The organism is Paenibacillus sp. Root444D2 (genome assembly GCF_001426375.1).
Taxonomy (GTDB): domain Bacteria; phylum Bacillota; class Bacilli; order Paenibacillales; family NBRC-103111; genus Paenibacillus_E.
Map to the genome: position 1 here is coordinate 19,683 of NZ_LMEO01000008.1, position 57,671 is coordinate 77,353.

The following is a 57,671-nucleotide window of genomic DNA, read 5'->3' on the forward strand; positions in this document are numbered from 1 at the left end:
ATTTTTACAAAATACGCTGGAAATGAAGAAATAGCAGTCTCTAAAGGCTCTTATTCAACTGCATTTCTCCCGAATCCATACTTGGAAAAATCGGACTTTATTATGAAATTGACTCAAAAATACAACAATTCTTGCCAAAAGTAGCTCTTTAGCCTTTAAAACGGACAAATTGTTGTACAACATACAACAATCCTTAGCTTACTAAGCAGAAATCAAAGAAATTGTTGTACGTTGTACAACTTGGCTGCTTAATTCTCTATTTCAACTAAACAAACATTAAACAAATAACCACATAACCTAGATAAACCAGACAAGACCAGAGAAAGACAAGACAAGACAAGACAAATCAAACAAACCACCAGCGCCAAGAACGCATAGACACTTACTGAGTGTTTATGAACGTATCCACAATCTCACTCAATCACAAACAACTACAACGCATATTCACTTACCAAATGATTACGCACGTATCCGCACAATCCCACTCAATTACAAACAACTCCAACCCATAGTCACTAACCAAATGATTAGGCATTCTCCCCACAATCTCACTCAACTCAGCAAATTGCATGACTAAACATGCTAAATAGAGGTAAGCTTCGCCTCCTCTCTGATCCAACTATTTCAAAAATAACCCGTTCGGGGTTGACCACCGCTATGCGACGGTGCTATAACGCGCGCGTTGAGAAGGCATTAACTCGGCATGAATCTATCCTGTTTTTGCGCAACCAAAATTCAATCACAAATAGCTACACCAAAAGCATGATGCTCCCAGAAGACACCCTGAATTTGCTTCGTTTCCTCTTGTTCGCAAGCGACGAGCACAATAACTTCGGTTATTTTGTTCCGGGACGGGAGATTCCCCTTCTTCTTTTTTTTATGAACGATATCAATGATAACCCCAATGATGAACCCCACGGCTGCGCCAATAAGGCCCCAAAGAATGGCCCCACCTTTTAAAATAAAGCCATAGGTAGAGCCAATTACCGTGAACGCCGTTGCCAAGGCTGTCCCCGCATCAAATAAACTAACGCCATCGGAACGATGGATCGTATCGAACATCTTCGGTCTATGGGGTCTCCCCTGCAAAGAAACAGCATAAATGTGCTCCTTTGGAATACCCGCTTCTTCAAGAGCAGTGATCGCCAGCTCCAAGTAGATCGAATGTTCAAATGATGCTATTACATGCATGGTGTAACCCTCATTTTCGAAGCGAAGATTTAGGAAATGGAAATTGGGGAGGCTGATAGTTCTCTTGCAGCATGGAAATCTGCTCGTGATCAAACAGCTTGTTATATTCAACTGTACTTACATAAGCATCGTAGACGGAAAAACCATATAGAGAAGGCAAAAATATAAGCCAATGCATACTTACTACACGGGCGGACTGTGTTAAGTCCCACATGAGTAAATAGTGAATTCCTTCAAGCAAATGGGACAAATAAGAAAGCGAAATCCAGGTCACCAGTATAAAAAAAGCATTGATAATCCGGTGGGCGTAAAGCTGTCCCATTCCCGGCATTAACAGGGACCAAACCATCGATAGCCATGGCGAGCGTTTATCTAAATAGTTAATTTCCATACTGCTCATCTTAAAACAATCCATCGGGGCTTTTTCCCGCTTGGCCAAAATAAATTGATGATTCATATCCACGGTAGTTCGATAGCTATCGTAAATGGCAAATAAATATACAGGCACATAGAGTGACATCCACCGAATATTCAGCACCTCATTGGCTCGTTCGAATTGACAAGTAAAGGTGTATACGATCGCTTCATTCAAATGCATCTGGGAATTAATGAGCATTTCCCATCCAATAAGGATAAAGCCGCGAATATACTTGGATAGCAATAAATGACCAAAGCCCGGAAAGGCTGCGGCCCACCATACAATAATGAAGGGATTGCGCAAATGCAATTGAGTAATGCCTAATACACTGACGAATGCAATCTGACGGCGAGGCTTGGTTCTCATGTGCAGCATCCTTATAAATCAGTTTCCAATAATGCTATTATCTTCTTTCACATGTAAGATATACATTTCGGATTTGACAATTGATTTTTAGTACCGTATAGTACTATTCATGAAAAAACAAAAAAAATTAACCAACCGTGATCTTGTGATTCAAGTGGCAACGGATTTGTTCCTGACCAAAGGCTACTTAGCAACTAGCATGGACGAAATCGTTGCCGTGAGCAAAGTGTCCAAAACAAATATTTATTATTATTTCAAAAGCAAAGAAGACCTGTTGACCGCAATTCTCGAACAACTTATTCACACCTATAACGAGATGATCCAGGAGACCGTGTCACGTTCGGAGTTAAGTGTGCAGGAGCGTTTCACTGCTCTCCTACAAGTGCTGACAGGACTTGAATGGACTTCCTTAGGCGGATGCCCGTTTCTCACGCTCTACACACAGATGCCGCTTGATGCAGATGTACTCCGGGAGAAAGTGAGCGTTTTTTTCCGGGACCAAATACTTACCGTGGAAGCCCTGCTCATCGAGGGTGTTCATAACAAGGAGTTTACATCCACTCTGCCGACAAAAGCCACGGCTCAATTGATCGTTTCGACGATTGAAGGCGGGCTGTTCCTGCAGCATGCAAACCAAGATCCAGCCATGTTGGATCAAACTCTTTCTACTTTAGCCTTGTTGCTAAAGTAATTTTTTTAACCACAACTAGTACTAATTAGTACTAAAATAACAATGAAGGGCAGGCAATTAAGATGACACATATTTTCATCACAGGCGGTACAGGGTTCATAGGAACACAAACATTAGAGCAGCTATCCCGTGAGGATCATACCGTTTCGGTGCTCGTTCGTTCCAAAGCTCGATGGGAGCAGATCCGCAAGCAATTAGGCGGGCTTAGCGGTGATGGTCAGAGGGAAACTAGCGTGGGAAATGAGCGAATTTCCCCGGTTATAGGAGATTTAAGCTTACCCGGCCTTGGATTAAGCGCGCATGACAAGGCGTCAGTGCTAACGGCAGATGTTATCATTCACGCAGGTGGACCGATGGATATTCGGATCGGGGAGGCCGAGGCCCGTGCGGTTTTCCTGCAAGCCGCCGAGGAATTACTAAGTTTGGCATCGCAAATTCATAGGCGCAAGGTTCTGCAGCATTTCATCCATCTAGTCGGCTTCAAAAGTCCCTTTACAGCTGATAATATCCGCAATCCAGCACCTATCATCGCTAGTTTAGAGAAGGAATCTCCTTACGAGCTCATGAAATTTCTAGCTGATTTGCGCATTCGCCAAGGAGCGAAGAAGCTAAACTTTCCTCTATCTGTCGTCCATCCAAGCGTTCTTATTGGCAGCTCAGAGAATGGGGATACCCCGCAAACAGGCGGGCTCGGTATTCTCGTGCAGGCCACCGCGCGTAGGTTGATGAGTATCACACCCGGTGGTAACTCCCATTGGCTGCCTCTCTTTCATGTTGATCACGCTGCTGAGTTCATTAGCGCTCTAGCGAAGGAATCGAATCCCGTTAGTCAAACCTACTACTTACTGGATGAGAAGAAGCAAAGTCCCTCGATGACAGAGCTCGTGTCAGGCATAGCCAAGGAACTTCGTGTCAGTAAACCATGGGGAGCGATCTCACCTAAATGGTTGTCAAAGATTCTGGGGAGTCCTCTTGGACGGAAAATCGGAATTCCTAAGGAATCCCTCGATTTCATCGTGGATGTTAATCAGGTCTATCCCCTAACTGCCGCACAAGACATGCAGAGAAAGTACGGATTGGGGCACGCGATTAACGCCTCGATTATGCCCCATACCATCTCGGATCTCGACTTTCGTCTCGTTCATTCCCACCCTCAGGCAGATGGATATATACGGGGTAAAAGAGGGCCTTTGGCCACACTGGAACGAGTGGGATCAGACAAGGGAAAGCCTCCGATCCTGTTCGTTCATGGCACTTTAAGCGGAGCTGACTGCTTGCTTCCGCTTGCCGAGCAATTCCCTGAGTCTTCCGTCTGCCTGGTCGATCTCCCAGGCTTCGGCCGTTCGCCCTATCACCACGGTGCGGACGTGATAGAAGGGCATATCGAATCGCTTGTCCGGGCGATTCGGTCTTTCGAGACCCCGGTTACGCTCGTGGGGCACTCGCTGGGCGGACTGCTCGCCGCCCACGCCTACGCTCGCGTACCGGAACAGATCCACAGGCTGCATCTGCTGCAGCCTGCACTGCACAGCGCTGCGCGGAGGTACCGCAGCGCTCGATTCAACGAAGCCGCGCTGCGCACGCTGCGCGCGGCGAGCTTGCGGAAGCAGCTGCTGGCGCAGAGCTGCTTCACGGACATAAGTGACATACCGCCTGCGTATGTCACTTATGTCCTGGCCGAGCTGCAGTCGCCGCGTGTGCGGAAGACGACTGCGGAGACCCTCTCTGCGCTGACGCGCGCAGAGAGCTTTGCACAGCTGCAGCCCGGTGCGTGGCTGCTGGGTGAGGCGTCGATCCTGTGGGGAACCCAGGATCGGGCGTACCGCCTGCCGGAGCGCTTTCGCTCCGCGCGCACGGTGGAGATAGCGGCTGCTCACCACTTCCCTATCTCGCATCCGGTGCTAACCGCTCAGCTCCTGAGGCAGCAAGGTCTATAGCTTTTACTGCAAGAGCTCGATTCTTCTGCCGCAGCGAGGCATGATGTCAATCGAGTTCTTCGATTTTTTTCCAGCAGACATTTTCCAATAGACATACACCCAATTCCTTCTCTTCGAATAAGGTAAAGGAAAAAGTAGGCTCGCATGTAACGCCTTTGCTTACGAAGAAAGGGAGGAACCCCTATGCAAATCCACGTTGTCCAGAAGGGACAGACGTTATACCGCATTTCGCAAACGTATGGAGTGTCGATAGATACGATCGCATCAGCCAATGAGATGACCCCCAGCCAATCCCTGGTCATCGGACAGGCATTGGTCATTCCGATTGTTGGCTCGTTCTACTGGGTACAGCCCGGTGAAGGGCTCTATCTGATTGCCCGAAAACTCGGAATCGACCTGCAAACCCTCGCCTCCGTCAATAGACTAACCTTGTATCAATCTTTACCTGTAGGCTTTCGTCTCTATATCCCGCCAACCCCTCGTACGCAAGCAGAAGTGAATGCCTATTTAGAGCCTCGCGGGTCTGACGTATCGCCCGTTCTCATTCAATCCGCCAAGGAAGCCGCTCCTCATCTTACGTACTTAGCTCCATTCAGCTTCCGTATTAAACGGGACGGCACCCTCGAAGCTCCGCAGCTGGATGATCTTCGCGGGATTGCCTCACAGCATGGCGTCACCTTGATGATGGTTGTGACCAATCTCGAACATGATCAATTCAGCGCTGAGCTCGGACATATCATCCTCACCGACGAAACCGTTCAGAATCATCTGCTTCAAACTATTAAAAGTACTGCCAAGCAATATGGATTCCGCGATATCCATTTTGACATTGAGCATCTGTTCCCCGATGATCGTGATGCCTACAATCGCTTTCTACGTAAAGCCGCGACACAACTCCATCAAGAAGGTTATTTAATGTCTACGGCACTCGCGCCGAAAACAAGCGCCGCTCAAGTCGGCGCCTGGTACTCTGCGCATGATTACAGAGCGCATGGCCAGATCGTCGATTTCGTTGTCATCATGACGTACGAGTGGGGCTACAGCGGTGGCCCCCCTATGGCCGTCTCCCCCATCGGACCCGTGCGCAAAGTGCTGGAATATGCCATTAGCGAGATGCCCGCTTCCAAAGTCATGATGGGTCAAAATCTGTACGGGTACGACTGGACGTTGCCCTATGTCAAAGGCGGCGCCTTTGCTAAGGCTGTCTCTCCGCAAGCGGCTATTGATCTCGCCCGCAAGTATAATGCGCAGATCCTATACGATTACACGGCGCAAGCCCCGCATTTCAACTACTGGGACGATGCTGGCAAGGAACACACCGTCTGGTTCGAGGACGCGCGCTCGATTCAAGCGAAATTCCGCTTATTGAAAGAGCTTGGCTTACGCGGGATTAGTTACTGGAAGCTTGGTCTTAAATTTCCGCAAAACTGGCTGCTCCTTGAGGAAAATTTCAAAGTCGTGAAACGATCTTAGTCGGATGGAAATGACGGATCCACAAAGTAGTAAAAAGGTTATCCCACTAAGCCATTTTTGGATGTAATCTCTCATTTACTTCACCAAGTTATGGCAACCAGAGTTCACCCGAGGGAACGTCGATCCGCTATTTGGACGCAAAACACCCGAATTCATGAGGAAGAGGAACGACGATGCGCTATTTATCGTTTTTGTGCCTCCGGATTGTTCATTTTGAGCAAATAGCGTTCTCATGTTCCTCTATTTCGATTTCTATCGCAGGTTTCCCAAAATAACGAATCGACGTTCCCCTAACGAAAGTTCCGGTGAGACTTTCCCTTGAAATCGAGACAAAACAAAAAATGAGAAGGCAAGAATAACCTTGCCACCTCATTTTTTTTGTTTTCTGCACCCTTTTACTTTTGGGACAATTCTTTTTTCTGGCCTAAGCCTGCCTTTGTAAAGAATAATAACTTGCTGCAACCTTTGTTTACAGCCTCCCGTCTAAGCTTAAGTAATTTTTACCAATTACATTGGTCTAACTTATATTCATCTGCAATCCTTATGATCATCAAATGGGAAGGGCGTGGGGCACAAGCTTGCTAGCAAGTATGGAATTTAAAACTATGATTCGATGGATGTATTTGGGTATTTATTATGACAACTATTCATTTTAACCCTCTATATTCCGATAATAGTAGCGTTCCATAATTTTCAATTTATAAATCGTAGAGGAACAACAATGGAGGGAACGAGAGAAATGAAGTCTAGACACAGTAAGTGGTTATCCTTGGTATTTATTTTTATTCTAGCTACTCAATCCTTAGTGACAGGAACCGCTTTTGCAGCTGATGAGATTTCTAAGCTCGTCCTGAATAAAAACGAACTTGCTTTGCAAGTCGGAGATACAGCCAATCTGACGGCAACCGCTATCTTCGTAAGCGGCTCTACCGAGAATGCAACCGTCAAAACCGATTGGAATTCCGGTTCGACCGATATTGCCTCCGTCTATGCGGGTGTGGTAACCGCCAAAAAAGAAGGCAAGGCCGTGATAACTGCCACGTATATGGGTAAGACCGTAATCGTTAACGTCGATGTTAGCAAAAAGGTAAAATCATTAACCAAAGATAAACAGTCCCTGGCTCTCCGCCTTAATGCGACTGATCAAGTTAAGATTACAGCCTTTTACGACGACGGCACGTCCGAAGATGTAACGAGCAAGGCTGATTACACCGTCGATACGAGCTCCATTGCGACCGTAACGAATGGTTTAGTGAAGGGACAAAATCCCGGCAGTGCAACGATTACGATTAAATATATGAATCAATCCCTGACATTGCCAGTCGATGTTGAAATTGTAAGACGTATTGATGCTGTGAAATCCAGTATATCCTTACTGCTTAATGGAACAGAACCAATCGTACTGAACGCTACTTACCCAGATGGTACAAACGCTGATATCTCCGCTAAAGCAGTATGGACCACTGATAAACCGAACGTTGCTGATGTCATTAATGGTTCCGTTAAAGGTTACGGTGTAGGTACAGCTAATTTAACTGCTACATACGGCACTAAATCGACAACGGTTAAAGTTGATGTGGACAGTACGTTGAAACTCACATTAGATCAACCAAATGTCTTAATGAAGAAAAATGCAATTAAAGATCTGAAATTAGAAGCTACCTACATCGACAGCGCTACACCCGTTAACTTTACAGATCGCGCTGAATGGGCTTCAAGTGATGAAGATATCGTCCAAGTTACCAAAGGTAAGCTGACTGCCATATCCATTGGTGAAGCGACGATTTATGCCAAATACGGTGATAAAGTAGTTACAGCTAACGTTGATGTTGAAGTTCCTCGCCGTTTAGTCGTTAGTACCGACCTGCTCTCTATGCAAGTAGGTCAAGTGCTTCCCGCCCTTACTCTGACGGCTACTTATGCCGATGGTACGAGCGACAATACCATCGCAGATAGCGCGACTTGGAGCGTGGATAACGACTCCGTTGCATTTGTAAGTAAGGGTTTAGTTAAAGCTTATAAATCCGGTGAAGCCACGGTAACCGCTAAATACGGCGGCAAGACTACGACAACCAAAGTCGAAGTCGATATCCCTACGACCATCAAAGCAAGTAAAAAAGCTGTTAATTTACAAAAAGGCGGGTCCGACAAAGTCACGTTAACCGCTTATTTCAAAGATAACAGAGAATTGGATGTTACATCCCTGGCAGAATGGACGACCAGCTCCAAAGATATCGCCGAAGTACGGGGCGGTGAAATCACAGGGATTTCAACCGGCACTGCAACGATTACAGGGAAATACGGTACACGCACAACTAGTATTCAAGTATCGGTTGGTGTACTGAAAAGCTTGACGGTCAGTCAAGAAAAGCTAGTTATGAAAAAAGGTGATTCCGTTACTTTAACAGCAGAAGCTATATATACCGATGATACCAAGAATAGCAATGCAGCCGCAGATGTCATCTGGACGAGCAGTAATCCCAAAGCAGCCACTGTTGACGGAGGTAAAGTAAAAGCTGTAGCTTCAGGAGAAACGACTCTGACCGCGCAGCTGGATAGCAAGACAGTTACAATCTCGGTCACAGTCGATATGGCCAGCGATCTATCGGCGAATGTTACCAATTTAGTTTTTGACTTGAATGAAACAAGATCTATCGTATTGACGGCTACAGATGCTAGCGGCGCAGCACGCACTGTAACTAATGAGGCTGAGTGGAAATCAAGCAGCACCACCATCGCGTCAGTAACCAAAGGTGTTGTAACATCGGTTTCCCGAGGTAAAGCAACCATAACCGCAACTTATGGCGGTAAAAGTGTATCCATTCCGGTTGAAATCGGCGTGATTCAGACACTAGTCGCTGATAAATCTTTCATCGTCACCAAAAGCGGCGAGCAAGTACAAGTGAAATTAACCGCTACTTTAGCGGACGGCACTACCAAAGATGTCACGGAAACAGCAGCATGGAAAGTCATGGCCTATAAACTAGGAACTGTTACGAATGGGCTTTTCACTGCTACTGGTTCAGGAAAAACAACGATCACCGGGTCCTTCGGCGGCAAAATGGTCGCTATTCCCGTGGAAATCGATTCACTGAAATATTTGAAAACAGATGTCGTCAAAATCGAGCTGCAAGAAGGCAAAACGGCTCAGATTGAGGCGTTGGCTACCTACACAGACGGGTCCGAAGAAGATGTAACCAAACCTGCACTATGGACATCGTCGAATATCATGATTGCTGATGTGAAAGATGGTATCATTCGAGCAACCGGCAAAGGGTCTGCTAGAATTACGGTCACGTATTCCAACATGAGAACGACCGTACAAGTGACAGTTACGAAGTAATACCAATGAAACCGTTGTTTCCCAAATTGGGGAACAGCGGTTTTTCTCAATTTACAGAAAAAAGCATAAGTTCTTGCTCTTAGGGGAATATATCCATACTTACACTTACAGTACCAATTCAACAAGTCTTGGAGGTATGGATCATGGTTTCCAGATTTATGAAGCTGGGTCTGATTTCTTTTTTGTCAATCTCGGCTCTCCTTGGGGCACATCACTATCGTATGCATTCCCCTAACCAGCAAATGATTTCGCAAGTAGATAGTTGGGAAGCCGCCAAACAAGGCTCACCGACGTTCTTTGACACGAATCCGTTCGGCATGCCTGGCGCGGATGCTAATTTGCGTAAAACGGGCAGCATGAACAGTCATGCGGCTGGATATGGGCTTACACCGCCTACTTCGATGAAGGCTTTAAAGGTCCATACCCAGGCAGCAAACGGAGCGCACGACAAAGCTTCGCCTTGGTGGAATTACCTAGGACTGCTTGGTTTAATCGGACTGCTTGGACTCGGCAAACGTTCCCGGACTTCTTAATGTGACATGTGAAGGTTGGTTAAAGAGAGGCCTTGTTCCCGGTTTAGGGGAAGGCTTTTTTCTGTTTCGCTAAATTGTTTATGGACATTTGTTTATATCATAGACACATGTTTTCAATTGCGTTAAACTAAAGGCAGTTATTCGTTTGAAAGGAGCTTTTCATGGATCGTGAACAGCAAATTTTAGCACTAATACGTCAAAATCCATTCATCTCCCAAATTGAAATAGCCAGTGCCATAGGCATTTCCCGATCTGCTGTTGCCGGCTATATCGCTGCGTTGACCAAGAAAGGTACGATCCGAGGCCGAGCCTATGTCACATCTGATGAGCAAACCGTCATGTGTATCGGCGGCGCGAACCTAGACAGTAAAGCTACCAGCAAGCAGGCCATTCGACTGGCCTCCTCGAATCCGGTAACGGTCACCGAGTCCTGCGGCGGTGTGGCTCGCAATATCGCGGATACACTAGCTGGTTTATCCTGCCGGACTGCCCTCGTAACCGTTGTCGGTGACGATAAGGCTGGTCAGTGGGTGCTTGATGAAACACGAAAGCGCGGTGTCGACGTCAGCCAAACGATTGTCCTACAGGGCGAGAAAACGGGGACTTACACGGCGCTGCTTGATGCCACGGGCGAGATGTTTTTGGCTTTTGCCAACATGGAAATTTACGATAAATGTACACCTCAGCTTTTGATGGACAAATGGTCCCATATTGCGGCTTCCCAGCTGATCATTGCCGATACGAATTTGCCTGCGGATACGCTCCAAGAATTAATTAAGCGCTGTAAAGAAGAAGGCATCACGCTATTCATCGACCCCGTCTCTTCCGAAAAAGCGAAAAAGCTCCCGCAGGAGCTTCATGGTATTACAGCGATCTTCCCTAACCTGGAAGAAGCTCGATTACTTGCTGGTCCCTCGGTAGAAACCGATCAAGATTACGCCAAGCTGGCTAGAGCTATTCAGGCACGGGGTGTGAAACACGTAATCATTACACTTGGCAGCGCGGGTGTCATGTATGCTGGCGAGGAAGGCGAGCGGTTCTTCCCTCCTATTCCTACCCATGTCGTGGAAGTAACCGGCGCAGGCGATGCTCTCGTCGCTGGTATCGCTTATGGTGTGATGCATCAACATACCTTTATGGACGCATGCTCCTATGGGCTCGCTGCCGCACATATTACGCTTCAAACCAATCAATCTGTAGCAAGTGAGCTAACCGAAGAGCGACTTCTACAAACCATACAATCGATAACTAAAGGAGACTGAACCTATTATGAACACATCCTACCTGACATTTACCGACGAAGTGAAAGATGCTCTGGCGAACAATAAGCCAATCGTAGCCTTGGAAACAACGATCATCTCCCACGGGATGCCTTATCCGCAGAACATTGAAATGGCCAAAAAAGTGGAACAAATCATCCGCGATAACGGCGCTGTTCCAGCAACGATTGGCATTATGGATGGCAAAATCAAAATCGGCTTGAACGAGCAGGAGCTTGAGGCTTTCGCGACAACAGCTAATGTAGAAAAAGTTAGCCGTCGTGACTTCCCTTACATCCTATCGTCCGGCAAAATCGGCGCAACGACTGTTGCGGCAACGATGATCGGCGCTGCGCTTGCCGGCATCGAAGTGTTCGCTACCGGCGGTATCGGCGGTGTTCACCGCGAAGGTGAAGTGACAATGGACGTCTCCGCTGACTTGACGGAGTTGGCTCAAACGAACGTCGCTGTCGTCTGCGCAGGCGTGAAGTCGATCCTCGATATTGGCCGCACTCTCGAGTATTTGGAAACCCACGGCGTACCCGTGGTTGGTTTCAAAACGAGCGAGTTCCCATCCTTCTACGCCCGCGAAAGCGGCTACGGCGTTGACTTCCGCCTCGATGAGGCAGCCGAGGTTGCGGCCATGCTCCGCACCAAGTGGGAGCTGGGCCTTGCCGGCGGCGCCATCATTGCCAATCCGGTCCCTGCGGAATCCGCAATGGACCATAACGAGATCGAAGGCGTCATCCAGCAAGCGCTGGCTGAGGCCAAAGATCAAAACGTGACCGGCAAGAAGGTCACGCCTTTCCTGCTAGCGCGCATCAAACAGCTGACCGAAGGCCGCAGCTTGGAGACGAACATCGCGCTCGTTTACCACAACGCGCAAACGGCCGCGCAGGTTGCGGTTGCGCTTAAGAAATAAGTTATGACGCTCTTGTTGTCATAACAGAAAAAGACTATTTTTCACAGTTAAACGTGAAAAATAGTCTTTTCTTATATTTGGGGCTACTCGCTAACCCAAACCGTCTTCTGCTCGAACGGCACCCGCTGCGCCTTAGGAGGAGCCATGTCTGGATAGCCGATGTAGATGAATCCGACCAGCTCCTCTTTTCCCGCTAAACTGAACGCTTCACGCATCTTCGGATGATAGGTAGGTGCACCCGACCGCCATACTGCTCCTAGGCCTAGTGCGTGCGCTGTAAGCAGCATATTCTGAACTGCGGCATGTGCTGCCGCATATTCCTCGATCTCCGGAACTACAGGCTTCACTGAGGGTGTTACGGCCACGGCAATAACGACAGGCGCTCGGAACGCTTTCTTCTCCTGAGCGCTTTTCAGCTTGGATAACTCCTCCTCAGAGAGCATTGGATCCGCTTCAGCAGCGGCAACCTCAGCGTAGCCTCGACCAAGCAATCCTCTGCCTTCTCCAGTCATGACCCAGAACCTCCATGGCTCTGTGTGACAATGGTTAGGCGCCCAAGTCCCCGCTTCAAGGATTTGTTCGATTAGCGGCTTGTCTACAGGATCCTGTTTAACCTTGCCGATACTGCGGCGATGGCGAATCGCTTCTTTTATTTCCATGAACCCCACTCCTCTCCCTTTTGCTTATTCTCTCTCTATTGTTGCACGACCCAAGCTCCCACTGCAAACCTACATCGGAAGCATCGTCCTAGTAGCTATGAGCTTTTCCTTGCAGCTTAATGAATCATGCTTTATGCTTTCACTGCTGTTTGCGGCAGCTCAATATCGTGCAAATTCAGCTTTTTATCTGTCGGAAGGAAGGCTGCCAATAACCCAATTAACGGTAAAAAGGCACAGAGCTTAATAACAAAGGTGATGCTTGTTGCATCAGCCAGCGTTCCCAGCACAGCTGATCCGATCCCGCCTAAACCAAAGGCCAATCCGAAGAACAATCCAGAAACTGTACCCACCTTGCCTGGCAGCAGCTCTTGTGCATAAACGACAATGACGGAAAAGCCGGATAACAAAATAAACCCGATACACGCACAAAGAACACCTGCCCAGAACAAATTGGCATATGGCAGAAGCAGCGAGAACGGCGCAGTGCCTAGAATAGAGAACCAGATCATATTACGTCTCCCAAAACGATCCGCTAAAGGTCCACCCATGAAAGTACCTACAGCTCCGGCAGCAAGCAGGGTGAAAATGAAAAGCTGCGCTCTTTCGACCGAAAGCTGGTCATGTTCGATCAAATAAAAGGCATAGAACCCTGTCATACTGGCCACATAAACAAACTTAGAAAATAGCAGCATGATTAGAATAAATATCGCATACGCAACCATTTTTCGAGGGAGCTTCTTTCGGATACCCCCGGTTTTGTTGGCTGTGGATGGACGGCTTCCCGCCTTTCGATACCATTTGGCCACGAAAAACTGAACAACGATCGCCGCCGCAGCGACAAATGAAAACCAGATGATACCGAATTGACCAAACGGTACAAAAATTAGGGCTGTAAAGACAGGAGCCAAAGCCTGCCCGATGTTACCGCCTGTTTGGAAGATCGACTGCGCCAGTCCTCTGCGAGGCCCAGCAGCCAAATAGGCCACACGCGACGCTTCCGGATGAAGGACAGAAGAGCCCAGACCAACCAGAATGACGGCTAATATAACCTGCACGAACGATGACGCCACAGCCAAGACAATCACTCCCATAAGGGAGAAAAACACACCTGCGGGAAGCAGAAATGGCTTCGGCTTCGCGTCTGTGTACAGACCAATTAAGGGTTGAAACATCGAGGCCGTCACATTCAACGTGAAGGCTATCCACCCGATTTGTGTAAAGCTGAGCTGCAATGAATCATGTAGAATCGGGAAAACCGCAGGGATAACGGATTGAATCGCATCATTCAACAAATGGACCAAGCTTATTGAAAATAAAATAGCATAAACGGTACTATTACGGGCATTGTTTGATACGGACATGTGATCTCAAACCCCTTTCATCATATCATCTGATGTTTAAAATTAGAGGAGAATAAAGCTACTCCTGGTTAACATACTTTTTAAGCTGGCTGACCGTATCATCTAGATTTTGCTTGGTCCAGTATTCGGCAGCCGATACATCCTTGTCTTTAATCGCCTGATACATATTTTCATGCTGGAGATTGTGGGAATCATGTGGACTCTCGACACTCACCAATTTGTATGACGTTTCGAGGAGAACGGTTGAGAAAGTCCGGTACAGGTCGATGGCAACGCTGTTCTTGCTGGCGATAGCTATGGACAGATGGAACTTTACATCAGAGTTCAGATAGGTGCTCGTATCGCCTTTCTCCAGCGCTTCCGACCGTTGATCCAGTGCGCTGCGCATCTGCTCAAGATCATGATCATCGCGGCGCTCCGCGGCTAATCGGGCGATTTCCAGCTCGAGCATCCTTCTTACCTCATAGACCTCCAGAATCTCGGCTCTGCGAAGCCTATGATCAAGCGGTTCCTGCATACCGGTGTTAGCCGTCAAAAAAGTGCCGAAGCCCTGCTTCTTTTCGAGCAGACCCGCATGAACAAGCACTCTGACCGCTTCACGGATCGTCGAACGTCCGACACCGAATTGCTGCATCAGCTCGGGTTCCGTTGGAATCTTGTCGCCCGGCTTCATTTCGCCTTCCGATATTTTCTTTTGCAATTGATTAACAACATCGTCAACCAATTTAGGGCGATTTAGCGGCTGGAATGACATCTTGGAATTCATCAGATCATCTCCTGTTTGTTGAGTATAGCATAGGTGAGCTTGGATTTTCATCCTATTTTTTACAATGGGGCTCCGTACAAAGATCACGGTTGCCTCCTTCCTTATATGAGTGCCTTAAATCGACTGAAAACACGGCTTATGTTGCTCTTGTGCGAGAGTATTGTAAAGGTTGCTGCGTAGAAGGTTGCGCCCAAGGCATATAGTCATTTTGAAGCAAGCTACCCCCATTGCGTATGTGCTTACTCATCCATTCTAATGTTGTATTTTATGCAACATTATGCAAGAAAATCGGCCTTTTCCACGCAACTGTTGCAAAAAATACAACAATTCCAGCCAAAAGTAACTCTATTGCCTCTAAATCGGATAAATTGTTGTACGACATACAACAATCCTTAACTTGCCCAGAAGAAATGAAGCAAATTGTTGTACATTGTACAACTTGTCTTCGAAATAAAAATTCGGAAGCCCCTTTTTCACCTATATGTATGAGACATATGTGTCTTTTTAGCGTGTGAAAACCATCGAAGTTACCTTTAGTGTTTTGGGTGTTCCTTATGCGCATTGCACATCATCCAAGCTTCTTCATTTATCATTCTCATTTTTCATTTTCATCTATCATTCTCAGTCTTCATTTCATTATCATTTTCATCTATCATTCTAATTTTATTTATCATTCTTATTTATCATTCTCATTCTTCAATCTCACTTATCATTCTCATTCTTCAATCGACTTATCATTCTCACTCCAATCAACCAAACCCCCTTAGCACTCCCCTGCTGAGCCAAGAATTTGACAATGACGTACTCCATCATGCAAGGTATAGTTATAGCAACAGAAGATGAACGATAGTTTGCTAGATTCATAATTATATAATTAACCTTAGGAGGTACTATGAAATCCACGAAACTCACGATGATCGCGACGGCCGCAATGGCTTTCTCCTTATTTACTTCAGCTGCACTTTCTCTTCCAGCTTCCGCTGCTGTAGCCAAAACAAGTGCTGATTTCACAGATTTGGCCGGCAGTGATGCCGCGTTTAAAGCTAAGATTGATGCGATGATTGCAGCTGGTATTTTCGAAGGCGTCTCGGACAACACATTTGGCATTACGCAAAATATGACTCGTGCTCAATTTGCCAAAGTAGCCGTATTGATCTACAACATCACTGTTGAGCCAACCGTTAAGGTGTCCAGTTTCTCCGATGTTAATGTCAACGATGCAGCAAATGGCTGGGCTATCCCTTATATTGAAGCCGCCAAAAAAGCAGGCCTCATAGACGGTGTTACCGACACCACTTTCATGCCCGGCGATTCTGTAACGACAGCTCAACTGGATACTGTCCTACTTAAAGGCTTAGGCAAAAAGATTTCCATGACAGGTTCACCTTGGTACACAGACGCTGTGAAACAAGCAACAGAACTTGGTATTCACCCTACTAGCAAATCTGGCGACCAGGCTGCCAACCGCGCTGACCTTGTTCTAAGCTCCTATTCAGCTCAGCAAGCTTTCGGGAATCAAACACTCATTTCGATTACAAAAACGCAAGCCTCTACTTCCGACAATAAGAAGGTTCAAGTTACTTTCAATAAAAAGGTAGATGCTAGCAAAGCAACGCTCACTTTGAAAAATGGTTCAACGGTTGTCTCTACGACAACAGAATGGGCTAGTGATAGCCAATCGGCAACATTAACAGCCAACGTAGCGCTTGCTGCGGGTGATTACACGGTTACGCTTGGCGGACTCGACGCTTCCACTGTCCAAACAACAACTGGCAGCTTTAGCGTTACAGCTCCTAGCACAGGAAACGTTTCGATTAGCGGCACTTACACATTAGCTAGTGTGCTCGATAGCGGTTTAACAGATGCAGCAACAGGATCAAACGGTCTCGTTGACAAAGCAACTGCTGAAGATCCAACAAAAAGTAAATTAGCTAAAGAAATTGAAATTAAAGTAACATCAGCTAGTGGAGATCCTATTGCAATCCCTGGGGTTGTTCAATCCGTTCATTCCTCTGATTCTAGCATTGCTAAAGTTGGCCTTACTGCTGACCATCATGCTTACGTTCTGGGTAACAAGCCGGGAACAGCGGATATCAGTGTCATTGTCCAAATTGGAAATGGCGACGCAAAGCAATTACACGTTACTGTCACGGTTAAAAGCGACGCGATCACTGCCAAGGAAATAAAAGCAGGACAAACTTCCATTGAGAAGACGGTAACAGGCAGCGTTTATAACTTCAATGCTTTTACGGAAATGGATCTTTCCATCACAGATAACTACGGTATTAAGTATACAAGTGCGGACATTAAAGGCTATAATTTCGCACTAGGCACCCTTTTCATCACGAATGATATTAAGGGAACTGCCGGCACACCTGTAGGAACCGTAGAGGTTGACGCGGCTGGAAACGTTAAAGTGACTGACAATGTAACTTCCTTCGAATTAACCGCAGTAACTCCAACTGGTGAAAAAACAACAAGCTACGTGACACTTAAGCACTAATAATATCAAAGAAAAACCGTCAGGGTGCCCCTGACGGTTTTTTTAAATTATGGCTTAAACGCCAGCAAAGCCTCTCTAACCTCGGCCGCCGTGTCCATCTCCAAAATCCTTTCAACTAACGACTCGCAATCGCTGCGGTTCAAATCCGTAATCACTTTCTTCACCTTGGAAAGCGATGAAGCCGCCATACTCCATTCATGCAGACCTAAGCCAAGCAACAGCGGTGCTGCAATCGGGTCACCTGCCATACTACCGCACATTCCACTCCATTTGCCAACAGCATTAGAAGCATCGATGACCGTCTTAATCAGTCGAATGACGGCGGGATGGAAATAATCGTATAAATAAGCTACCTTCTCATTCATACGATCGACAGCAACTGTGTACTGCACAAGATCGTTCGTCCCGATGCTGAAGAAATCTACTTCCTTGGCAAATCTGGAGGCGAGCAATGCTGCTGACGGAATTTCAATCATAATTCCCAATTCTACAGAATCCGCATAAGGGACTCCTTCTTGGCTCAGCTGCTCACGCACCAGCTCATAGATTTCTTTCGCCTGACGCCATTCTTCCATGCCCGAAATCATCGGAAACATGATTTTCACATCACCGTGAACCCCCGCTCGCAAAATCGCACGAAGCTGGGTTATAAGCAATTCCTTACGGTCTAGACAAAGTCGAATGGCTCGGTAGCCAAGAAAGGGATTCATCTCCTTCGGCAAATCCAGATAAGGAAGCTCCTTATCTCCGCCTATATCGAGCGTACGAATAACAACAGGACGTCCCTTCATTGCTTCTGCTACCTGCCGGTAAGCCTTATATTGGGTTTCCTCGTCAGGCATCTGAGATTGTCCCATAAATAAAAACTCTGTACGATACAGTCCTACCGCTTCAGCACCTTGGCTCAGCAGGCTTACCGATTCTTCCACCGTACCGATGTTTGCTGCCAGTTCGACACGGAATCCGTCTTTCGTGACAGCGTCTCGATCAACATAAGCCAGCAGTTCTGCCTTCTCGGCTTCATCCCGCTGCATGAGAGCATGGTAGGATTCTTTGGTTGACGCTGTTGGATTTAAGATACAGTTTCCAGTCGAGCCATCAATGAGAAGCTCATCTCCATGCTGAATCTGATCTATCCCATCCCCCAACCCAAGGATCGCTGCAATCCCTAAAGAATTGGCCAAAATAGCCGTGTGGGAAGTTTTGCCGCCTATACGAGTGACAAACCCGAGCACCAATTTTTTGTCCAACTGAACCGTATCAGAAGGTGTCAAATCATCCGCTACAAGAATGACAGGCTCCCCGATATCGGAAAGCTGTGTTCCTTTGCGTTCACATAGCTGAGCAAACATCCTGTTTCCTACATCCCGGACATCCGCCGCGCGCTCCCGCATATATTCATTCTTCATGCTTTCGAACAGAGCAGCAATCTGCGTAACCACTTGATATATCGCGCTTTCCGCTGTCCACTGCTCGCTTACAATTAATTTCTCCATAGGTGGATAAAAGGTTGGATCTTGCAAAAAGCTGATCTGCCCTTTCAGAATCACAGCCTTTTCTTCCCCAAGTGTACGCTGCGCCTTTTCAATCAGAACTTGCAGTTCAGCCTCGCACGCTGTTTTGGCTTTGCGAAGCCGTTCAACCTCGGTATCGGTATCTTGCGTTTTCTTTTTCTCTACGTCCGTTAGCCGCACTGGAGCGTACACGAATGCTTTACCAGTGCGAATGCCGGCAGATACCCCGAGACCTTGCAATACTCTCTCCGTCATGCTAGCATCTCCTATCCCTCAAGCTGCTATAAGCAGTTCTTATACTTCTCCAAAGCCGCTTTCCACCAATTCAGCCAAAGCATCCAGCGCCGCTTGTTCATCCGGTCCTTCTGTTGTCAGGGTAATGACCGAACCCTTCTCCAACCCAAGCGTCATAAGACCAAGAATACTTTTCCCGTCAATGATCGCGTTATTAGGCTCATTGTAATATTCTAGCTTTACAGTTGATTGAAAAGATGCCGCCTTTTCCGTAAACAGTTGGGCAGGGCGAATATGAAAGCCGGAATCGTTCCGGATCGTAAGTTCTTTTGAAATCATGGTTGTCTTCTCCTCTTAGATGGTTTGTAGAATCGTTATCAATTGCTGCGCATCAGTTACTTTCAATAAGCTTTCACGGAACTCCTCGTTAATCAGCTTACGGGAGAGCGCGATCAAAATTTGCAGATGCTCATTGCCAGCAGCAGCCTCCGGCACAGCAATCATGAAGACGATGCGAACAGGCTGTTCATCTAGAGATTTCCAATCAAGAGGCTGTGTCAACTTGGCAAAAGCAACACCCGGCTTGCTGACTCCGTTCGACTTCCCGTGAGGAATAGCCACCCCAAAACCAATACCAGTTGAGCCCGTTTCTTCCCGCTTCAAAACCGCCTCCAGATATGCTGCTTTATCCGAAATACAGCCAGCGGCTGCAAGTCCGTCGATCATGGATTGCATACATTCTTCTTTGCTTGTTGCTTCCAATGGAATCAAAATGCTTTGTTCATTCAGTAGTTCTTGAATATTCATATTCGTATCCTCCCTAAATGTAAAGGGGGAAGAGATTCCCCCTGCGTGATTAGTTTTAATTGGTGTAAAATTTTAGTCTTTTACAGACTTCTTCAATATATTCAGCATGATGGCTGTAACAACAGTCCCTGCTACGATAGCAAGAGCATACATACCCAGGTGGCTGACGGCATTCGGGATCGGCAGGACGAAAATCCCTCCATGAGGCGCGCGCAAAGTAGCACCGAACAGCATGGATAGAGCGCCTGTTAAAGCGGAGCCGACCATGATCGAAGGGATCACGCGGAACGGATCGCCTGCGGCAAACGGAATGGCACCTTCCGTGATAAATGAAATTCCCAGAACAGAAGCTGCTTTACCGGCATCCCGCTCCTCCTTCGTAAATTTCTTCGGAGCTAATATCGTTGCCAGCCACAAACCAAGCGGAGGTGTCATACCAGCAGCCATTACTGCTGCCATTGGACCATATACACTGCTGGCCAATAACCCTACAGCGAACGTATACGCCGCTTTATTCACAGGGCCGCCCATATCAAATGCCATCATCGCTCCAAGTAGAAGACCGAGCAATACGGCATTCGTGGATCCGAGCGATTTGAGCCATACCGTTAAACCATCCATAATTGCTTTTACAGGTTCTCCAATGACATATATCATTAAAAGTCCAGTAATTCCGGTAGCTAGTAAAGGAATAATTAGAATAGGTTTCAAGCCTTCAAAATTCTTAGGCATCTTGATATAATCTTTCAACAATTTCGCGACATAACCCGCAAGAAATCCGGCGATGATTCCGCCAAGGAAACCTGCTCCCATTTTTGAAGCGAGCATCCCGCCAACAAGACCTGGCGCCAAGCCCGGCTTTTCCGCAATGGAGAAGGCGATGAATCCTGCCAAGATCGGTACCATTAAAGCAAAAGCTGCTCCGCCGCCAATGTCCATTAAAGCTGCGGCAAATGTACCCTGTTCTTTAAAAGCCTCAATTCCAAAAATAAAAGAAAGTGCAATTAGCAATCCGCCAGCGACAACCAAAGGAAGCATGTTTGAAACACCTGTCATCAGATGCTTATAGGCTCCGGTTCGTGAAGCGCTGCGCTGTGATTTCGACTGCTCTACTTGCTTCAGATAATCACCCGCAGAGGCTGCTTCTTTGTTCAACGCTTCATCGAGAAGGCCTACCGGATTTTTGATCGCCTGCGCCACAGGGACTTTAACAACCGGCTTTCCAGCGAAACGGGATTCTAATACATCCGTGTCCGCAGCTACAATAATGGCATGTGCCTCAGCAATCTCCTGCTCAGTAAACTCGTTTTCTACACCGACAGCTCCTCTGGTTTCTACTTTAATCGAAATACCCTTTTCTCTAGCTGCTTTTGCTAAGGATTCAGCAGCCATGTACGTATGGGCAACACCGGTTGGACAAGCAGTAACAGCAAGAATCTTTTTCATAGACGCCCCCGCCTTCAATTCGAATTTGTTGTTTTTGGAATAGACCATATGTTCACACTACCCAGTTTTTCTTCCACTTCAGCAAGCGTACAAACTTGTGTTCCTGGCTTCAAAGCCGTTACGGTTCCTGCAGCTGAGCTCCACCTCGCAGCTTCTTCCAGCGACATGCCATGCAGCATGCAATAAATGAGCGCGGCTACCATGGAGTCCCCAGCCCCCACTGTACTTAGGGGAGTAATTGGAGCAGGTTTGGCGCGAATGGCCTCCGTCTCCGTTACAAGAATCGATCCCTCTCCACCTAAAGAAACAGCCACGTAAGCAATTCCTTTAACGATTAATCTTCTTGCCGCATCGATAATCTCTTCATCTGTCCGGAAGGACTCTCCGAAGAACGACTCCAGCTCATGAATGTTCGGTTTGATCGCGTAGGGAACTGCCTCAATACCATGGACGAAAGACTCACCATCCGCATCCAATACGGTCCGTACACCTGCCTCATTGGCAATTTGGATAAGTGTCTTATAGAAATCACTCGGTATTCCCTTTGGCAAACTGCCCCCCAAGACAACTAACGCAACGTGACTAACATCGTTTCTGAAACGATCAAGAAATTGACTTAATACGTCTTCGTCTACCGTAAAACCTGGCTCATTCAACTCCGTTGTTTCCCGGGTATGTTCCACATACAGCTTCAGGTTCGTTCTCGTTTCACCCTTGGCCTGAACAAACCAATTCGGGATGCCTAGACTCGAAAGTGTATCCGTCAGCACATTCCCCTGGCGCCCTGCACACAGGCCCCAAGCCGTCACATCAACGGAAAAATTCTTCAGTACTTTGGCAACATTGATGCCCTTACCTCCAGCATCCATTCGCCATTCTTTAATCCGGTTCAACCCGCCAAGAACAAAATCTTCTACCGTTACCGTTTTATCTAAGGCCGGATTCAATGTAATCGTTAAGACAGGCAGCTTCATGACTTCCTCCCACCTGTCTGTACGACGGTAACGGTAACCCCAGCCGTATCAAGCTCTTTCAGTGCATTGTCCGATATACCGTCATCCGTCAACAGCTGGTCAATCTCGGATAATGCCGCAACCTTAGCAAAAGATACTCTTCCGTATTTGCTGTGGTCCATGAGTAAAATCACTTGCTTAGTTGAACGGAAGAAAGCCCTTTTGGTAGAGGCCTCTAACATATTCGGTGTTGTCAATCCAATGACAGGGTCTAGACCATTGATAGCCACGAAGGCTTTATCAACATGCACAGTTTCCAGCGCCTTCTCAGCTAACGGACCTACCATCGCCAACGTTTCATGACGCAAGGTGCCGCCCGTGAGAATCAAATCGATTCCTGTATTGGCAGACAATTCTTGAGCTACCGCAACGGAATTGGTTACTACCGTAAGCTTTTTGAATGTTTTCAATTCTTTAGCCAAATAATACGTTGTAGTTCCCGAATCGAGTATGATGGAATCGCCTTCTCGAACCATAGAAGCGGCTTCTTTGGCTATCAGCTCCTTTTGTAAACGATAGCGATCTTCTTTTTCCACAAAAGTAGGCTCTGAATTGTCACTGACAAAAGCTACAGCTCCTCCATGCGTACGGCGAAGCTTGCCTTCTTCCTCAAGGATCTTCAGATCTCTGCGGACCGTTGATTCAGACACCTGAAAATGCTGAGCCAGCTCTTGAACGGACGCACGCTCTTTCACTTGAACATAATCGGCGATCTTCTGCTGACGTTCTTCCTCAAACAGCATCACGACCCCCCCTATTCCATTTCATATATTTGCGCATATACGGTCATGCATTTGATTGTTTACTCTCATTTATGATTATATGTGATCGATATTTATTTGTAAAGCGCTTTCCGGAGGTAATTTCTTTCATATTAGTCATATTTGATTACAACATAATAAGCTGCCGCGAATGAAAAACCCACCCTCAAAAGGGTGGGTTTTTAGAAGCTGCTATGATGAGGTCACTTTCGCTTTTCTCCGAGTTCGGGATGAAAACGTCCAATTCACGAAAAAAATACCGATAAGGATGAGTGATCCCCCTACATACACGAACCATTCTATGACTTCACCAAGCAGCAGCCACCCTGATACAACCCCAAAGAACGGGGCGAGAAATAAGAAAGCGCTCGTTTTACCAGGATCCCCTTGTTTCAATAAGAAGAACCATGAAGCGAATTGCACGATAGAAGCCATGATTGCAAGCCACAATAGAATCAACACGGCGGATACGCCTAGGATTAGCTTCGGAGTTTCTATGATCACACTCATAACAAGGAGAAGGAGACCACCGAACAGCATTTGGTAAGCGGTTAGGACCCACACATCGAAACTGGCTCCCCATTTCTTAACGAGCAGTGTGGAGATAGCCCACGATATCGCAGAGCCCATCCCAAGCAGCGTACCCGTTTGCAACTGCATGTGAACACCCAGCGTGATAAACACACCAGCACAACCGATCATGACACCCATCCATTGGGATATTCGGTATTTTGCGCCTAGAAACAGCGTTCCCAGCACGATGACAAGCAGTGGATTGGTGAAAGTCAGAATCGAAGACTCCCCAGCGGTAATCGTGCGTAAACTTAGAAAAATGCAACCCATGACGCCGGCTGTTTGGAAGAGCCCCACGCTCATGATTCTGCTCCAGTCTCGAAGATCACCTGGACGCGGTCTTTTTCTCACAAACAGAGCCATAATTAGTCCTGCCAGCGTAAAGCGGCAGCCTACCAACAAAAGAGGTGAGAAATAGGCCAAACCCATTTTACCGACAGCGAATGAAGATCCCATCAGTGATGTTGTGACAACAACCATTAATCCAAATAAATAGCGATTCATATTATCCTCCCATAGATTGCATACACGTTCAGGATGATTGTTGTCTTCACACTGAAATTTCGTTTATTATCGAAGTATGACTGTAATACTTATCTTTGTATATATATTATAAACTGAATTGATTTCGTTCTGTATCGAAGTATGATTGTATGAAACGGAGGCTAATATGGATGTGTGCGAATCCAAATATTGTGGAAGTGGCTTCACTGATAGGCGAACCATCACGCATCACGATTTTGCTGAATCTTCTCGGCGGCAAATCGCTGCCCGCCAGCGAACTAGCACGATTCGCGCGCATAACGCCTCAGACAGCAAGCTCCCACCTATCGAAGATGGTGGAAGGCGGACTGCTCGTCCATGAGTCGTATGGACGGCACAAGTACTACCGGCTGGCTAACGCCGAGGTGGCCTATGCCCTGGAGGCGCTGCAAGCGATCGCCTCCCCGAAGCCGATTCGCTCGCTGCGCGAATCAGATCAACTAAGGGCGCTGCGTTATGCGCGCACCTGCTATGATCATATAGCCGGCCAGATTGGCGTAGCCCTGACGGACCGGCTTCTTGAATTAGGCCTGCTGCAGGAGGCAGGCAAGGATTTCATCCTCAGCCCTGCGGGTAAGCAGCGACTGGAACGCTTCGGCGTCGAGGTCGAGGAAGACCGCAAACGCAGGCGCCATTATGCACGGCAATGCCTCGACTGGAGCGAGCGCCGTCATCATATCTCGGGTACGCTTGGCGCTGCTCTCACACGCCGGCTATTCGAACTTCGCTGGATTGAACGGCTGGCCGATAGTCGGGCTGTGCGCATCACTCCTGAAGGTCTGCAAGGGCTTCGCGATGAATTCGGTGTTGATCTGTGACTCCTAACGAATACATAAATTTCAGGAACCACAACAGCCCCCGTTCACATATATTGGTGTAGCGTATATCTGGCAAAAAAATCTAAAGGAGATCATTCATGAATTATCCTCCTTCCTATTACACATACAAATCCCCCTTCTCACCCTATAATCGTTACCCTATTCCTGCTGCTTACTATCCTGCTTACTGGGCTTGGCATCGTGATTTCCCTCCAGTCGATACGAAGGTACTCTCGCATTCGGTTGCAGCCTCTCAGACCCTCCTTCGAGACGCCTCTCTCTTAATTCAAAAGCTGGAAGACCCAGCTATAGCCGGCCAATTGATGAGCAATGCCCAGAATGGCAATCAGAAGGAAGTGGATCGGATTGTTCACACTTTCGGCATTGAGTCCATCATACTGACTAAATTTACACCAAGCGTTGTTCATTTCACTATCGATCCTCGCGTCCCCGAGAAACAGTGCTGTGAAGTGGTATTGTCCCTTAAATGGGGTAAATGACAAAAACAAAGAGCAATCGAAACCAATATGTTCGTTGGCTTGGATTGCTCTTCATAGTTCTTAACGGACGTCCGCTGCGTTCAACAATGGCCATATTTTCCCCAGCCAATAAGCTAGAATGACGAGCACAATCCAATAAAAGATATAATAAACATCTAGCATCGAATAGGAAGATACATAATAATAAGTCCGTTTTTTTTGCGCGGAAAAACGCTTCGCTTCCATGGCCACAGCTGTCCGGTGGGCGCGGCGTATGCTCTGGGCAAGCAGTGGAATGGCATACATTCGCAGTGTCGTATACCATCCGGTGATAGGATTACGCTTCTTCTTGCCCCGCACCTTCAGCGCATAGCGAAGGGTTTGGAATTCTTCGAGCATGAGCGGAAGCATGCGCAGCGCGGCGAGGAAGCTGTAGGCGTATTTCGGCGCTACCTTCCACTGCTGCATCATAGCATAAAATAGTGCAACGGGCCGTGTGGTTAAGCTAAACAGCAGCCCGACCGCAGCAACCTGAAGGCCCCGAAAGCCCAGATGGATCCCGCGATAGAAGCTTTCTTCGGTGATACGGATGAAGCCCAGCTGGTACCAAAGCGTATCTCCGCTGCCGAACATCATCATCCCCGTGGTAGAGGATAGGAAGATTAGCAAGAACGGTGAGGCATACAACAGCAGCCGCTTCATCGGATGGCCTGAGAACAAGAAGAGCGGCATCAGAGCGCCCAAGGTCAAATACATCATCGCATTCAAATTATGCGTGAACACGACAACAATAAACAGAAGGATGGACAGGATCAGCTTCACACCCGGATTCACCCGGTGCAGCCAGGTTTCACGGTACGCGAATGTTAGTTGCATAGCATCGCAGCTCCTTCTGCAGCATGTGCAGCGGAGGCCGGCAGCTTCCCAGCCGGCAACTCCTTCACATGCCCATCTTCAACCTGCCAAACGCGAGTGGCGCAGCGTTGCACAATCTCCAGATCGTGCGTGACCATCACAATCACAGTTCCGCTCGCCCGCAGCTGCTCCAGCTGCTGCAAGATGCGCAGGGTACCACGGGCATCAAGCCCGAAGGTGGGCTCATCCAGCAGCAGAATGCGGGGACCGCGCACCATCGCGGACGCCACGCTTAAGCGCCGCTTCTGGCCCATCGACAGCTGGAACGGATGCCTCTTGCGCAGCGCGAGCAGGTCATATTCCCTAAGCAGCAGCTCTATAGACGCCCACTGCACATCCCGCCCCTGATCCGTCTCCAGCAAGGAGTAGGCCAGTTCTTCCTCCACCGAATTCGTGACGAATTGGAATTCGGGGTTCTGGAATACAAAGCCGACTTGCTCCGCAAGCTGCTCGACTTTGCTACCCTTAACTCCCTCGATCCAGCAGCTGCCGCGGGTTGGGATGAGCCGCATGATCGCTAACAGCAGCGAGCTTTTGCCTGCGCCGTTGGCGCCGACAACGGTAATCCAGTCGCCAGGGTAGACGCTCAAGTTATCCACAGAGGTCTTGATCTGCCCTCCGCGTAACCCTACAAAATCGCGAAAGGTCATGACCGGCGCCGAAGTCTGAATGATGGAGGTTGTTTTTAACTCCATCTCCTTATCGTCCCAAACACCAGGGTACCAGATCCCATAGTCAATCATTTGCTGTTTATAAGCTTCGAACACCTCTTGAGGCGTGCCATCTGCTAGCAGTCCTCCATCTGGTGACATAACGATCAAGCGGTTGATGAATCCTAGGATGCCGCTTATTTTATGCTCCACGATAACCAGTGTCTTCTCAGCACTAATCCTTCGAATCGTTTCCCATACCTGCTCAGTGCCTTCTTCATCTAGAAGCGCCGTAGGCTCGTCTAGGAACAGCACTTCCGGCTCTAGGGCGAGCACACTCGCAATAGCCAGCCGCTGTTTCATCCCTTGCGACAGATTCCCAACCAAAGTATGGGTGTCTTCTAGTTCAAGCCCCACCAACTCCAGATAATACGCGATACGAGCAGGCATCTCCTCACGAGGGACTTGTAAATTTTCCAAGACGAAAGCAATTTCCTCATCCACATACGGCATGCAGAACTGTGTCTCCGGATCTTGAAAGACATAGCCTGAGCGGCTTGGAGTGTGAATGCCATCTGCCTTCAGCGGAATCTCTACAATGTCGGGCACAATACCGCTTAACACTTGAAGCAGGGTTGATTTGCCGCAGCCGCTCGGCCCCAGAAGCAGGACCTTCTCTCCAGGTTCTATCGAAAAGGAAACCCCCTGAAATAACAGGGGGGCGTCTTCTCCGGGATATTTTAACCTTAGATTCGTCACGCTCATTCCTTCGCTCATCACGTTACCCCAATGCGTCGTAATCTTTCTTCGAAACAGGACGAACTAGGCTGAGCACACCAGTACGGGCCAGTGCACCCGCTAAGTAGTATGCGAATACGCCGGCGATCAAAGCGCTGCCCAAGAGACGAAGTCCAATAAACAGACAGTAGTTCCAGAATGTGAGTTGATCAATATAGCCATAGTAATTATCCACAAGCAAGGATAAAGCTGCGGATGCGAAGGACGCTAGGATTGTCACGCCCACATTTGCACGGCGGTAAAGGAAAAGAGCAAAAACGAGTTCAGCACCAAGCCCTTGCAGCAACCCATAGACAAGTGTCGAGACACCCCATGAGCCGCCAAAAAGCGCCTCTATCGTCGCCGCCGCTACCTCAGCCAATAACGCAACGCCGGGTTTGCGAATAACCAGAAATGCGAAGGTCGCAGCCATAAACCACATGCCATAGCTCAACTGCTCTGCGTGAAGACCGAATGGTTTCAAAATATCGTACATTGGCCCCCATACGCGATAAATCACACCAAACACCGCTGCGATCACAATAGTGATCAAGATATCAGTCAATTTCAAACCCTTTGCTGCTGTTTCTTTTTGTGCCATCTGTTTGTTCGACTCCTTTTCATATAGATATGTAAAATGGATAAGCGAACACGAAAAAAAAGCCCACCGGGTAGCGGCAGGCATAAAATTAGTGCGGAAAGGCACTTCATTCTCTACGCTGGCATTACCCAGATCAGATTAACGGTCAGTGGCATAGGGCCACTATCTCAGCCTGACTTCATCAAGCACCCGTGTTGCTATTCATTTGGCTTAACTGTAGCGGATTCCCAACTTTTTGGCAATCCTTTTTTTGGGACATTCGCTCTATTTCTCAATCAAATGCTGCAGATCATGCGTCAATCCGTTCAGCTGGCGAATACTGTCTACGATATCTTCAACACGCCTTTGCTGCACTTCAGCACTAGCAAGCACTTCTTGCACGGAAGCTGCGGATTGCTCAGTAATCGCCGCAACGGACGTCATTTCCTCAGCGACTCTTTGTGACGATGTTAGCAATTGAGCATTCATGCGCTGCAGGTTCTCCGCTTGTTCCATGACTTCAGCCGTATTGCTGTTGATGACTTCGAACAGTTGATCGACGCTCTCCGCTGATTTCTTACCAGACTCTACGGCGGTAATGCCGACGGCAACCTTCTCTACAGCTGTCTCTACTTTATCTTGAATAGAGCCTAGAATTTCCGAGATGTCTGTGGAAGCGACGTGCGCATTCTGCGCCAGCTTACGAATTTCGTTCGCAACAACGGAGAAGCCTTTGCCATGCTCACCTGCGCGGGCAGCCTCGATGGAAGCATTCAACGACAAGAGATTCGTTTGGTTCGCTATGTCGGCAATCGTTGTAACGATATTTCCGATTTTCACATTTTCTTCATTGACCGCATTCATAATTTCTGACGTTTCGGTCACGATAACCGTAATATCATTGATTTTGAGTGACAAATCTTCCATCTGATTCTTGCCTTCATTCGTCATCCGCGCCGTATCTCGGGATCTGCTGCTCATTGTGTTCGATGCGGAAGAGGTCATCTCAACGGTTTCATTTACTTCCTGAATAGCGGTTGTAATATCTGTGATGCTGGTTGCTTGCGACTCAATACCAATCGAGATTTCTTGAAAAGCAGCCACGACTTCTTCGGTAATTCTGCCTGTAACCGACGCATTTTCCTGAAGCGTATTGCTGGATGTTCCAAGGACTTCTGTTGTTGTACGGACGCCTGTCAGAATTTCTTCTGACTTCACACGCGACACCTCAGACTCTTTCACGCTTTTCACTACATTAGCAAGCATTCTAGTTCCAATTTGGCCTTGCCCTACCAAGGTTAAAATGGTCAACAAGTAGAAAGCGTTAATAGTTACTAGGCTGAAATCCCCGGGTAATGTGGAGCAAAAATAGTTCAAATTGATAAGTCCAATCACGGCATTAAGCAAAAGTGGTCGGAAGTTCATATACAAAGAAACGAGGGTCAAACCGAGAAACAAGATTAGAATACTGGACAGGGCAGGGTCATTGGCCATAAAAAAATAAGAAATGATGTTAAAACCTACAGCAATAACGTACATCGTGTAAGGGACCCAGATTTTTTTCCAAGTTAAGATAGTGCATAAGAGAGCAATCGGTGCTCCGTAAATGACCAAAGTCAGCATCATTGCAGGGGATCTGTAGGAAGCAGCGATTCCAAGAGCCAAGCATACCCATAACAATTTGACCATTAATCCATTTCTTCTGTGTAGTTCTAATCGTTGTTCTGACACTGAAACTTCTCTCCTTTTTTTCTACATGAAATGACATTTTATTTACATAATTCAACAAGTGGTTGAATAATCCTCTATTTGGAATGATAAAGAGTAAGATCATTACGCAGAAATTGACTTCTAGCTAATAGTGAAACTACAATATGTAGTGTTGGTAATTAAAAATTTATTCTAAAAGGAGATCATTTATAATGGATCATTCAACCATGCAGCACGGACCTGATTTTATGGCTATTTTGCTTTACATAGGATTGGCTATTTTTGTTTTATCGATTATTGGCTATGTGTTGGCCGCGAAAGCGCACAAACAGAACTCTAGTCGATTGAAAAAGGCGGAGAAACAGGTTTTGAAAAAAAAGCAAAAGACCTGGCTGCTTCTCTCTCACACTCTTGTTATTATCGCGATATGCTGTGTGGGAACCTCGCTTATTCAGCAAAATTCCAGCAAATATAGTGTAGAAAAACTGAATTTTAATGCTCCTATTCAGGTCGTGACAGATAAAGATTATGGACGAGGGCATGCAGAGGGTACACTATCCTATGAAATGAAAATCCCGACCTCCGGTACACACAGTCCGCATGACTTAAAGTTCGGCTTTTATAAGGAAAGACCTTCCTATGAAATGCTTGTTCATAATTTGGAGCATGGCGATATCATTATTCATTACCACCCTGATGCTCCTAAAGAATTACTGGATCGCCTCGATTACTTGACGCATTTCAAGAAAGCCGGCGCCGGTGTATTAGCTGTACCGAATCCAGATGTACCTAGCAATCAGGAGGTCGTTGTAACAGCATGGACCAAAACGATGCAGCTAACAAAGCTTGACGAAGCAAGTGTGGGGACGTTCATCTACCAGAACATTGATAAAGGCCCTGAACAGATCCCTTCCGAAGTACGCCGCGGCGGCGGTACGATGTAGGTTAATACTATTTGCGAATCGTTTCACGATCGGAAACTAAATCCGTCGGCACTAGGCCGGTTAGACGCCTGAATACACGGTAAAAATAAGACGGGTCATTGTATCCGATGAACTCGGAGATCTCGGTCACTGACAGTGCAGAATGTCTAAGCATGTAGATGCCCGTTTTGATCCTTGTGGCATGGACGAACTCACTGATCGTTTGACCTGTCACTTTGCGAAAAAGCGCCGCCGTGTAGTTCGGAGATCGGCATATGCACGCAGCAAGCTCGTCTTTGGTCACGTGCTCGCGGTAATGATTCTGAATGTAGCCTTTCATCTGCTCCACTAGCTGTGTAGTGGCAGTAGTTGTCGTATCTTGATCCCACTCTCTATGGAGATAGACAAACAGCTCTTTGAGCAGCGCTTCACACAGCGTTTGGTAATAGGATTGCTTGTCTTGCCACTGTTGATGGATAAGGCGCAAACGATCGACAATCAACTCATATTTACCCGTTAATCGGCTAGTATAATGCGGCAGCTGAAGAAGTGGGAACAGTTCATCTGCTGCATCAGCGGTGAATTGAACAACGTACTTTTCATGGATCTGGGTCGGTACACTTCTTCCATAAAAGGGGACTTTGCTCGGAATGAGCAGCCATTGCCCTTTCTCAACTACCTGCTTCTTCTCATTGATCCAATACACACATCGGCCATAGGTAACGAGAACGAGCGTCCAAGCAGGGCATCCCTCCAGCTCTTCCTTGTACCAATTGCTGCTCTTGTCATACGTAAAGGTTATCACCTGCATAATGGCACCTTCCTACATACTATAGTACATACATCATACTATAGTTCATAGAACTTCGGCTCATTTAGGCATATAATGAAGCCAAAATTCAATCGTTACTATTGAAAGGAAGTTCTAACACCATGCGTAAAACAAAAATCATTTGTACCATGGGACCTGCTTGTGATTCCGTCCCTACTCTTAAAGAATTAATTCGCGCGGGCATGAGTGTCGCCAGATTAAATATGGCTCATGGCGATTTAGATGAGCATCGGGGACGCATTCAGCGCGTACGCCAAGCAGCTGCGGAGCTTGGTGTCATTATCCCTATTCTGATGGATATTAAAGGTCCGGAAATCCGCATTGGTCAATTGAAGGATGCTTCCTACGATTTGCAAAGCGGCGATCACATTGTGCTTACGACTGAACAAATTATCGGCGATTCAAGCCGTGTTTCCGTGAATTATCCTGGCCTTCCGCAAGATGTTAAGCCGGGGAACCTCATTCTTATCGATGATGGCTCTATCGAGCTACGTGTAGAAATGATTGACGGCACCGAAGTTACTTGCAGCGTCTTGAATCAAAGTGTATTGAAACAGCGTAAAGGCGTTAATTTACCAGGCGTGCGCACCTCCCTGCCTGGTGTAACTGAGCGCGATGTGATGCATATTAAGTTCGGTGTTGAAGAGAATATCTCCATCGTCGCAATGTCTTTCGTACGTAACGGAAACGATGTTAGAGAAGTTCGCGCGATTTTGGAACAGCACGGCGCAGCGTTTACGCCGATTATTTCGAAGATTGAGAACGAAGAAGGCATGACGAATTTCGCTTCGATCCTTGAAGCTTCCGACGGCATCATGGTTGCACGGGGCGATCTCGGCGTCGAGATTCCAACGGAGGAAGTTCCAATTGCGCAGAAAGACATGATTCGCGCTTGTAATTTAGCTGGCAAGCCTGTTATTACGGCAACGCAAATGTTGGATTCCATGCAGCGCAACCCTCGTCCAACACGCGCAGAAGTGAGTGACGTGGCGAATGCGGTGCTCGACGGCAGTGACGTTGTCATGCTTTCCGGCGAAACAGCTGCAGGCAAGTATCCCATCGAGTCCGTGACGATGATGGCGACGATCGCCGAGCGCGTAGAGCAAACCATGGAGCGCAGCTCCTTGATCGACGCGCAGCTTCAGTCGAACAACGAAGTGACTGAGGTGCTATGCCAAGCGGTCGTGTCATCTGCTAACAAGCTGCACGCTGCAGCGATCTTGACGCCAACAGAGAGCGGCTTTACCGCTCGGATGATCGCAAAGTACCGCCCGGAAGCGCCGATTATCGCGGTGACGTCCAATGAATATGCGATCAACTACTTGAGCATGGTGCAAGGCGTTATCCCGATCCTTGGCGAATTCTGCGACTCCACTGACGCAATGATTCGCTCTGCCATCGGGCAAGCTGAGACGCTCGGCTACGTGAAGAAAGGCGACCTCACCGTCGTCTCCGCCGGTATCCCAGTAGGGAAATCAGGCACGACTAACCTGTTGAAGGTTGAGCGGGTTTAGTTTAGATAATCGTCTGCTGTGTCCTTCACCAGACTTATACGAAATGTTCAAAAAAAAGACACCTCTGGTGTCTTTTTTTGTTGGGTGGCATGGGAATCTCCCCTGAATCTCTCCTAAATTCATGCGCCCAAAAGGCTGAAAGCCCTTCTTATACCCACTATTCACCTTTTTGTACTTACTGCACTCGCTTCGTTCTTCGCATGTACTGTTTCTACGATTCTCCCCCTTCACCGTTCGATACTTGCTTCCTTTTGGGGCAGACTAATCAAGCTAAATGATGATGGAATAACGGAGGCCCCATGATTATCCGACTCGGATTTGTGTCTATAGCAATGGCGATTTTTAATAATACCCCTAGCTCCACTTTTACATATAAGCTCTTCTCTGAGCGCCCTCGTGAGGAAGCTATGCTTCGAGCCATCGAGATCGGACGCAAAAATCTCGAGGCGACTCAGCGGATTCTATACTATAATGCCGCTCATGGCATTCGCTTATTTCGTCTATCGTCATCGCTCATTCCACTAGCTACGCACCCAGATGTTCAGATTGATGTGGCCACCGAATATAAAGATGAGCTTCGAAAGCTCGGCGATTTCGCCAACACGCAGGGAATCCGACTAAGTATGCATCCTAACCAATTCACGCTGCTAAATGGTAGCGATTCAGTCGTGGAGGCTGCTGTAAGAGACTTGTCCTATCACGCGGCGATTTTGGATGGGATGGGACTTGATGAGTCAGCCATCATCAATATCCATGTTGGCGGTGTGTATGGAGATAAAGATGCCGCCACGGAGCGGCTATTTACTAAGATCTCTGAAGTGCCCGAGCAGGCCATGCGGCGTCTTACATTTGAGAATGACGATAAAACTTACACATTAGCGGAAACGCTGGCCGTGAGCAAAAGGCTGCGGCGCCCCTGCATGCTGGATTTGCATCATGATTGGTGCAACCCATCCATGTCTTCCCCCATCGAACTACTGCCAGACATCGCTAAGACCTGGGGCGATATTCCGATGAAAATTCACGTCTCCTCGCCAAAGGATGCGAAAGAGTTCCGATCTCATTCTGACTACATTGAGCCCGATCAGCTCATCCCATTTCTGAAAAGCTGCAAGGAGGCAGGCCTCCCCCGCATTGATGTCATGATTGAAGCCAAAATGAAGGATCTAGCCTTGTTCCGGCTGGCGGAGCAGCTTGGAAAAATTCGCGGCGTGAAGCGAGTGGATGGCGGCGTTTTGACGTGGTAGAACAAAAAACCGTTTCTGACCGGATATCAGAAGCGGTTTTTATTCGTTGTTGTATCCTTTTTATCCAACGGAACTGTATGAATCTGGCTCTTCACATGCCTTATCGCATTAATTTCACCGCCGATGATAATGATGAGCGCCGAAATATAGAACCACGTCATGAGCACGATGATCCCCCCGACACTGCCGTAAGTGGCGCTGTAGTTGGTGAAGTTATTGACATAGAAGGAGAAACCGAAGGATGTTAATTGCCACCCAGCTGCCGCGAATATCGCTCCGGGAAGGACACTTTTGCAGGTTAGACAAGTATTGGGGGCTATATAGTAAATGCCGATGAAAACCACAAACACGATGACAAAGTTCACAATCCAGCGCAGGTTGTTCCACAAACCTACATGCTTCGCTGAAATCGAAATGTTGGCAAGTGTCCAATCCCCAATCCAATGGCCAAACACACTGAGCAGCAGCGCTGAAGCGATGACAATGAGCATGCCCAGCGTCAGCATCACGGCTAGCAAGCGAGAGTGAATGAAGCTTTTGCGCTCCGGCAAACCGTACGCTTTATTAACGGCAATGACGATCGCATTCATCGCTGCGCTGGCACTCATCAGGGCCAATATGATCCCGAAGGAAAGTGCGCCTCCTCTTTTCACATCAAGCAGATTGCTAAGCGTTTCCTCAAGCCAACCAGCGACAGCCCCCGGTATATATTCTTTAATAAGCCCCATGACATCATCCGAGGAGAACGGCAAATACCCCAACAAACTCAGAATAAATAGCAGAAAGGGGAACAGGGATAGCAGAAAATAGTAGGCACATTGGGCAGCAAGCCCTGTGGCATCGTGCTTTTCGAACTGATTCCAAAGCAATTTAAAGTAAGATATCCCCATATGTATATAGGTCCTTTCATCGGTCTATAAATGTGATAGAATAGGTAGTCCACTATTGCTATGAAACAGGTGATGATTTTGACTTCTCTTTCTATTTACCCTACACCATTAGGTACGAAACAAACCACGGAGCGACCTATCCCGCATGCGCGTATGGCGCTTTTAACGAATAGTTCCAATTTTGTGTCCGATGCCGATCGTGACGCTTATTTTTTCCGCGATTTGGAAAGCCATCAGATTCTGTTGAATGAAGCGCAGGTTCAGGCTGTGCGCCACTTCAAAGGTCCCTTACTTACCCTGGCGGGAGCCGGTTCCGGCAAGACAACTGTTCTGGTGTGCCGAGTGGCTTATTTATTGCGTGTCCACCGGGTCCATCCGTCGAATTTGTTATTGATTACTTTCTCGAAAAAGGCTGCCGAAGAGATGCGGGAACGCCTCACGTCTATGCCGGGTCTTGATCATAGTATAACCAATACGATGCAGGTGCGGACATTTCATGCTTTTTGCCTAAGATTACTGCGAATGAACGGATTACAACAAGAGATTCTGAGTGATGGCCGCTATCAGCAAATCGTCTTCAAGCGCATCATGCTAAGCATGGGGCTGCAGGATACATACCAACCCGAAGTGCTCATTTCCTTGCTTTCCTCTTATAAAATGCAGTTGATCGAGGTCGAAGACCTTCCTGAAGGAACGGAAGAAGACAAAGAAGTAAAGCGGATTTTCATGCAGTATGAGCAGTGGAAAATGGAACAGCAGAAGATTGATTTTGATGATATTTTAATCAAAGCCTACCACTTATTGCGGCAAAACACCGATGTCCTGCGCTCGCTGCAGCGAAAGTTCACTTATATTAGTGTCGATGAGTTTCAGGATACGAATACCGTGCAATACGAAATCATTCAAATGATTGCAAAGGACCACGAGAATTTGATGGTCGTTGGTGATGATGACCAGACGATTTATTCGTTTAATGGTGCGCGAAATGAATTTATTCTACAGTTTCATGAGCAGTATCCTGCTGCCAAGACGGTCACTCTTGATATTAATTACCGCTCTACTTCAAGCATCGTCGGTTTGGGAAATGCGATCATCAAACATAATATACAGCGGAAGTCGAAGACCCTCCTCGCCACGAAGGAAAGTGATCGGAAGCCGCAATATGTGAAACCTATGAATAGCGATGACGAGGCTGATTGGTTAATTAACGATCTTCGGATTAAAGTAGCCGAGGGCGGCAGTCAGTATGGCGATTTCGCTATTCTGTATCGGACAGCCAGCAACAGTCGGGCGATTATCGAGCAGTTGATTCTTCATAATTTGCCTTTTGTGGATTACGGAAGCAACGACTCCTTCTACGATCAGTGGATGGTGAAACCGATTATCGATCACTTAAGGCTTGCTCATGAGCGGCGTAATTTCGAGGCTATAGAAGGTGTCCTCCCTTCATTATATATAGGACGAGACCAGGGCATGCGGATTATTCAAGATCAGGAAGCGATTCAGGCGAAAAAGTGGCCGCTTATCCACCTGCTCGGTCTGCCTCAGCTGAAAGATTTTCAGAAAGAAAAGCTCAAAAGCCGCATCCGTCTTATTAAGTCGCTTGCTGACATGAAGCCTTTGGATGCCGTTCAGGCGATTCGCAAGGATTTCTACGATACTTTCCTAGAGACGAACAAGCGCAGCAAGCTGACGAGTCATAGGGAAATGCTGAAGGAAACGCTGGACGAGCTGGAATCTTCGGCCAAGCGGTTCGATAGCGTGGAGCAATTTCTTTATTTTATCCATGAGGTCGCGGAAAAACGCACCGAAATGAGTCGGCTCCAAAAAGAACAATTTGCGAATAAAATTTCGCTCATGACAATTCATAAATCGAAGGGACTGGAGTTCCCGATCGTGTACTTGCTCTGTGCGATTGAGGGCAATCTGCCGCATAGCTCGGCACTCGACGCCGGCCATCTGGACGATGTGAAGATGGCTGGGGTTACGGGGCGCGACAAGGGAACCGCCGCGCTGGAGGAAGAACGGCGACTCGCCTACGTCGCCGTCACGCGCGCCAAGGCCGAGCTGCTGATCAGCTCGCCGGCGTTTTATCGCGGGAAGAAGGCGGAGCCTTCCCGTTTCCTGCTGTCCGCGTTCCCTGGCGCGGACCCTGTTGTCAGCCGCGAACCTGCTGCGGCTGCGGGTTCTGCAGCGGCGCGGCGCCCGGCCGCTGCAGGGAAACCCGCCGCCGCGACTGAGCGGGTCGCGGCGTGGATCTGCGAGCAGGCCGGCTGCAAGGCCTGGTCACGCATCTCTTCGCCGCAGGAAGCGAAGCTTGCGGCGAAGGCGTGCCCCTTGTGCAGCGCAGCGATGGTCAAGGGCAGCCGGATGGTTACGCTCACTCGTTAGCCGAGCATAGCCTGCATGCTTCTAAATGCTGGTAGAATACACCCGCATCTGTTGGGGGGGATTACCTAGGCTGCAGATATTAGCAAGGATTCACATTGAAACAAAAAAACGCCTTCGGCCGCCTTGAGTGAGAATGTTCGTAAAATAGATGCAAATCAAGTACTCCCAAAACGAATATTTTGAAACATTCATTAACCATGCAAAGTTGTACTTTGTACAACTTTACGCAAGCTAATCCATGTTTTCCAGGCGAATGTTGCATAAAATACATCAATTTCAGCCAAAAGTAGCTCTATAGCAGGGAAATAGGTTAAATTGTTGCACCAAATACAACAATCCTTAGCCTACCCATAAGAAACCAAGGAAATTGTTGTACGTTGTACAACTTGCCTTCCTATTTTCCCAAATCTCATGGCCCTTAGGTCCATTCAGCTTCAAAGAAAAACCTAGTCACCTACCCAGCCGAAAACATGTATGCATCCACACTCTCACTCGGCTCAGCTAAACATGCTAAATAGGGGGTAAGCTTCACCTTACCCCTTAACTTAATAAGAGCAGCAATCCCTAGTGGGAATGCTGCTCTTTTTTCAGTTACACAAGTTCCTTCATAGCCTCTAAAGCCGCATCATAATTCGGATGCTCCTTCATTTCCGTTAAATACTCCACATAACGAACCGTATTGTTCTCATCCAAGATGAATATCGCACGCTGATCGAGCTGAATCTCTTTAATCAAAACGCCATACGCTTGGCCGAATGCGCGGCTTTTATAATCAGATAAGGTTACAACTTTATCAATGCCTGCAGCCCCGCAGAAACGACTCAGTGCAAAAGGAAGATCCACCGAGATTGTCAAAATGACGACATTATCTCCTAGCTTATCTGCTTCCACATTGAAACGACGCGTCTGTGCATCGCATGTACCTGTGTCCACGGAAGGGACCACCGAAATTAGCTTCACTTTACCTGCATAATCGGATAGGCTTACCTCTGTCATCAAATCCTTATTAACCTTAAAATCTGGCGCTTGATCCCCTACCTTGATCTCCGGTCCTAGCAAAGTAACTGGATTCCCTCCTACCGTTGCTACCCCTGTGCGTTCTTGTACCTGTGTCATATTCGTATTCCTCCTGTGATTTTATATGTTTTCACACATTAGATTCATTGCTTTATGCTTTCTCAATTACCGCTTTCAGCTTCTCTTTGGGTTGTACCCCAACCATCTGATCAACCAATTGACCATCCTTGAATACGAGCAGTGTAGGGATACTCATGACGTTATATTTGGAAGCGGATTCTGGGTTATCATCCACGTTGATTTTTACGATCTTGGCTGCATCGCCGATCTCAGCTGATAGTTCATCTAGGATGGGAGCGATTATTTTACAAGGTCCGCACCAAGGGGCCCAAAAATCTACGAGTACAATACCCGCTTCAATTTCATTGTTAAATGTGGCATCGGAAATTTGTTTAACTGACATGGCTAATTCCTCCTAAAGGTTCTTTTATTTTAAAAAGCATTAAGCATGCTGTTCGGAAAGATATCGTTCACAATCCAGCGCCGCCATACAACCGCTTCCCGCCGAAGTAATTGCTTGGCGATAAATGCGATCCTGCACATCCCCACAAGCGAATACGCCAGGGACAGTCGTTTGTGAGGTTCCGGGAATGACCTGCAAATATCCGAGCTCGTCTGTTGGCAGTTGTCCGCCTAGGAACCCAGTATTCGGTGTATGCCCAATCGCTAGGAAAATACCATCTGCCTCCAGCAGCTCTTCCTCTCCGGTTACATTATTGAGCACCTTAAGTCCCGTTACTCCGAGAGGGCCAGCTACGACTTCAAGCGGTGTCCGATTGAGGCTCCAAGCCACTTTTTGATTGCCGCGGGCGTGATCCTGCATGATTTTCGATGCTTTCAGATCGTCACGACGATGCACAACGCGCACTTCGGAAGCGAATCGAGTCAAGAACTGCGCCTCTTCCATCGCTGTATCCCCGCCGCCAATCACGATAATTTTCTTATTTCTAAAGAAAAATCCATCACAAGTTGCACAGGTGCTAACGCCTTTCCCAATATTGTCGGATTCACCGGCGATGCCTAGTTTCTTGGCCGTTGCTCCTGTGGAAATGATCAGCGAATCCGCCGTCAATTGAGCCCCGTCCTCTAAGAACAAGGTAAATGGACGTTTGGACATATCGACTTCTGTGACCCGGCCTGACTGAATCGTAGCGCCAAAACGCAACGCCTGTTTACGCATATTGTCCATCAACTCTGGTCCCGTGATGCCATCCGGGAATCCTGGGAAATTGTCTACTTCTGTGGTGGTCGTTAATTGGCCTCCAGGCTGTATACCTTCTATGACTAAAGGCGACATGTTCGCCCTTGCAAGGTAAATCGCTGCGGTTAACCCCGCTGGTCCAGTTCCGATAATGATCGCTTTGTGATGCATAGGAACGCCTCCTTTGATGCTGCATGTTAATTGTATGATTTCATTTGTTCGTTAGCAATTTAATTTGAAACAACTTTATGAATGAATCATACCAATTCCATTCAACATTGTCAACAATTAATTTGTGCACAATTTAAATCGTTTAAAATCTTTTTCCGGTCCCTAAAAAAAGAAAAAGCCGCGACTAACGCTGTCGCAGCTTAAAATTTAGGTCGGGTCATAAATGGTAGATTAAGTATTAACCAAACGTTCAGTTAGCGTTCAACTTGTCTTCAGCATTGATAGGCATAATGGGATACAGAACGAATCAAGCAGAACAAGAAGGGAGTAAATAATATGAACACAAAAAAAGCAGATTACAAATGGGTATGGGTGTCTTCCCTATTGATGATAAGCCTGCTAGTCTACGTCACTATATATCCACCTGTTTCAAAAAACGAAAGCGAAAAAACCGTGGCCAAAGTCAATATCTAACCAAAAACGCATAATCCTCTAAAAAAGAACTCCTTAGCCTTGTACTATCTAGGCTAAGGAGTTTTCACTTTGTGCGGCTTATTTAAGGCGTCCGGTTTTGCATCTCATCAAGACTCTTGAACTGGTAGCCCTTACTCTTCGCATCGTCGATGATTTTAGCCAGTGCCTCCGTGTTATCCTTGGACACCGAATGCAGCAAAATGACAGCACCTGGATGCAGCTGCGCCATCACATTTTTGTACGCATATTCCCAGCCCTTCTGACGCTTTGGCTCCCAATCGCGGTAAGCGACGGACCAAAATACGTTCGTATAGCCAAGCCCCTGACTAACGGCTAACGATTGGCTATTAAATATCCCCCGCGGCGCGCGCAGATAGCGCATTTCCTTTTGTCCAGTGAGCGTGCTGACCTCATCTTTCACTTGATTCAGTTCTTTCTGGATGCGTTCTGCAGATATTTGACTCATATTCGGATGGCTCCAAGAATGGTTGCCGATCAAGTGGCCTTCCTGGGCCATCCGCTTCAGCAGTTCAGGCTCTGTCTTGATATAATGCCCCGTCACGAAGAAGATCGCAGGTACCTGTTTCTCTTTCAGCACATCCAAAATCTTACCGGTATAGCCCTGCTCATACCCATTATCGAAGGTTAAGTACAATTCCTTGATAGCTGGATCTCCTGTGAAAATAGCCCCTCGCTGCTTCAAAAGAGCTTTGAAGCCTTCTTCATCAATCGACGGGGGCTGCCCGTTTACGCTTTTCTTAAACCCAAAGTGATAAGTGCCATCGGCAGACGCTATCGTCGCTTGCCCTAGCAGCATGGCGAGAACGATCGTCAGAATTCGCATGTATTTCACGGTTGAAGATTCACTCCTTGCCTTCTGTGGATTGGTTCAGTCAACAAGACTGTTACTAATATGCCACATGTTAGACGGAGATTATGTGTTCTTTTTCAATCTATTACTTTCCCAAAAGCGTCCACAATGTCAGCCCGAAAAGCATGTCCGACTAGCTTCTGAATTTCAGCGTACGCTTCTCTCGGCGACGTGGCTTGTCGGTATGACCGCGGCGTCGTCATGGCGAGGAACACTTCCACTAAGCCGAGCATCTGCGAAAGGAGCGGTATCTGATCGCCCGCGAGACGGTATGGATAGCCAGTGCCATCTACTTTTTCATGATGATAAAGGAACGCTTTCTCGACCTCTTGAAAATCCGGGATACCCTCGCATAATTCTTTCGCCATAAAGCAGTGCTCCTGTACCACTTCGAACTCAAACTCTGTCAATTTCCCTTCTTTTTCAAACATATAATCCGGAAGCTTGACCCTGCTTACAAAATGCAAAAGTGACAATAAATCAATCTCCCAATCCTGCACACGCAAGCTTTCGTATTCTTTCACAAGTGCTTTGAGCAGAACACTCATTTCACCGATTTCTTTACGCGACGTTTGTGTTTTCCGTTCTCCAACTGGGATGAAACATTGCAAGATGTTAATCACTTGCTGTTTTTGCTGCTGGAAAGCGGCTGCCTCCACGCGCAATTTATGTTGATTAAAGGCAGTAATAATAATCCCGCCTAAGATCACGCAGCCTAATGCATATACACCTTTTGTCGTTGCCATAATAATGGGAGAGAACCCATCGTTATTCCCATACGTGGGACCAAAAATTTGAAAGAGTAAGAAATACAGTGAAAAAATGATTGAACCAACTACATACACCCTAAATTCCACCAATAAACTGAGCATAACAGGGAAAAAGATAAGAGCAACCCACATCTGCTGCAAAGCCACAGGGTTGTATAAAGTAATAACAACAATCACTAAGAATAGTAATGATGGGGTTATCAGATTCGTATATGGACTGTTTTTCGACATACTTTTCTGAATCGCATACATCCCCCAGGCAAAAAGGGTAACCGTAAAAGAGGTCATCATATACAACCTAGATTCGGAGTTACCACTAACTAACCAGTATGACAAGCCACTCAGTGCACAGATAGAGGACATACTACCAATGATAGCCATCAATAGTTGATGGACAGGCAGTTGGCCGAATCGTAGTAAATTCATCATAATGAACTCCTTCTTGTATCCGCTTTATCGTTGTTGTTTTCCTTCGGATGGAAAATAGAGGCACCTTTCATGACATTTTCAATGGTGGATAGAATCACTTCAGGACTCGTATCCTTCATCAAATAACCGTCAATCCCCGCGTTAAAGGCCCGATAAATATCCTCACTCTCATCAACAGCCGTTAAAATGATAATTTTCATCTGCGGATACATATGCTTAAGGGTCTTAGCCCCTTCAATAATAGAAGTACCAGGCATCTTCAGATCCGTTAAAAGAAGATCGGGCACTAACGCTAACGATTGAGAAATAGCTTCATTTCCGTTCGCAGCCTCACCCGTAACCTCGTAACCTCTACAACTTTTGAGCAAAATATGAAGACCTTCTCTTACGATACAATGGTCATCGGCAATGACTACTTTATACATAGGCTATACTCCTTTCACGTGGGATATAGGCTGTAACCGTCGTACCCATGACAGCTTCGGATTGAAAAGAAATCGCTCCATTCAAGGCTTTAATCCGATTCTCCATGCCTCTCAGCCCAAATCGCCCCTGCTCGTACACCTCGGATATCTGCATTCCGATCCCATCATCCTTAATGGTAATCGACCATTGTACACTCGTGACTTCAATCCTCACATGGATATGTTTGGCTTTGGCATGTTTAATGACGTTGTTGGCTGCTTCCTCTACCAAGTGATAAATTGCTTCTTCGATATCAAGCTGCTCATGCGCTGCCCAACCAATGTTCTCAAAGATCGGCACCACCTCGGTATGTTCAGTAACACGGTGCAGCAGCTTCTCAATGGCACTATGGAGATTGAATTTTCTCTTCTCATCCTTTAGCTCAATGATGAATTGACGAATGTCACGATGACTTTCTTTCACTTTTTTCTCGATCTCCGTCACATAAGGAAGCGTCTCCTCGCGAACATCCGGGGGAAGCGCATTTTTCAATTGAAACAGCTGAATAGAGATAAAGAAAAGCTCCTGAGCGATACCATCATGAATATTTTGAGCAATAGCATCGCGTTCGAGAGCGACAGCCGTTTCTTGAGCATCTAGCAATTCCTCGTTGACGAATTGGAAAGCTTCCAGCTTCATAAGGATAAATTGCATATAAATTTTGTGTAAAATAGACAATTCGTTCTTGCCTGATTTAACAAGCAGCCAACCATATTTTTGCCCACTACGGTCCAGAAGGACTTGGACGTAATAAGGCACAACTTCACCTGTAGGCGATGGTAATTGGGTGTAGATCTTCTGGCTATTCAGCCTATTCTGTTTCATATAATTCATAAAATACGTATGCTTCCAACTTTGAACTTTTTCGTAACGACCGATACTTTCCACGCAAAGGATAACTTCCCGATCATCTAAAACTCGCTGAAGCAGTTCCTCTACATAGGATATCGTTCCTTGCTTCATCGGCTGTACGGTCATGTGACTAGAAGAATAAATCATGACTAACTTACGGAATTGCTTTCGTACATTTTGCATAACAAAGTGAACTAGACTTACTAGGCAAAAGAATGCGAATACGATAAATCCGTAATCAAAATGAGCCAGCACATATTTATATATGACTACACCTGATGTCATAGCAAACAGAATCGGGATACCGGCCACATAAAACAAGATGATCGGATAGTATTGTCTCCAGCTTACAAATGACTTGACCATCCAGAGACCTGTAAAACTATACATTAAGAACGGACTGGAAAGGCCGCCCGTCAGCCCAAGCAAATAAATCCCAAAGCCTAAATCCGCGATAGCGGCTATGATCGCCACTTTTCTACGCATTTTATTTAGCTGCAATAGGCTGTATATCGTCTGAAAAAGAACTGCAGCCAACAGCAGTCCGGGCGTTACACCGCCATTTTTTGAATAAAGGATGAGCCCGGACAACAGTAATGCCCATCTACAGCCAAAAATTAAATATAAGCCCGTTCTGTTATGTAAGGACATGCCTGAATTCTCCTAAACTTTATGATTTCTTAATGGTCTTTTGTCATACTTTGTTATACAATGAAGCCAATTGACTAACATAGGTAAATAGTAATAGGCATTTGGTACTATTTTAGTATAACATAGCTGAGATCTTTTTGGAGGGAACCCGCTTGGTTAATATGATTATCCTTGATGATCACCCGCTTGTTCGCAAAGGAATTCGCACGGTTGTATCATCCGGCCAATCGATGAATGTTGTTGGGGAAGCTGCGAATGCGAAGGAGGCTCTACGGCTCCTTGAGCAGACAAAGCCTGATCTTGTACTCGTTGATTTAAATTTGGGGAATGAAAATGGACTGGACTTGATTCGAGAGGCTCGACGGTCGGGACATACTTGCAAATATATTATTTTAACCTCATCGGTAACTCGAAGTGAGCTTCAATTAGCACAAGCTTTACAGGTTGAAGGCATCTGTTTGAAAGAAGCATTTCCCGAAGATTTACTATATGCCGTCGAAAGCGTTGCCCGTGGTCGTAAATACTATGATCCTGTCCTCATGGGATCCATGATGGGCGATAAATCTCATAGCGAAGAGCAGGAGCTCTCCGAACTAACCCCCAAAGAGCTAGAAGTTCTTATGTCTCTTGGCAAAGGACTTTCTAATAAGGAAATCGCCAGCTCCCTGTACATTACAGAGTTTACGGTGAAAAAGCATGTGAGTCAGGTGTTAGCCAAACTGGTTTTAGCTGATCGCACACAAGCCGCTTTATATGCCTTATCCAAAGGACTCGTGCAATTCGAAATGCAGCGATAAATACAAGGAAAGATCCGTCGGGATAACCCGTCGGATCTTTTTGCCTTATAGGTCAAGCGGTTCCGCGATCCTGTGCATAGGAAGCAATGAGAAGACCGCATAACCCTTCACATCTTTGATATGAACAGGCCCTAATGAAGGATCCCGACTGTCCTTGCTCTCACCCAAATTCCGATTATCTCCGACAACGAACAAGTGTCCGCTCGGAATCGTCTGCATAGCCATATCTTCCGACTTCCCAGCTGTATATAGCTCAGGCAGCGGTGTTTCGTTCACGAAGATAACACCATCACGAATGAGAACGCGATCCCCTTGAACAGCGATAACTCGTTTGATAATGCTAAAGCCTAGTCGCTCATCCTTAATAACGACGACATCTCCATATTTGGGCGTTGAAAAGAACAACGATATTTTATTCATCAGCAGCACATTGCCGTTCTGTAACGAAGGATTCATGGAATTGCCCGAAACTTTCGTAAGACCAATCATGTTATTAATCAAAATAAAGGCTAGTGTCAGGAGTAGAATGAATCGAATCCAACCCCAAACTTCACTTTTTTTCTTGATTGCAGGCTGTCTAAGCTCCGAGATTTCTTCCTTCATTTCTGCTCTCACCTCAATCTTTTAAGTCTAATTATTCTTGATTGTACGTGGCATGAACCACGGTTGCTGGTTTTGGTTGCTGCCCATAGACATCATCCGTTACTGTTGGTGGCTGCGGTGCAGGCACTGGCACTGGTGGCTGATTAGGCCCTGCTGGTGCAGGCAGCGGTGCCGGTGCCCCTGGTGGCAGAACTAAGACAACTGGCGGGCTTGGTGTGAACACGAGTGCAGGCGGAACATAGCTGTTCGCTAAAGTATCCATCGCCCCCTGCGCACTATCCACAATCGCTTGGAGCTTATTCAAGATTTGCTGACGATCTTGTGCTGTCTTGATATCCGTTCTGGCGAGCAAGGATTGCGCATACTGTCCAAGAGCCTGAAGACGAATTCGCTTCTGCTCCTCCGTGAATGATTCCAAACTTCTGGAAGATGCTTCGAGTCGAAGCTGCAATTCTTTCTTCAACAGTTCCTTCTGCGTTTCGGTCTCTGACTTCATCGATTGATCCAAGCCTTGGATAACTTGCTCTGTTTTCTTATTGAACCAAGCTGCCATGGAGCCCGCAATATCAATATCCGCATAGGAAATTCCGACCGACGCCGTAAGTACAACAGTTAAAGAAACAATTCCAGCTGCGACAATCCGTTTGGATTTCAGGTTGCGTTGCTTTTCATTTCTGGTGACCATATGAATTCCTCCTTCTCCTCTTAGTGAATATAAAAGTAAGCTTGAGGCCCCGTCACCGGGGCCTGTTCGCCTATGTTATTATTTCAATCCGTTGATTACGATACTTTCCAACGCTGCTAAACCAGTAGTTTCAAGGGAAGCACCTTTATCCGTAATTGCTTTTTTGTTTGCTGTTTCTAGAGTATCAGCAAATGTTTGAAGTTCTGCTAATTTAGCTGCGATTTTAGCAGCCAAGTTGTCTTTAATTTCTTGGGATGCAGCTGTTCTTTCAGCAGCAAGCAAAGTGTTCAGTTCTGCTTTCGTATCTTCGATTTTCTTAGTCAAAGTAGTCGCTGCTTGAGTTTGAGTTGTACCTACAGCCGTTTCCAGGCTTTTCACTGATGAAGTTCCTTGAGCGTTAACATCTTTTTTGATGTCAAATTTACCAGCTTCACCCAATCCCCATACAACACCATTGTTAAAATTGTTTGCTTCGTTTACAACATTGTTGTACTCGCCAGGCATGTTGCCTTTGATGCTTGCATTTTTACTGTCAATAGCATTCGAGTATGTGGTAACTTGACCGTTGATGGAACCTTGTACACGAGCTGTTTCAGTTGTTCCAGCTGTTTTCACGTCATTAACTGCTGTGTTATTAATGGTGTTATAGTCGGATACAAGCTTAGCTTTGTTACTTTCTACATAACCGTATACATCACCGGCAACTAGTGCTTTTGTTGCTTTTGTTGCTGAGGAGTACCAGCTTTGAAGTTGGCCGCCAGCGTCTGTTGCTGCGAAAGCTGTACCCATACCTGCTACTAAACCTGTTGCAATAACACCAATTGCTAATTTACTTTTCAATGCTTTCATCATTCATCAATCTCCCTTAAAATAGTATATTGTTTCATTGCGCTCACCTGAGGTGAACCCATAACTCACCATGACTGACTAGTTGCCCAGCTTCAACGTTAATCCTTGAATCGTATCCTGAGCCCATTGATCGATTTCACGGTCATTTGCACTTTTCGAAGCACTTACGTACTTGTCGAAATCTACTGCAGCACCAGTCTTAGCAAGCCCTGCCGCGCTTTCGATTTGACTACCATAGAATTGACTAGCCGCTTCTATGCTATCGATTGCATTATGACTAGTGTCATCTGCCATCTTCTTCAAGTTGGCATTTGCCTTAGATACCGATTCATTCGCTGATACACTAAAGGATTGAGATGCTTCGTCCAACCCTTGTTGGACCATAGCATTCATTTCTTTCGTCCCCTGCTGGAAACTTGCTTTGTACCAATTTTGCAGAGGCGTACTTACATCAGAGTAGGCGTAAGCCGTACCCATAATGAGGAAAGTCGAGAGGCCGAGTGAAACAGTCATCACTTTGCGTTTCAAACGAATCATCGTGCTGCCCTGCCTCCTTCTTGTTCTAATCTCGCTTACAAACCTATTGTATCTCGCCATACGATTCGTGACTTCGTCCTTTAGAGTAATTTATACCTACTACTTTCGCAGTGTCTGATGGTATACTTTCGTACCAGATGAAATGTAGTAAATAAGCTTTTACAACCAAGAAGCTGCACGATACAATGCTCCTATACACCTAATTCACTATAATGGGGGCTAGAATCTTGAATCTATTAGTAGTAAACTACCTTGCCGTACTTGTTGCGACAATAAGCACCATGATACTTGGATTCCTGTGGTATTCACCGGTCTTATTCGGAAACGCTTGGGTCAAACTGCGAAATATGAAAATGGAAGAGATGAAAAGCGGAGGCCCCATCACTTACGTCCTCACGGCACTAACTGCATTAGGGGGCGCCTTTATCCTGGCACTTCTCTTGACGCTTGGCAGTGAGACAACTTGGTTAACAGGGCTTACGATTGGGCTGCTTATCGGTCTAAGCATTTCGCTGAAAATCGGGATGAATTATTTGTTTGAGAATAGCAAACTGCAGTTGTATTTCATCACCATCGGCTACCACTTGGTATCCTACTTGATTGCTGGCATTATCATTGGAGCCTGGCAGTCCTAATATTGTTGGGATAGACTCACAATTCCGCTCAAATAGCCACTTTCTTCGCAAATAGAAGCTCCCAAAGACTCTTATTTCTGTGAGTAGCTAGCTTTTCACCATTCAACGACAAATAAGAGCCTCTAAAGGCTCTTATTCCTCTCAATTAGCCACTTTCTTCGCAAATAGAAGCTCATAAAGACTCTTATTTCTGTGAGTAGCTATCTTTTCACCATTTCAACGACAAATAAGAGCCTCTAAAGGCTCTTATTCCGCTCAATTAACCACTTTCTTCGCAAATAGAAGCTCATAAAGACTCTTATTTCTGTGAGTAGCTATCTTTTCCCTTATGCGACAAATGGATATACGGCTGCCTCAAGGTCTAATTGACCTTTGGGACAGCCCCTTTTTTTCCCTCTAACGTGTTTCAAAATCGTCTAAATCGTTTATTCAGGTATATCCCCCCATTCCACTTGGCATTCACTCGAATATACTAGAGCACAAGATCTTTGGGGGTGGAGATAGTGCTTCAACTTAATGGAATCGTTGGCGGCAGCTCACCAATCTCGGTTGGCGCTGGGAAAACGATACTGCTGCAGCAAATATTTATTCGTGTGAAAAGTAAACAAAAGTTAATTTTGAGAGATATCAACTTCTTGTTTAACAACGAGGCCTTTGCTATCAAAATAGAGGCCGAACCCTCGACCGGCGTCTTTATAGCCAGAGGCGGAGCTGGTGATTTAACACCTCGTAAAGTGTTAGTTAATAATACAACTGGCGAGGATTTGCTTATATTCCTACTCGTAAGTGCCGTAAATAAAGCCAAGAACTCAAGATCCTTGAGTCGTTCAGACAGTTGGCACATGACCTTTGTGCGGCGCTAAGCATGATGACCAAATGTTTAATCAGTAGAAAAGAGGATACAATGAACCGGAAGCAAATGCTCCTGATCAGCACAATGGCCCTTACCCTAAGCATGGGGGGAACCACATGGATTGATCCTTTAAGAGCTAGTCCAATTGCAAATAAACAGAATACTGTTCCTATAAAAGAAGACCTGCTGCATGTACTGGGGCTATCCTCAGAGGAGGACATTTACATTGCCCAGTATAATGGGCTATCTCTTGCCGATATTGCCGAAGCCAACAAAGTTGATGTTCAGAAAGTCATTGAGCTTCAATTAGCCGAGTTAACCGAACAATTAAACTTACGGCTGTCCAGCGGCAGTATTACACCTGAGCAATATGAAGCACAACGTGCAGAATTACCTGAAATTATTATCAAAAGTGTATACGCCATGTGATAAACGACTCCGTCGTCCTTCATGGACAACCAAGGATGCAAACCGATTCATGGTTTGCATCCTTTTTTACAGTGCCAGCTAGTAGCTGGTTGAGCTTAAACATGAGCTGAAGTTGTATAACATACAACACTTTCGTTGGTTTCTGACTTAACGAGCTATCAATGTTGTATGTTGTGCAACATTTTAACCGCATTCATACCTCGGAGCTATTTTAGGGAAAAATTGTTGTACTTCCTGCAACAATCGCGGGAAAAACGCGGATTTGCCAGCCTAATGTTGTACAAAATACAACTTCACTTTGAGCAGAAGGTATCCTAAGCATTTACACATCAATCTTGACTTACACTCCCATCCAAATGGACAGCATAAGCCATTTATCCTCTCCATTCTTAGCATGTTACGCATCAAGCTTGACCAAAACTCTCATCCAAAAGGAAACCGTAATCCGTTTATCGTCCCCATTCCTTCCGAAGTTACTGTTCCCTAAACCATCCCGCGCAAACGATCCGCAATAACTCTCATCATGCTTCGCAGCACATCAATATTCTGGAAACAGAAGGTCAGCACCAGATCCCGATGAAGCTGCAGCAGGACGGCAGCTTCCTTCGCTGTACAGTCAGCCGAGCGAGGACCGCTGTCGATAATCGCCATTTCACCGAAGAACGCACCTTCCTGTAGAACCGCGTACTCTTCACTGCCTCTATGCACACGAACGCTTCCTTCGATAATGCCATACATCGTATCTCCGAAATCACCTGCGCGGCAGATGACTTCTCCAGGTTGGTAGGATACTTCTTCCACTCTTTGAGCGAGCCATAAGAAATCCTCCGGAGCTAGATGCACGAACAAATCTATTTTTTGCAGCACAAGGATCCGCCGTAAAATCACTTCGTCCTTCGTTAAGCCTTCTCTCAGCCTGGTTTCAGGCATTTGCAGGGCGGCTGCGACTTCCAAATGCCCTTGCTCTAGTTCAGACTTATCCGCTGACTGTCCCCGCTCCAATTCGGACCGCAGCCTACGTGACAACAGTTTCATCATTTCAACCGCAATGCTGGTCTGATCGAACATCATATCATAGAAAACAGAGGAATCCAGTCGCCACAGAAGAACATCCTCCTCGGCTCGAATGGTTGCTGTCCGGGCTCCCTGAGTCAGAATCGCCATTTCACCGAAGCAATCTCCCCGCTTCAGCTCGCCCAGCAGCTGCCCGTTGCGATAAACGCCAGCTTGGCCTCCATCCATAATCATCAGGGAGTCACCCACATCCCCTTCCTGAATGATGACTGCCCCCTTCTGAACACTCAGCTTATGTAATCGCCGTGCAATAACAGATAGATCTCTGCTTGTCATCCCTTGGAACAGAGATACATGACGGAGCAAATGCACGCGATTCATCAGATCCGCGAGATCCTCATTCGGTGAAGTTCCCAACTTACTCACGTTGAGATGCTGTATCGCTTGCTTGAGCCAATCATCCCCTTGCGCAGATAACCAGTTCAAATGTTCGCTGAGCGGCATGTCCGTTACTGAATTTCTCGCCACCACACTTGATCCTGACATGAATGTCGTCATTTCCGTACGTAGGCTTCCTCGCAGCGTTTGATCGATCACTTCTTCTGCATTAGCCTGCTGCCTGGAATCCCCTTCGGACCAGTCGATATAGACAGCCTGCATCGTTTTCTCTTCATAGATGAGCGATAACAACTGGAAGATGCGTTGACTGATCGCTGTTCGAATTTCTCTAATGATATTCTCGATGTCAGCGCAGCCCTCTATCCCAACTATGCTCGCCCCATGTTCAGCAAACTGTTCATGCAGCTTTAACTCGTGAAGAATATAAGTCTCTACTTTATGGCTGTCCACAAAGGGCAATCTCTTGTGCAAACGAAGCAGCGATTCCAAAATACGATCACGCATGTCATAGTTGGCAGCCTCGTAACAATCGAACAGCATATCGAAGGCACTCTGCGTTGCAATTCGTTCGAATACGGCTGGTAAATATAAGCCAATTTCTCTCTGTTTCAAATAAGGCGCTAATTGCGGTAAAATATCTTGCTCATCATAAGCAACAAGGGCTTGGGTGGCGTAGCGCCGGGTTTGGCTGTCTTTTAACATGGCAATAATCGGTTCAATTAACGGAGGTACATGGAGAATAGCCGCAGATTCTAAAGCGCGAATTCGAACCTGAGGACTGCTGTCTTGTAAAAGAGAAATCAGCGGTTTATAGAAATTTTTCACACGAATTTGTCCAAATAAAGCAGCCATCGAGATCCGTTCTTCTTCCTGCCCGCTTTCCATCATTTGCTTCAGTTTTCCGACGGCTCGAAACATACCCTCAATGCTATAATATTTGACCAATCCAGCAATGGCAGCTGCTTGTACTTCCACCGACTGATCTTCTAGATGAACAGTTATTTCGTCTACATATTCCTCTTTGGCATACGCTGCTAGCGCTAGTATTGCTTTCGCTTTCACCTGATTGTTTTCGGTTGCCACCAAGGATTGCAGGATAGGTTCGAATCCGTCCGGCACCTTTTGCTCCACATAGGCCAATGCTTCTATACACATTTCAGGAATTGAATGATGCAGCAGTCCTTCCAAATGAGGTGTTAAGTCGAAGGAGTCCATCTCTCGCATAAGACCGAAGGCATACAAAGCTTGCTGATTATCCGAGCTGGATAGCGCATCTATCAGGATTTGCCGACTGGCTGGGTCCATTAGATTGAGTTCAACCTTCTGAAGATCGTCTCCCCCTGTTTTGAGATTGGACAAGAGGGTATGCAAATAGGCTTTCTTGACCTTTACCCCCGCAACAATCCCAATTACAAGCAAAACCAGCACAATATAACTCAGTTGTTCAGGAGCTAGCAGCCGCGTTACGATAAGTAAACAAATGGCCGCTAACCCTTTGGCCCCATTGCGGACAATGCCGTCTAGGAAGCTCTTCGCTCTGCCCCGCCATTCCAGCGGAACAGGAAACATGACTAATTGACTCACTGACGAGTAGAGCGTATCGCCAACAACTTTATCGCTTCCCTTCACGATGACAGCCATAGCCAGTACAGGCAGTACTAAAATACCGAAGCTGCCGGCAATTAACGTAATCGGGAAAACTAGCAAGGCAGTCATCACGCCGAATCGCGTCAAAATGCGACTTGAAATAAACAATTGAACGAATAAAGCAATCAGCCCGGAGAACCCATAGAAGCTGCCCATAAATCCAGCCAAGGCCTCATTCTGTAAAGTCCCTCTCAGGATCACCTTGAATTGATAATCGATTAATGTGAGAGATAAAACGAGTGCTGCGGATAAAATGGCGACATATTTCAGATGAGGAACGCTCGCGAATAAACCTGATTTCCGTTGTACGGCCTGCTTCGCCGTTGTTGTCCTAGGCTGCGCCGGTTTGGCTTCTATCGTTTCCTTTGCGAAACTTAATATCAAATAAACGGCCACCAAACCAAGCAGCTGTAAACCCGCATAAAAGTAAATCAGATTCGCCGTGCCTACGAGCGGAACGAGCGCTTTTAGCCCAAAACCGCTTAAAATCCCCCCCGTAATCCCCCCGCTCCCTACGATTCCGATCATCTGTTTCGCTTTCCTCTGATTCATCACGGATGTAGCGAACTGCCAGAAACAAACAATCATTAGGAAATTAAACACGTCATAGCCGATGTAGATAACGGGAAACACCCACCGCAGCTCAAGTCCCACACCAAACCTAGATACTAGAACCAGTACGGAGATAAGCGGTATTAAGATCTTCATGAGACTCTCCAACCGAACCTTCGGTGAGTATCGCTGAAAAAGAATTCCCGCCATAATCATGACAAGGGCCTGCGGCAAGTACATCAGGGACAAATAGGAATTATCAAACCGGCTTAAAAAAAGCGTATCTGCCGCTGTTCTCCCGATGGTTGAGGCTGAAACGACACAAAACAAATAAGCGAATAAGAGAAAAACTTTTCCATACTCTTGCTTATCTTCAGCGAATTTAAGTAAGAAGGACTGATAGGTCTTACTAAACATCATACGGCTCATGATACACCTCATTTTAGAATCGACGCTTAAATGCGCCTAATGAAATTGTACCAGAAGTCCTAGGATTAAATAACTAGTTTTATATAAAAAAAGAGACAAAATCCGTCACAATATGACGAAGCATAACCAACTTCAATTGGCTAAAAACGCAAAGAAACCGCTCCAGCACCGGAACGGTTCTATGCTATGACGATTTCCTTTCAGATCATCTCTTTAAGGTGAAGAACTGAGCCCTATTCGGGGACTGATTTACTCCTTATTGGGATCTCTCATGCTCTTGCGTGCCACCCCTGTACGATAGGCAGCTTCAACAACAGCCTCCCTTACCTTTTCCACCACTTTCTGGTTAAAAACGCTGGGGATAATGTAAGTCTCATTCAATTCTTCATCGGTTACTACGGATGCAATGGCCTTAGCAGCCGCGAGCTTCATTTCCTCATTAATCTCACTCGCCCTGCAATCCAAAGCACCGCGGAAAATACCGGGAAAGCAAAGAACGTTATTGATTTGATTCGGCTTATCAGATCTCCCTGTAGCCATCACTCTCACATATGGCTTGGCAAGCTCAGGATCGATCTCCGGCGTTGGGTTCGCCATCGCAAAGACAATGGGGTCCCTTGCCATGGATCGGACATCATCTACCGATAAAATGTTAGGAGCGGAAACGCCAATGAATACATCCGCATGCTGGATAACGTCAGACAAGCTCCCTGCTTCCAAGTTCGGATTCGTCATCTGGGCAAACTCGGTCCAATGCGCATTATCGTACTGTGTATTTCGGTTAATGGCGCCATAGCGGTCCACCCCGATTAAGTTACGCACTCCGGCAGCAAGCAGCATCTTAGAACAAGCGATACCTGCCGCCCCAATGCCGTTAACAACAACTTTAATGTCTGACATTTGTTTGCCCGTTATTTTCAACGCATTCAACAAACCGGCCAGCAGCACGACCGCCGTTCCGTGTTGATCATCATGAAATACAGGAATATCGAGTTCACGCTTCAGCCGTTCTTCGATCTCAAAGCAGCGAGGCGACGATATGTCCTCTAGATTGATGCCTCCGAACGCCGGAGCTATCGCTTTGATGATGCTGACGATTTCGTCCGGGTCCTTCGTGTCAAGGCAGATGGGGAATGCATCCACGCCCGCGAATTGTTTGAACAGCATCGCCTTGCCTTCCATCACCGGCATCGCGGCCAATGGTCCGATGTCGCCAAGCCCAAGTACAGCCGTACCGTCGGATACCACCGCGATCATATTCCGTTTGATCGTCAGCAAATAGGCTTTGCTTGGCTCTTCCGCAATAGCGGTACAAATTTGCGCGACCCCAGGGGTGTACACCCGGGATAAATCGTCACGGTTTTTGACTGGAATTTTCGAATTGATCTCAATCTTCCCGCCTAAGTGGACAAGGAAGGTCCGGTCGGATACGTGAATCACCTTTACACCGCTTAAACTTTGAAGAGACTCACCGATAAGCTGACTATGTGTTTGATCGAAAACATTCACAGTAATATCGCGGACCGTACTCGTGCGACTGGAAGAAATGACGTCTATGCCTACGATATCTCCTCCTGCCTTTTCTATAGTAGCAGCGATATCGCCGAGTGAGGTTAACTCTTTATCGATTTGAAGCCGAAAAATCATATAAGTCGATGCACCGCTTGGAACTGACATGTTCCTGTTCACTCCCTTTAATTTTGCTCTATTGAGCCTTGCCTTCCAGCTTTTATTGCTTGCCTTCTAGCAGCTCAGCTCCCGCGATCCCCGGGTTTGTCATCTCATATGGATCGAGAATAATCTGCAGTTCCTCTTCCGTCAGAACATTGTAGATCAGACAAAGCTCTCTAACAGGCTTTCCTGTTAAAATGGCTTCACGCGCAATTCGCGCCACCACTTCGTAGCCGAGATGTGGATTAAGCGCCGTAATCACGCCTACACTTTGTTCTACATATTGTTTGCAGCGCTCCTCATTAGCTTCGATACCTTCCAAACAATGCACGCGGAATGCTTGGAATACTTGATTCATCATGCTAAGCGATTGTAATAAATTGAACACCAGCACAGGCTCCATCACATTAAGCTCAAGCTGTCCCGCCTCGGACGCCAGACATATCGTGTGGTCGTTGCCGATGACCTGGAATGCTACTTGATTGACGACCTCCGCCATCACTGGATTCACCTTGCCCGGCATAATAGAAGAGCCCGGTTGGCGCGCTGGCAGCTGAATCTCCCCGAGCCCGGCGCGAGGTCCTGAAGCGAGCAATCGCAAGTCGTTGGCAATCTTGGACATATTGATCATGCACACCTTCAATGCAGACGACACTTCCGTGTAGGCATCCGTATTCTGAGTCGCATCCACCAGATGCTCGGCATTGATAAGCGGCAATCCACTCAGCTCGGCAAGCACTTCCACTACCCGTTTAATGTAGCGCGGGTCTGCATTTAGGCCAGTTCCAACGGCTGTTGCACCCATGTTGACTTCATATAAATGATCACGTGTTTGCTTAATCCGCTTAATATCGCGAGCCAGCACTCGACTATAGGCCTCGAACTCCTGTCCCAGTCGAATAGGTACGCCGTCCTGCAGATGGGTCCGGCCCATTTTGATAATACCGTCGAATTGAACGGCTTTGATGCAAAACGCCTCAAGCATCTCTTCCATCGTCACAAGCAGCTTCTCAATCTGAGAGAGTGTGGCAATATGAATCGCGGTCGGAAACGCATCATTGGTTGACTGAGCCATATTCACATGTGTATTGGGACTTACCGCAAAATAATCTCCCTTCGTACCCCCGAGCAGCTCGATAGCCCGATTGGCGATGACCTCGTTGGCATTCATGTTGATGGACGTACCTGCTCCGCCTTGTATCGGATCGACGATGAATTGATCGTGCCATTTACCATCTATAATTTCCTGTGCCGCTTGAACGACTGCATTCCCGATGCGAGGGTTCAACTGCCTGATCTCCATGTTCGCTACGGCTGCCGCTTTTTTCACAGTCGCCATCGCACGAATTAATTCTTCATGAATACGGTAACCTGTTATCGGGAAGTTTTCGACTGCACGCAATGTTTGAATCCCGTAATAAGCATCTATGGGCACTTCTTTTGAACCAAGAAAATCTTTTTCCACCCTTAACTGAGCTGTTGTCATTGTTATAACCCCCAAGTGATTTCAATTACGCAGCTTTCTTAACTGACTCTACATATTGCTTTCCTTTTTTCTTATCGTACTGCCC

General features: G+C 46.8%; 52 protein-coding genes (1 of these 52 only partly in view). 19 read left to right on the forward strand and 33 right to left on the reverse strand.

What is annotated here, in order from left to right; genetic code table 11:
* Positions 1-735: 735 nt before the first annotated feature.
* Positions 736-1,191, reverse strand: coding sequence for a hypothetical protein (locus tag ASD40_RS38150; protein ID WP_057302546.1), 456 nt, complete (start codon positions 1,189-1,191; stop codon positions 736-738).
* A 10-nt stretch (positions 1,192-1,201) separates the two neighbouring features.
* Positions 1,202-1,975, reverse strand: coding sequence for a hypothetical protein (locus ASD40_RS38155; protein WP_057302547.1), 774 nt, complete (start codon positions 1,973-1,975; stop codon positions 1,202-1,204).
* A 109-nt stretch (positions 1,976-2,084) separates the two neighbouring features.
* On the opposite strand from ASD40_RS38155, the gene ASD40_RS06635 reads away from it, so the two are divergent.
* From ASD40_RS06635 to ASD40_RS06665, 7 genes are all read left to right on the forward strand, one after another.
* Positions 2,085-2,666 carry a TetR/AcrR family transcriptional regulator gene (locus ASD40_RS06635; RefSeq protein WP_057302548.1) on the forward strand — a complete coding sequence of 194 codons (582 nt, stop codon included), beginning with the start codon at positions 2,085-2,087 and terminating at the stop codon, positions 2,664-2,666.
* A 62-nt stretch (positions 2,667-2,728) separates the two neighbouring features.
* The gene (locus tag ASD40_RS06640; RefSeq protein ID WP_057302549.1) at positions 2,729-4,603 is read left to right on the forward strand and encodes an alpha/beta fold hydrolase; all 1,875 of its coding nucleotides are present in this window, start codon (positions 2,729-2,731) and stop codon (positions 4,601-4,603) included.
* A 183-nt stretch (positions 4,604-4,786) separates the two neighbouring features.
* The gene (locus ASD40_RS06645) at positions 4,787-6,076 is read left to right on the forward strand and encodes a glycoside hydrolase family 18 protein (RefSeq protein WP_057302550.1); all 1,290 of its coding nucleotides are present in this window, start codon (positions 4,787-4,789) and stop codon (positions 6,074-6,076) included.
* A 739-nt stretch (positions 6,077-6,815) separates the two neighbouring features.
* Complete coding sequence (locus tag ASD40_RS06650) at positions 6,816-9,419, forward strand: Ig-like domain-containing protein (RefSeq protein ID WP_057302551.1); 2,604 nt, start codon at positions 6,816-6,818, stop codon at positions 9,417-9,419.
* 143 nt (positions 9,420-9,562) lie between these two features.
* Positions 9,563-9,952: a hypothetical protein gene (locus ASD40_RS06655; RefSeq protein WP_057302552.1), complete on the forward strand. Its 390-nt coding sequence runs from the start codon at positions 9,563-9,565 to the stop codon at positions 9,950-9,952.
* A 161-nt stretch (positions 9,953-10,113) separates the two neighbouring features.
* On the forward strand, positions 10,114-11,214 hold the full coding sequence (locus tag ASD40_RS06660) for a carbohydrate kinase (protein WP_057302553.1): 1,101 nt from the start codon (positions 10,114-10,116) through the stop codon (positions 11,212-11,214).
* Between the two features lie 7 nt (positions 11,215-11,221).
* Positions 11,222-12,133 carry a pseudouridine-5'-phosphate glycosidase gene (locus tag ASD40_RS06665; protein WP_057302554.1) on the forward strand — a complete coding sequence of 304 codons (912 nt, stop codon included), beginning with the start codon at positions 11,222-11,224 and terminating at the stop codon, positions 12,131-12,133.
* An 83-nt stretch (positions 12,134-12,216) separates the two neighbouring features.
* Here the strand turns inward: ASD40_RS06665 and ASD40_RS06670 are convergent, their stop codons facing one another.
* From ASD40_RS06670 to ASD40_RS06680, 3 genes are all read right to left on the reverse strand, one after another.
* Positions 12,217-12,792: a nitroreductase family protein gene (locus tag ASD40_RS06670; protein WP_057302555.1), complete on the reverse strand. Its 576-nt coding sequence runs from the start codon at positions 12,790-12,792 to the stop codon at positions 12,217-12,219.
* 131 nt (positions 12,793-12,923) lie between these two features.
* Positions 12,924-14,153 carry an MFS transporter gene (locus ASD40_RS06675; RefSeq protein WP_057302556.1) on the reverse strand — a complete coding sequence of 410 codons (1,230 nt, stop codon included), beginning with the start codon at positions 14,151-14,153 and terminating at the stop codon, positions 12,924-12,926.
* Positions 14,154-14,211: 58 nt separating this feature from the next.
* Positions 14,212-14,919, reverse strand: a complete 708-nt coding sequence (locus ASD40_RS06680; RefSeq protein WP_057302557.1) for a FadR/GntR family transcriptional regulator — start codon at positions 14,917-14,919, stop codon at positions 14,212-14,214.
* Positions 14,920-15,811: 892 nt separating this feature from the next.
* Between ASD40_RS06680 and ASD40_RS06690 the strand changes: the two genes are divergently transcribed.
* Entirely contained in the window at positions 15,812-17,422 is a 1,611-nt protein-coding gene (locus ASD40_RS06690) for an S-layer homology domain-containing protein (RefSeq protein WP_057302559.1), read from the forward strand.
* A gap of 47 nt (positions 17,423-17,469) precedes the next feature.
* Here the strand turns inward: ASD40_RS06690 and ptsP are convergent, their stop codons facing one another.
* The 7 genes from ptsP to ASD40_RS06725 form a co-directional block, all read right to left on the reverse strand.
* Entirely contained in the window at positions 17,470-19,191 is a 1,722-nt protein-coding gene (gene ptsP / locus ASD40_RS06695; RefSeq protein ID WP_057302560.1) for a phosphoenolpyruvate--protein phosphotransferase, read from the reverse strand.
* 39 nt (positions 19,192-19,230) lie between these two features.
* A complete protein-coding gene (locus ASD40_RS06700; protein ID WP_057302561.1) occupies positions 19,231-19,509 on the reverse strand; it encodes an HPr family phosphocarrier protein in 279 nt (92 codons plus the stop codon).
* Between the two features lie 15 nt (positions 19,510-19,524).
* Positions 19,525-19,977: a PTS sugar transporter subunit IIA gene (locus tag ASD40_RS06705; RefSeq protein ID WP_057302562.1), complete on the reverse strand. Its 453-nt coding sequence runs from the start codon at positions 19,975-19,977 to the stop codon at positions 19,525-19,527.
* A 72-nt stretch (positions 19,978-20,049) separates the two neighbouring features.
* Positions 20,050-21,423 carry a PTS fructose transporter subunit IIC gene (locus ASD40_RS06710; protein WP_057302640.1) on the reverse strand — a complete coding sequence of 458 codons (1,374 nt, stop codon included), beginning with the start codon at positions 21,421-21,423 and terminating at the stop codon, positions 20,050-20,052.
* A 14-nt stretch (positions 21,424-21,437) separates the two neighbouring features.
* Positions 21,438-22,397, reverse strand: coding sequence for a 1-phosphofructokinase (pfkB, locus tag ASD40_RS06715; RefSeq protein WP_057302563.1), 960 nt, complete (start codon positions 22,395-22,397; stop codon positions 21,438-21,440).
* The gene (locus tag ASD40_RS06720; protein WP_156389912.1) at positions 22,394-23,179 is read right to left on the reverse strand and encodes a DeoR/GlpR family DNA-binding transcription regulator; all 786 of its coding nucleotides are present in this window, start codon (positions 23,177-23,179) and stop codon (positions 22,394-22,396) included. The genes pfkB and ASD40_RS06720 overlap by 4 nt, the downstream gene beginning before the upstream one ends.
* A 210-nt stretch (positions 23,180-23,389) precedes the next feature.
* On the reverse strand, positions 23,390-24,274 hold the full coding sequence (locus ASD40_RS06725; protein ID WP_057302565.1) for a DMT family transporter: 885 nt from the start codon (positions 24,272-24,274) through the stop codon (positions 23,390-23,392).
* A 170-nt stretch (positions 24,275-24,444) separates the two neighbouring features.
* Here ASD40_RS06725 and ASD40_RS06730 point away from each other — a divergent pair, with 170 nt between their 5' ends.
* On the forward strand, positions 24,445-25,131 hold the full coding sequence (locus ASD40_RS06730) for an ArsR/SmtB family transcription factor (RefSeq protein ID WP_057302566.1): 687 nt from the start codon (positions 24,445-24,447) through the stop codon (positions 25,129-25,131).
* A 98-nt stretch (positions 25,132-25,229) separates the two neighbouring features.
* A complete protein-coding gene (locus tag ASD40_RS06735; RefSeq protein ID WP_057302567.1) occupies positions 25,230-25,631 on the forward strand; it encodes a hypothetical protein in 402 nt (133 codons plus the stop codon).
* A gap of 60 nt (positions 25,632-25,691) precedes the next feature.
* Here the strand turns inward: ASD40_RS06735 and ASD40_RS06740 are convergent, their stop codons facing one another.
* The 4 genes from ASD40_RS06740 to ASD40_RS06755 form a co-directional block, all read right to left on the reverse strand.
* Positions 25,692-26,486: an energy-coupling factor transporter transmembrane component T family protein gene (locus tag ASD40_RS06740; protein ID WP_057302568.1), complete on the reverse strand. Its 795-nt coding sequence runs from the start codon at positions 26,484-26,486 to the stop codon at positions 25,692-25,694.
* Positions 26,477-27,952 carry an ABC transporter ATP-binding protein gene (locus ASD40_RS06745; protein WP_057302569.1) on the reverse strand — a complete coding sequence of 492 codons (1,476 nt, stop codon included), beginning with the start codon at positions 27,950-27,952 and terminating at the stop codon, positions 26,477-26,479. The genes ASD40_RS06740 and ASD40_RS06745 overlap by 10 nt, the downstream gene beginning before the upstream one ends.
* A gap of 4 nt (positions 27,953-27,956) precedes the next feature.
* Complete coding sequence (locus tag ASD40_RS06750; protein ID WP_057302570.1) at positions 27,957-28,553, reverse strand: ECF transporter S component; 597 nt, start codon at positions 28,551-28,553, stop codon at positions 27,957-27,959.
* A gap of 264 nt (positions 28,554-28,817) precedes the next feature.
* Positions 28,818-30,263, reverse strand: a complete 1,446-nt coding sequence (locus ASD40_RS06755) for a methyl-accepting chemotaxis protein (RefSeq protein WP_063870737.1) — start codon at positions 30,261-30,263, stop codon at positions 28,818-28,820.
* 191 nt (positions 30,264-30,454) lie between these two features.
* Here ASD40_RS06755 and ASD40_RS06760 point away from each other — a divergent pair, with 191 nt between their 5' ends.
* The gene (locus ASD40_RS06760) at positions 30,455-31,186 is read left to right on the forward strand and encodes a DUF3105 domain-containing protein (RefSeq protein WP_057302572.1); all 732 of its coding nucleotides are present in this window, start codon (positions 30,455-30,457) and stop codon (positions 31,184-31,186) included.
* 7 nt (positions 31,187-31,193) lie between these two features.
* Here ASD40_RS06760 and ASD40_RS06765 read toward each other — a convergent pair whose 3' ends face one another.
* Positions 31,194-31,976 carry an AraC family transcriptional regulator gene (locus ASD40_RS06765; RefSeq protein ID WP_057302573.1) on the reverse strand — a complete coding sequence of 261 codons (783 nt, stop codon included), beginning with the start codon at positions 31,974-31,976 and terminating at the stop codon, positions 31,194-31,196.
* Positions 31,977-32,098: 122 nt separating this feature from the next.
* On the opposite strand from ASD40_RS06765, the gene pyk reads away from it, so the two are divergent.
* A complete protein-coding gene (gene pyk / locus ASD40_RS06770) occupies positions 32,099-33,511 on the forward strand; it encodes a pyruvate kinase (protein ID WP_057302574.1) in 1,413 nt (470 codons plus the stop codon).
* 299 nt (positions 33,512-33,810) lie between these two features.
* Positions 33,811-34,758, forward strand: a complete 948-nt coding sequence (gene uvsE, locus ASD40_RS06775; RefSeq protein ID WP_057302575.1) for a UV DNA damage repair endonuclease UvsE — start codon at positions 33,811-33,813, stop codon at positions 34,756-34,758.
* 26 nt (positions 34,759-34,784) lie between these two features.
* On the opposite strand, the gene ASD40_RS06780 is transcribed toward uvsE, so the two are convergent.
* The gene (locus tag ASD40_RS06780; RefSeq protein ID WP_057302576.1) at positions 34,785-35,648 is read right to left on the reverse strand and encodes a YihY/virulence factor BrkB family protein; all 864 of its coding nucleotides are present in this window, start codon (positions 35,646-35,648) and stop codon (positions 34,785-34,787) included.
* 60 nt (positions 35,649-35,708) lie between these two features.
* On the opposite strand from ASD40_RS06780, the gene ASD40_RS06785 reads away from it, so the two are divergent.
* On the forward strand, positions 35,709-38,039 hold the full coding sequence (locus ASD40_RS06785; RefSeq protein ID WP_082562103.1) for a UvrD-helicase domain-containing protein: 2,331 nt from the start codon (positions 35,709-35,711) through the stop codon (positions 38,037-38,039).
* 591 nt (positions 38,040-38,630) lie between these two features.
* On the opposite strand, the gene tpx is transcribed toward ASD40_RS06785, so the two are convergent.
* Genes tpx through trxB form a run of 3 tightly spaced genes read right to left on the reverse strand, consistent with a single transcriptional unit; the run spans position 38,631 to position 40,488 of the window.
* A complete protein-coding gene (gene tpx, locus ASD40_RS06790) occupies positions 38,631-39,155 on the reverse strand; it encodes a thiol peroxidase (protein WP_057302577.1) in 525 nt (174 codons plus the stop codon).
* A 52-nt stretch (positions 39,156-39,207) separates the two neighbouring features.
* The gene (gene trxA / locus ASD40_RS06795) at positions 39,208-39,519 is read right to left on the reverse strand and encodes a thioredoxin (RefSeq protein WP_057302578.1); all 312 of its coding nucleotides are present in this window, start codon (positions 39,517-39,519) and stop codon (positions 39,208-39,210) included.
* A 39-nt stretch (positions 39,520-39,558) separates the two neighbouring features.
* On the reverse strand, positions 39,559-40,488 hold the full coding sequence (trxB, locus tag ASD40_RS06800; protein ID WP_057302579.1) for a thioredoxin-disulfide reductase: 930 nt from the start codon (positions 40,486-40,488) through the stop codon (positions 39,559-39,561).
* 336 nt (positions 40,489-40,824) lie between these two features.
* On the opposite strand from trxB, the gene ASD40_RS37075 reads away from it, so the two are divergent.
* Complete coding sequence (locus ASD40_RS37075; protein WP_156389913.1) at positions 40,825-40,962, forward strand: hypothetical protein; 138 nt, start codon at positions 40,825-40,827, stop codon at positions 40,960-40,962.
* A gap of 82 nt (positions 40,963-41,044) precedes the next feature.
* Here ASD40_RS37075 and pdaA read toward each other — a convergent pair whose 3' ends face one another.
* The 4 genes from pdaA to ASD40_RS06820 all read right to left on the reverse strand — a co-directional run bounded on the left by pdaA (position 41,045) and on the right by ASD40_RS06820 (position 45,000).
* Complete coding sequence (gene pdaA, locus ASD40_RS06805; protein WP_442952629.1) at positions 41,045-41,779, reverse strand: delta-lactam-biosynthetic de-N-acetylase; 735 nt, start codon at positions 41,777-41,779, stop codon at positions 41,045-41,047.
* 131 nt (positions 41,780-41,910) lie between these two features.
* A complete protein-coding gene (locus ASD40_RS06810; protein WP_082562104.1) occupies positions 41,911-43,032 on the reverse strand; it encodes an HD-GYP domain-containing protein in 1,122 nt (373 codons plus the stop codon).
* The gene (locus ASD40_RS06815) at positions 43,029-43,457 is read right to left on the reverse strand and encodes a response regulator (protein ID WP_057302581.1); all 429 of its coding nucleotides are present in this window, start codon (positions 43,455-43,457) and stop codon (positions 43,029-43,031) included. Before ASD40_RS06815 ends, ASD40_RS06810 begins: the two co-directional genes overlap by 4 nt.
* On the reverse strand, positions 43,450-45,000 hold the full coding sequence (locus ASD40_RS06820) for a sensor histidine kinase (RefSeq protein WP_057302582.1): 1,551 nt from the start codon (positions 44,998-45,000) through the stop codon (positions 43,450-43,452). The genes ASD40_RS06815 and ASD40_RS06820 overlap by 8 nt, the downstream gene beginning before the upstream one ends.
* Positions 45,001-45,161: 161 nt before the next feature.
* Here ASD40_RS06820 and ASD40_RS06825 point away from each other — a divergent pair, with 161 nt between their 5' ends.
* Positions 45,162-45,797 (forward strand): response regulator, encoded by a 636-nt coding sequence (locus tag ASD40_RS06825; RefSeq protein ID WP_057302643.1) that lies wholly within the window; start codon positions 45,162-45,164, stop codon positions 45,795-45,797.
* Positions 45,798-45,842: 45 nt separating this feature from the next.
* On the opposite strand, the gene lepB is transcribed toward ASD40_RS06825, so the two are convergent.
* The 4 genes from lepB to ASD40_RS06845 form a co-directional block, all read right to left on the reverse strand.
* Positions 45,843-46,400: a signal peptidase I gene (gene lepB / locus ASD40_RS06830; protein WP_156389914.1), complete on the reverse strand. Its 558-nt coding sequence runs from the start codon at positions 46,398-46,400 to the stop codon at positions 45,843-45,845.
* Positions 46,401-46,431: 31 nt separating this feature from the next.
* A complete protein-coding gene (locus ASD40_RS06835; protein ID WP_057302584.1) occupies positions 46,432-47,085 on the reverse strand; it encodes a hypothetical protein in 654 nt (217 codons plus the stop codon).
* 78 nt (positions 47,086-47,163) lie between these two features.
* Positions 47,164-47,937 carry a hypothetical protein gene (locus ASD40_RS06840; protein ID WP_057302585.1) on the reverse strand — a complete coding sequence of 258 codons (774 nt, stop codon included), beginning with the start codon at positions 47,935-47,937 and terminating at the stop codon, positions 47,164-47,166.
* A 75-nt stretch (positions 47,938-48,012) separates the two neighbouring features.
* Positions 48,013-48,471, reverse strand: a complete 459-nt coding sequence (locus tag ASD40_RS06845) for a hypothetical protein (RefSeq protein ID WP_057302586.1) — start codon at positions 48,469-48,471, stop codon at positions 48,013-48,015.
* Between the two features lie 227 nt (positions 48,472-48,698).
* Here ASD40_RS06845 and ASD40_RS06850 point away from each other — a divergent pair, with 227 nt between their 5' ends.
* The 3 genes from ASD40_RS06850 (at position 48,699) to ASD40_RS06860 (ending at position 50,388) form a co-directional block, all read left to right on the forward strand.
* Positions 48,699-49,106 carry a DUF1761 domain-containing protein gene (locus ASD40_RS06850; RefSeq protein WP_057302587.1) on the forward strand — a complete coding sequence of 136 codons (408 nt, stop codon included), beginning with the start codon at positions 48,699-48,701 and terminating at the stop codon, positions 49,104-49,106.
* 503 nt (positions 49,107-49,609) lie between these two features.
* Positions 49,610-49,969 (forward strand): hypothetical protein, encoded by a 360-nt coding sequence (locus ASD40_RS06855; protein ID WP_057302588.1) that lies wholly within the window; start codon positions 49,610-49,612, stop codon positions 49,967-49,969.
* A gap of 41 nt (positions 49,970-50,010) precedes the next feature.
* Positions 50,011-50,388, forward strand: coding sequence for a hypothetical protein (locus tag ASD40_RS06860; RefSeq protein ID WP_057302589.1), 378 nt, complete (start codon positions 50,011-50,013; stop codon positions 50,386-50,388).
* A 483-nt stretch (positions 50,389-50,871) separates the two neighbouring features.
* On the opposite strand, the gene ASD40_RS06865 is transcribed toward ASD40_RS06860, so the two are convergent.
* The 4 genes from ASD40_RS06865 to ASD40_RS06880 all read right to left on the reverse strand — a co-directional run.
* Positions 50,872-54,429 (reverse strand): Npt1/Npt2 family nucleotide transporter, encoded by a 3,558-nt coding sequence (locus ASD40_RS06865; RefSeq protein ID WP_057302590.1) that lies wholly within the window; start codon positions 54,427-54,429, stop codon positions 50,872-50,874.
* A gap of 249 nt (positions 54,430-54,678) precedes the next feature.
* Positions 54,679-56,106 carry an NAD-dependent malic enzyme gene (locus ASD40_RS06870; protein ID WP_057302591.1) on the reverse strand — a complete coding sequence of 476 codons (1,428 nt, stop codon included), beginning with the start codon at positions 56,104-56,106 and terminating at the stop codon, positions 54,679-54,681.
* A 52-nt stretch (positions 56,107-56,158) separates the two neighbouring features.
* Positions 56,159-57,586, reverse strand: coding sequence for an aspartate ammonia-lyase (gene aspA, locus ASD40_RS06875; protein WP_057302592.1), 1,428 nt, complete (start codon positions 57,584-57,586; stop codon positions 56,159-56,161).
* 25 nt (positions 57,587-57,611) lie between these two features.
* A protein-coding gene (locus ASD40_RS06880; protein ID WP_057302593.1) for a cation:dicarboxylate symporter family transporter crosses the window boundary here: on the reverse strand, positions 57,612-57,671 show its 3' portion. The gene runs 1,206 nt beyond the window's last position; 60 of the gene's 1,266 nt are visible here — the last part of the coding sequence; the start codon falls outside the window, past its right edge — the gene reads right to left on this strand; its stop codon occupies positions 57,612-57,614.

Bases quoted from the DNA above. Each gene is read 5' to 3' on its own strand.
- ASD40_RS38150 (WP_057302546.1), bottom strand. From the start codon at position 1,191: ATGCATGTAATAGCATCATTTGAACATTCGATCTACTTGGAGCTGGCG.
- ASD40_RS38155 (WP_057302547.1), bottom strand. From the start codon at position 1,975: ATGAGAACCAAGCCTCGCCGTCAGATTGCATTCGTCAGTGTATTAGGC.
- ASD40_RS06635 (WP_057302548.1), top strand. From the start codon at position 2,085: ATGAAAAAACAAAAAAAATTAACCAACCGTGATCTTGTGATTCAAGTG.
- ASD40_RS06640 (WP_057302549.1), top strand. From the start codon at position 2,729: ATGACACATATTTTCATCACAGGCGGTACAGGGTTCATAGGAACACAA.
- ASD40_RS06645 (WP_057302550.1), top strand. From the start codon at position 4,787: ATGCAAATCCACGTTGTCCAGAAGGGACAGACGTTATACCGCATTTCG.
- ASD40_RS06650 (WP_057302551.1), top strand. From the start codon at position 6,816: ATGAAGTCTAGACACAGTAAGTGGTTATCCTTGGTATTTATTTTTATT.
- ASD40_RS06655 (WP_057302552.1), top strand. From the start codon at position 9,563: ATGGTTTCCAGATTTATGAAGCTGGGTCTGATTTCTTTTTTGTCAATC.
- ASD40_RS06660 (WP_057302553.1), top strand. From the start codon at position 10,114: ATGGATCGTGAACAGCAAATTTTAGCACTAATACGTCAAAATCCATTC.
- ASD40_RS06665 (WP_057302554.1), top strand. From the start codon at position 11,222: ATGAACACATCCTACCTGACATTTACCGACGAAGTGAAAGATGCTCTG.
- ASD40_RS06670 (WP_057302555.1), bottom strand. From the start codon at position 12,792: ATGGAAATAAAAGAAGCGATTCGCCATCGCCGCAGTATCGGCAAGGTT.
- ASD40_RS06675 (WP_057302556.1), bottom strand. From the start codon at position 14,153: ATGTCCGTATCAAACAATGCCCGTAATAGTACCGTTTATGCTATTTTA.
- ASD40_RS06680 (WP_057302557.1), bottom strand. From the start codon at position 14,919: ATGAATTCCAAGATGTCATTCCAGCCGCTAAATCGCCCTAAATTGGTT.
- ASD40_RS06690 (WP_057302559.1), top strand. From the start codon at position 15,812: ATGAAATCCACGAAACTCACGATGATCGCGACGGCCGCAATGGCTTTC.
- ptsP (WP_057302560.1), bottom strand. From the start codon at position 19,191: ATGACGGAGAGAGTATTGCAAGGTCTCGGGGTATCTGCCGGCATTCGC.
- ASD40_RS06700 (WP_057302561.1), bottom strand. From the start codon at position 19,509: ATGATTTCAAAAGAACTTACGATCCGGAACGATTCCGGCTTTCATATT.
- ASD40_RS06705 (WP_057302562.1), bottom strand. From the start codon at position 19,977: ATGAATATTCAAGAACTACTGAATGAACAAAGCATTTTGATTCCATTG.
- ASD40_RS06710 (WP_057302640.1), bottom strand. From the start codon at position 21,423: ATGAAAAAGATTCTTGCTGTTACTGCTTGTCCAACCGGTGTTGCCCAT.
- pfkB (WP_057302563.1), bottom strand. From the start codon at position 22,397: ATGAAGCTGCCTGTCTTAACGATTACATTGAATCCGGCCTTAGATAAA.
- ASD40_RS06720 (WP_156389912.1), bottom strand. From the start codon at position 23,179: ATGCTGTTTGAGGAAGAACGTCAGCAGAAGATCGCCGATTATGTTCAA.
- ASD40_RS06725 (WP_057302565.1), bottom strand. From the start codon at position 24,274: ATGAATCGCTATTTATTTGGATTAATGGTTGTTGTCACAACATCACTG.
- ASD40_RS06730 (WP_057302566.1), top strand. From the start codon at position 24,445: ATGTGTGCGAATCCAAATATTGTGGAAGTGGCTTCACTGATAGGCGAA.
- ASD40_RS06735 (WP_057302567.1), top strand. From the start codon at position 25,230: ATGAATTATCCTCCTTCCTATTACACATACAAATCCCCCTTCTCACCC.
- ASD40_RS06740 (WP_057302568.1), bottom strand. From the start codon at position 26,486: ATGCAACTAACATTCGCGTACCGTGAAACCTGGCTGCACCGGGTGAAT.
- ASD40_RS06745 (WP_057302569.1), bottom strand. From the start codon at position 27,952: ATGAGCGAAGGAATGAGCGTGACGAATCTAAGGTTAAAATATCCCGGA.
- ASD40_RS06750 (WP_057302570.1), bottom strand. From the start codon at position 28,553: ATGGCACAAAAAGAAACAGCAGCAAAGGGTTTGAAATTGACTGATATC.
- ASD40_RS06760 (WP_057302572.1), top strand. From the start codon at position 30,455: ATGGATCATTCAACCATGCAGCACGGACCTGATTTTATGGCTATTTTG.
- ASD40_RS06765 (WP_057302573.1), bottom strand. From the start codon at position 31,976: ATGCAGGTGATAACCTTTACGTATGACAAGAGCAGCAATTGGTACAAG.
- pyk (WP_057302574.1), top strand. From the start codon at position 32,099: ATGCGTAAAACAAAAATCATTTGTACCATGGGACCTGCTTGTGATTCC.
- uvsE (WP_057302575.1), top strand. From the start codon at position 33,811: ATGATTATCCGACTCGGATTTGTGTCTATAGCAATGGCGATTTTTAAT.
- ASD40_RS06780 (WP_057302576.1), bottom strand. From the start codon at position 35,648: ATGGGGATATCTTACTTTAAATTGCTTTGGAATCAGTTCGAAAAGCAC.
- ASD40_RS06785 (WP_082562103.1), top strand. From the start codon at position 35,709: ATGAAACAGGTGATGATTTTGACTTCTCTTTCTATTTACCCTACACCA.
- tpx (WP_057302577.1), bottom strand. From the start codon at position 39,155: ATGACACAGGTACAAGAACGCACAGGGGTAGCAACGGTAGGAGGGAAT.
- trxA (WP_057302578.1), bottom strand. From the start codon at position 39,519: ATGTCAGTTAAACAAATTTCCGATGCCACATTTAACAATGAAATTGAA.
- trxB (WP_057302579.1), bottom strand. From the start codon at position 40,488: ATGCATCACAAAGCGATCATTATCGGAACTGGACCAGCGGGGTTAACC.
- ASD40_RS37075 (WP_156389913.1), top strand. From the start codon at position 40,825: ATGAACACAAAAAAAGCAGATTACAAATGGGTATGGGTGTCTTCCCTA.
- pdaA (WP_442952629.1), bottom strand. From the start codon at position 41,779: ATGCTGCTAGGGCAAGCGACGATAGCGTCTGCCGATGGCACTTATCAC.
- ASD40_RS06810 (WP_082562104.1), bottom strand. From the start codon at position 43,032: ATGATGAATTTACTACGATTCGGCCAACTGCCTGTCCATCAACTATTG.
- ASD40_RS06815 (WP_057302581.1), bottom strand. From the start codon at position 43,457: ATGTATAAAGTAGTCATTGCCGATGACCATTGTATCGTAAGAGAAGGT.
- ASD40_RS06820 (WP_057302582.1), bottom strand. From the start codon at position 45,000: ATGTCCTTACATAACAGAACGGGCTTATATTTAATTTTTGGCTGTAGA.
- ASD40_RS06825 (WP_057302643.1), top strand. From the start codon at position 45,162: ATGATTATCCTTGATGATCACCCGCTTGTTCGCAAAGGAATTCGCACG.
- lepB (WP_156389914.1), bottom strand. From the start codon at position 46,400: ATGAAGGAAGAAATCTCGGAGCTTAGACAGCCTGCAATCAAGAAAAAA.
- ASD40_RS06835 (WP_057302584.1), bottom strand. From the start codon at position 47,085: ATGGTCACCAGAAATGAAAAGCAACGCAACCTGAAATCCAAACGGATT.
- ASD40_RS06840 (WP_057302585.1), bottom strand. From the start codon at position 47,937: ATGATGAAAGCATTGAAAAGTAAATTAGCAATTGGTGTTATTGCAACA.
- ASD40_RS06845 (WP_057302586.1), bottom strand. From the start codon at position 48,471: ATGATTCGTTTGAAACGCAAAGTGATGACTGTTTCACTCGGCCTCTCG.
- ASD40_RS06860 (WP_057302589.1), top strand. From the start codon at position 50,011: ATGAACCGGAAGCAAATGCTCCTGATCAGCACAATGGCCCTTACCCTA.
- ASD40_RS06865 (WP_057302590.1), bottom strand. From the start codon at position 54,429: ATGAGCCGTATGATGTTTAGTAAGACCTATCAGTCCTTCTTACTTAAA.
- ASD40_RS06870 (WP_057302591.1), bottom strand. From the start codon at position 56,106: ATGTCAGTTCCAAGCGGTGCATCGACTTATATGATTTTTCGGCTTCAA.
- aspA (WP_057302592.1), bottom strand. From the start codon at position 57,586: ATGACAACAGCTCAGTTAAGGGTGGAAAAAGATTTTCTTGGTTCAAAA.